Here is a 57,671-nt window from a genome sequence, read left to right as displayed (position 1 = left end):
CCGCACCTGCCCAGGCCCCGCCCAGGCCCCCGTAGGGTGCGGCCGATAGCCGCCCGCGCCGGCCCACGGATTCCAGGGCCGGACCGGGTAGGCCTCTGGCGCGCTCCAGGTACGCGAGGTCCGGGTGCGTAGTGCGCCTCGCATCGCAGCCGTAGTCAGGTCAGCTGGCGCAGCAGACCGACGAACTGGCGCAGTTCCTCGCTGCGCTGGGGTGAGAGAGGTACCGGATCGAAGTGCGCGATCTGGTTACGGATGCTGCGCACTCGGTCGAGCTGGTGCACGAACTGGACGCGGTTGACGCCGGTCCAGCCAAGTGCCTGCCAGTTCTGGTCGGCGGCAGCGCACAGCGCCTCTTTGCGGTGTCCGCGTCTGGTGCGCTGGTCGCCGTCGAGAAGCATCACGTACTGGCCGAACATGACGTCCGCGATATCCCCTGTTCTCCTGTCGTCCTGCTGTACGGCCCGAATCGCGTCCCCGTTGAGTTTCGCGCCAAGACACTTACGGAGCCGGAACTCGATTTCGCCGATCACGAAGAAGGGCCATGCCGTGACGTCGAAGCGTTCCGTGATGTCCGTGGCCGTCACGATGCCGCTGATGCGGGCGTTGTTCGCTCTCACCAACACATACCCGTGCGCACAGATGGTCGGGAGCACGGAGAAGAAGTCATCGTGGGCGTGGACGACCGGGGGATCCTCGACCAGGGCATTGGCCAGCGTGACGTCGTCACCCGTCGCGTACATCTTCGCCACCGAGCGCCACGTGACGACACCGGTCACCGTGTAACGGTCTTCCATCACCGGAACCTGCGAGAAGTTCCTGGTGTGCATGATGTACGTCGCCTCGGTCAGGTCCGCGGTGGCGTTGACCGAGTCGACACCGGCGTGAGCACACGGCAGGTCACCGATCCTGAACGACTGCTGAGGCAGGGAGCCGGGCAGCAGCCCTGCCTCGTCCTCCTGTTCCTCGTCCGTACCTGCGGTGTGGTCGACCCCGGCAGTGTCCAGGGGCACGATGTGGATCTCGGACTGCGTGCCGCAGGTAGCGAAGTACGGCAGGGTCGAGAGAGCGACGTCTTTCAAGGCCCGCTCGATGTGCAGAATCGCCTGGTCGTTCCGGAACCGGACGCCGAAGTGGCCCAGCAAGTCCATGAGAGGTATCCGCCGGCCTTTCAACGCCAGCAGTTCCTCCTCGGGAGGTGTGACGAGCACAGACGTCTCACCCGGCCTTCGCGTCGCGGAAGACGGTGCGCTTGCCCATGGCGGACACCACGAGTTCCAGGAGTTGTTTCGATCGGTTCGCGTAGAAGCGCTCAAAGTCGCCCGCGTGCAGCAGGGGCGAGTCGATGAGGTGGGTCGCGACGACGTCGTCGAACCACTCCGCACGCATGCCCGATTCCAGCGCGAGTGTCTTGAGGTAGCCGGCGGGAGATCCGGTCATGCTCTTGCTGGCCCGTAGGGACAGCGGCGTCTTGTTGACGATCGAGTTCGCTCGCGCGCTGTAGGCGGGATGGTTCCTGTCGACCCATGTCTTCGGAAAGATCTGCCGTACGTCCACGCTGTATTCGGCGAGCCGTGCGGCGTTCAGGGGCGCCTCGGCGAAGTACCAGTCGACGGCACCCTGCTTGACCAGGAGCGCGTAGACGCCCTTGTAGGCGGCGCTGTTGCGCGTGGTGAGGGTGTCGAGCCGGTCGTCCAGGAAGGCCGCCTCCGCGATGGTGTCCGGAACCACCTCCGTGCTGCCCCCGAGGCGTTCGACGAGTTGCTCCACGTCCCGTGTGAAGCGGCTCTCCGTCGAGCCGCCGTACATCTCACCGAGCACACCGCACCAGTACCACTGGGTGAGCAGTTCGTCGGCCAGCTCGGTGTCGGTCCTGTCCCCCAGGATGGTCCGGACGGCCGCGAGGGGGACAAGCTGCGTGCGGTACGGCAGGTCAGGTGCACGCACGATGCACTGCCGCTCCAGGAAGGCTCCCACCCACTCGAACGCCTCCGCCACCTGCGGGGCGAGCTGGCGGAAGTCCGCGAGGGGCAACTCCAGCAGGTCGCGTCGCTTGCAGGAGACCGCGGCGCGAGGTTCTTCCCGCTTGCGCTGCCAGGTACGAACAAGGGCGACCGCCTGGAGGAAGTCGCTGCTGCTCAGCCCGTCCTCGACACCGGCTTCCATGCGGCCGAAAACAGAGTATGACGAGCACAGTGCCTTCTTGATGTCCCACCAGACGTCGGGCAACTTGTAGTAGTCGCCCTCCTCGGCCACATGCTCCTGATTGCCGGCATAAGTGGCCGTCAGCAGTTCGAAGACGTTCAGCGGCACACCGCCCGTGTTCACGCGTTCGAACACGGCGCACACCGCGTCCATGGTCGTGGTGGCCGCCAGCTTGATCATCGGTACCTGGAATGACTGCATGCGGCTGAGCACATGCATCTGGAACCGGCCCCACCTGCCCCAGTTCTCGTTGTCGACCTTCACGAACTCCTGGTGCCATGCGTTCACAAGTTCGGTGTCGAAGACGAAGTGCAGCGGGAAGTACCCGGCCGCGCATTCTCCCTCGATCGTGGTGAGATCGACGACCTCCCTGCGGTTGAAGCCCGTCTTCAGGATCCGGTCCTCCGACACCGAGACGATCGCGTCATCGCGCTCGGCGGGCGGACCGATGGCCTTGTTGATGTCGACGTAGTACCACCGCTTCAGTTCCCTGCCCCGGGCATCCACCGTCTCCACCGGGTGATCTCTGTGCAGGGCCTGGAAGAGCGAGGTCAGACGCTGCTGTCCGTCCAGCAGCAGCAGGTCGGGCGGCCGCTCGCCCACGTCCTCGGCGCCCTTCAACGGCCGTGTCCTGAACGGGGACGAGCCGTTGATCTGCAGCGCCATCACGACGCCAAGCGGGTAGTCGAGGGTCACGGTCGCGATGAGGGCCCTGATCCGCTCGTCGTCCCACTTCCACTCGCGCTGGAAATCGGGGAGCTGTAAGGCGCCGGAGGCCACATCCGCCAGGGCATCGCTGAGTTTCAGACTGTCGAGTGCCACGTTTGTCTTTCCGTCTTGTGCTGAACGGTGCGCCACCACCCCCTTCTCGGTGGTGAACGTGCCATTGCACCAACGGCATTCGCGGCAGTCAAGGTCGTTTTACGGCCATCCATCGCAGCACCTGTAGCGAGCACAGCGGCTGCTCACACGGCAGCTCAGATAACACCTCCGCCACATCGGCACCCGTAGTGTGGCAGCCCGTTAGGATTGCCCTCCGTTCCTTTCCGGTTCGTCTTCACGGCGGCAGGCACGCGGCACGCGGGGCGGAATTCGTCGGGGCACGGGGTTTTCGGGGAGGGGTAAAGCGCATGCGGGACGGTCGGTGGACCACGGTCACCGAGTCCGAGTTCGACCACGAGCGTCGTGGCCTCGAAGCCATCCGCGCGCAGTTACCCGACACCGAGCCGTGGCGGGCCTGGTCGAACTTCACCTTCACGGCGCCCTCCGGTCACGTCCGCGAGGTCGACCTGCTCGTCGTGGGGCGCAGCGGTGTCTTCCTCGTCGAGTTGAAGGAGTGGCACGGCTCGGTCACCAGCGAGATGGGCACCTGGGTGCAGACGACCCCCGGTGGCCGCCGCGTCTCGCACGGCAATCCGCTGCACCTGGCCAACAAGAAGGCCAAGGAGCTGGCCGGGCTGCTCCGGCAGCAGATGACGGGCCCACAGCACGGGCAGGGCGTGTGGGTCGGCGAGGCCGTCTGCTTCACCAATCCCTCGATGCGGTTCCGGCTGCCGCCCCACGAGCAGGGGGGCGTGCACACCGTCGCCGGACTGGCCGAGATGCTGAATCGCCCGCCCCAGGACGAGCGGCACCGCATCGACGCGCCGCGCTCCCGCGCGATCGAGACCGCCCTGAAGGGCATCGGTATCCGCCGCAGCGACGCCGCGTACAAGGTGGGCCCGTACCTGCTGGAGCGGAAGGCCCTGGACACCGGCCCGACCTGGTCCGACTACCTGGCCCGGCACGAGGAGCTGCCGGAGCGGGCTCGGATCCGCGTCTACGTCCCCGAGCGCGGCTCGGACGCGTCCCTGCGGGAGTCCGTCGAGCGTGCCGCACGCCGCGAGGCCGCGATACTCCAGCGTTTCCGGCACCCCGGCGTCGTCCGGCTCAAGACGTACGACGGCTCCGGGCACTCCGCCGGCCCCGCCCTGGTCTTCGAGTACCGCCCGGGGACACTGCGCCTCGACGAGTACCTGCTCCAGTACGGCGACAAGCTGGACATCCTCTCCCGCATGGCACTGGTCCGGCAACTCGCCGAGACGCTGCGGTCCGCCCACTCCAGCCGGATCCACCACCGGGCGCTCGCGGCCCGCTCGGTGCACGTCATCCCGCGCCACCACGGCGCGGCGGGCGAGGAGGCGGCCTGGCTCACACCGCGCTTGGAGATCTCCGACTGGCAGGTCGGCGCGCAGCGCGGTAACGGCTCCACGCCAGGCGGCACCCGCCTGGCACCGACGACACTCTCGCTCAAGCACCTGTCCGAGACGTCCGACCCGTATCTCGCGCCCGAGTTGACGGCACTCAACCCAGACCCTGTCTTCCTGGACGTGTACGGCTTAGGCGTGCTCACCTACCTGCTGGCCACCGGACAGCCCCCGGCGGCGAGCCAGGCCGAACTCCGGGCGCGCCTGGAGGCCGGCGAGGGGCTGCGGCCCAGTGCCGTGGTGGACGGTCTTTCGGAGGACATCGACGAGTTGGTGCAGGCCGCCACGGCCTACCGGCCAGGACAGCGGCTCTCCACCGTGGACGAGTTCCTGGAGATGCTGGAGCTGGTCGAGGACGGCCTCACCGCTCCCGCCGCGCCGTCCGCCACCACCGCGCCCGAGACACCGGAGAAGGACCCGCTGGACGCGGTCCCGGGGGACTTGCTGGCCGGTCGCTGGGAGGTCCGCCGCCGCCTGGGCACGGGCTCCACCAGCCGCGCCTTCCTGGTGCGCGACCTGGAGGCCGAGGCCCGCAAGACGCGTCCGCTGGCCGTGCTGAAGGTGGCCCTGTCAGACAGCCGGGGCTCGATCCTGGTGAGCGAGGCCGAGGTGATGCGCCGGCTGCGCCCCGACTCCCGGATCATCCGCCTCGTCGAACAGGAGCCCCTGCGCATCGGCCCACGGACGGTGCTCGCCCTGGAGTACGTGGGCGACGAGCGGGACGAGCCCGCCGACGGGGCCGCTTCCTCCGGGTCCGCCGGGCGAGTCCGCCGCCGCGAGGAGACGGTGGCCCGCCAGCTCCGCGAGGTGGGCCGGCTGCCCGTCGACCAGTTGGAGGCGTACGGCGACTACCTGTTCGGCGCGGTCGACTTCCTGGAGGGCGAGAGCGTCTGGCACCGCGACATCAAGCCGGACAACATCGCCATCCGGATCCGCCCGAACCGCACCCGTGAGCTGGTCCTCATCGACTTCTCGCTGGCCGGCTACCCCGCGAGGAACCACGAGGCGGGCACGGAGGGCTATCTGGACCCGTTCATCGGCACCCTGACCCGCACCGCGTACGACTCGCACGCCGAGCGGTACGCCGTGGCGGTGACGCTGTACGAGATGGCGTCGGGCGAGCTGCCCCGGTGGGGCGACGGATCGGTGCTGCCGCGGACCACCAAGCCGAAGGACTTCCCGCATCCGACCATAGCCGCCGATGCCTTCGACGCCGCCATCCGCGACGGCCTGGTCGGCTTCTTCCAGAAGGCTCTGCACCGGGATGCCTCGGAGCGCTTCCCCGAGCTGAAGCCGATGCGGGACGCCTGGAGGAAGATCTTCCTCGACGCCTCGCAGGCGGCGCCGTCCACTCACCGCAGCCGCCACCCGGAGACGGCCGCGGAGGACGGCCGGGCAACGCTGGGCGAGGCCGAGCCGCTCACCGCCGAGCAGCAGCGCGAGGAACTGGCCAGGCAGGTCACCCGGGACACGCACCTGTCGGCCGCCGGACTCACCCCGCCCGCCGAGTCCTTCCTGTACGGCCTGAACCTGACCACCGTCGGCCAGTTGCTGGACTACAGCCGCCGCAAGCTGCTCAACGCCCCCGGTCTGGGCGCGAAAACCCGCCGTGAAGTGCAGCAGCGCCAGCGGCAGTGGGGTGAGCTGCTGCGCGAGGCACCCGTCTCACCGCTTACCCCGCAGGGCCGTGCGGAGGCCAAGGAGGAGCTGGCGCAGCTCACCGCCGCCGAGTCCGCCGTCCTCGGCATCCTCGCCACCAAGGGCACGCTCTCCGAGACGTCCCTGCGCACGCTCAGCCTGGACACCCTCGCGACGTTCTTCGTGCCGGAGCTGAACAACAACCGCTCCAACCACAACAAGGTGGAGATGGTCCGGCTCCTGCTGCGGTTACCCGACGAGCACGGCGAGCTGCCGCCCATCGGTGTCTGGCCCAAGCAGAAGGACGTCGCCGACGTGGTCGGCCTGTCCGCCGGGCGCATCCCGCAGATCCTCAAGGAGGAGCGCAAGCGCTGGCAGCGGCAACCGGCAGTGCGGGCCCTGCGCAAGGAGGTCATGGACCTGCTCGTGGACCTGGGCCGGGTCGCCCCCGTCGCCGAGGTCGCCGACGCGCTGGTGGTGCGCCGCGGCACCCAGCTCCCCGGCCGTGACCAGCGCCGCGCCCTGGCGCTGGCGGCGGTGCGCGCGGTGGTGGAGGTCGAGCAACTCGACCCGGAGGCGGCCGAGTTCCAGCACCAGGCCAACCGCAGGGCGACCGAGGAGTCCCTGGGCGCGGGCATGCTCGCCCTGGACGTCCGGCAGGACGACGCCCCCGACACCCCGACCGCGCCGGCCCTGCTCCAATATGCGACGCGGCTGGGCAGGACGGCCGATCGGCTGGCCCGCCTGGAGACCCTGCCCACCGCCGCCACCGTCCTCACCGAGCTGGGCGCGCTGAGCCCGCCGCCCGGCGCCATCGAGTGGGACGAACGCCGCCTGGTGGAGCTGGCCGCCGCGGCCTCGCAGAACGCGGCGGCCACCCCCCGCCTGGAGATCTACCCGCGCGACCTGCCGCTGGTCCGCGCGCTGCGGCTCACCCAGGCCGGTCTGGTGCCGCTGATCCCCGGCGTCCCGGAGGAGCAGCAGCCGGGCCTGCGCGCGGAGGACGTCCACGAGCGGGTGCGGGCCCGCTTCCCCGAGCTGGTCGTCGACAACGGCCGCGGCGGCGCCACCCACGAGTTGCCCACCGGGGCCAGGCTCACCAAGGCCCTGCGGGACGCCGGTTTCGACCTGCGGCTCGCCACCCGGGAGCCCGTCAAGACGCTGCGTTACCTCCCGACTCGCCTGGACAGCGATTCCAGCTACCTGACGACCGGTGCCATGCGCCGCGCCACCGCCCTGTCCGCGCACGTCACCCGGTACGCGGATGACCCGCGGATCGCGTCCGCCGCCCGCGCCGAGGACCGCCTGCTGGCCTCGGCCGGGGCGGACGGCTACCGCGTGCTGACGGTGCATCGCGACCAGACCCGGGAGGCGGTACGGGAACTCTCGTCCGCCCGGATCGGGGCCCATGAAGTGTCGGCCACCGTTCTCTTCCTCGAAGCCCTGCACGCCCTGGTGCCGCCCGGCACCAAGCCGACCTGGGAGACGCTCCTCAAGGCGGACGCGGCCGAGCCCGGTTCGCGCGGGGCGCTGAAGTTCGCAGAGTACGCGCGGACCGCTTGGGGGGCGGTGGAGCCTCGGGTGCGGGGGTTGTTGGGGGACGGCGAGGTGAGCGCCGGCGGCGCGGCTTCGGCGCGCACGGGCGCGCCGGGCTCGGGTCCGGGGGGCGCGGGGCCGTCGCGCTCGGGGCCGCTGCTGCTCACGGAGGCGGGGGTGTTCGCACGGTACGACGCGATGGGCGTCCTGGACCGGCTCGCCGAGGCGGCCCGGTACGGCGGACGCGGTCTGTGGCTGCTGGTTCCGGGGGCCGACCCAGCGCGCGAGCCGAAGCTCGGGGCGGTCGCGGTGGCGTACCAGGCCGGTCTCGGGGAGTGGATCAGCCTTCCCGACGCGTGGGTGGAGAACGCGCATCGGGCGGGGGCGGGGGCGGCGGGCGGCACGGCGGGTTCGACTGGTTCTGCGGGTTCGGCCGCTTCTGCGGGTCCGGCTTCTTCTGCGGGTTCCGCGGGTTCCTCCGCAGGTTCTACGAGTACGAACACGAGTACGACGAGTTCCGGGCAGTCCGGACGTTCCGAGGGAGACGGCGAGTGATCGACCGGGCGGCGCTGTTGGACGACCTGAAGAAGCGGCTCAGGGCGGTCGAGGCGGACCTGGGCAGGCAGGTGAAGGCCGTCTCCGAGGTGGGCGTGGAGCTGCGCACCGAGTACGACCGGGCGCGCGAGCTGGGTCGCACGGCGGCGACGTGGAACGCCTGGCTGGACGAGCGCGTCACCCAGGTGGCGGTGGCGTGGGTGCTGGGCACGGTCTTCGTCCGCTTCTGCGAGGACAACCGCCTAGTTCCGGAGCCATACATCACGGCTCCCGAGCCTGACCGCCGGGACGTGGCTCTTGTGCGTTACGAGGCGTACGTCGAGCGGGACGACGACCCGACGTACCGCGGCTGGCTGCTGCTCGCCTTCGCCGAACTGGGCTCCGGCCAGGCCGGCCGCCTCCTCTTCGACCAGCGCCACAACCCGCTGTACCAGATCCCCCTGTCACACGACGGCGCGCGCGAACTGATCGACTTCTGGCGGGAACGGGACGGGGAGGGTTTCCTGATCCACGACTTCACCGACCCGCTGGAGGAGGACGGCGACGGTACGGAGGGCTGGGACACTCGCTTCCTGGGTGACCTGTACCAGGACCTCAGCGAGGCGGCCCGTAAGACCTACGCGCTGCTCCAGACCCCGGAGTTCGTGGAGGAGTTCATCCTCGACCGCGCGATGAACCCGGCGGTGCGAGAGTTCGGCTACGAGGGTCTGCTGATGATCGACCCGACGTGCGGGTCCGGCCACTTCGTCCTGGGTGCCTTCCGGCGGCTGGTGAGGCTGTGGGGCGACGGCCAGCCCGGACGTGACCTGCACGAGCGGGTGCGGTCGGCACTGGACTCGGTGCACGGTGTGGACGTCAACCCGTTCGCGGTGGCCATCGCGCGGTTCCGGCTGCTGATGGCGGCCATGGCGGCGGCGGGGGTACGGACGTTGGCGGAGGCCAACCGGTATGAGTGGCCACTGCACTTGGCGGTGGGCGATTCGTTGATCAAGGCGCGGCAGACGGAGATAGGGATACGGGGGACGAAGGGGCAGGGAGCCCTGGAGTTCACGACGGATGAGACGGATGAGCTGGCGGAGTTCTCGTACGCGACGGAGGATTTGCGCAAGCATCCGGGCATTCTGACGCCGGGGCGGTATCACGTGGTGGTGGGGAATCCGCCGTATATTCAGGTTGCGGATTCTAGCCTAAACCGATCATACAGGGATCTCTACGACGCCTGCGCAGGCACGTACGCCCTGTCAGTTCCGTTCGCCCAGCGATTCTTCGAACTGGCCAGGAACGGAAGCCCGGACGGCCGCGGCTACGGCATGGTCGGACAGATCACGGCGAACTCCTTCATGAAGCGGGAGTTCGGCACGAAGCTGATCGAGAGCTACTTCCGCGACCGGGTGGAGCTGACGGAGGTCATCGACACGTCCGGTGCCTACATTCCCGGCCACGGTACGCCGACGGTCATCCTCGTAGGAAAGCGTCGGGAGGGCAGCGGGCGATCGGCGACTATTCGCACAGTGAGGAGTGTACAGGGGGAGCCTGCGACACCGGAGCAAGCGCAAGACGGGCTGGTCTGGCGAGCCATTTTGGAACAGATCGATGATCCGGGGTCGGCTAGCCAGTGGGTGTCGGTGGACGACTTGGAAAGGGGGCGCTATTTTGGCAAACAGCCTTGGATCCTGACTGATGGCGGACTTGAGATGGTTGAGCAGATTGGCTCTATGTCGCCTACATCACTCGGGCGGATGGTAGCTAGCATCGGACGAACAACCTCAACGGGAGCCGACGATATATTCTTTCTTCCCGACGTACAGACAGCACACCGACTAAGGGTCGCCGAACAGGTACGCTGCCTGGCCGTCGGAGACGGAGTACGCAATTACGCGTTCCAGGCCCTTACCCCTGTAATAAACCCCTATAGCGACAGAAACAACATTGACCTCAGCGATGAGCACACCTATGCCATCACTAACGTCCTATGGCGCGATCGCACCCGCCTACGCCAGCGCAAGATTTTCGGAAAGACACTGGACGAAAACCATCGATCCTGGTATGTGCATTTGGAGAATTATAGCAGCAAGCTCGGAACTAGCCTAGGGATCGCATTTAGCTTTGTTGCTACGCACAATCATTTCACACTCGACCGAAAGGGCCTCCTCTTCAATCGAAGTGCACCCGTAATAAAGCTGAAGGAGGAGACACGCGAGGAGGCGCACCTAAAACTTCTTGGCCTACTAAACAGCTCCACCGCAGGGTTTTGGCTTCGCCAGATGAGTCAGGGAAAAGGTGGAAGTGGACTAGGATGCGGCATTCAAAGTGAGGCCTGGGAAGAGCGCTACGAGTTTAGCGGATCAAAGCTTGAGGAATTTCCTCTCCCCTCCGACTATCCGCTCCCTTTCGCTGCAAAGCTCGACGCCCTCGCTCAACAATTAATCGATGTAGCTCCTGCCACAGTCGCCGCTCAATCACTCCCAACCGTCCCTGCGTTGCGTGAGGCTCAGACTAGTTGGCACGCTGGACGCTCCCGAATGATCGCCCTACAAGAGGAACTCGACTGGCAGGTCTACTCTATCTACGAACTATTCCCTGAAGATCTGCGGGTTTCTGAGGATTCAGACGATTCCAATATCCCGGAGATTAACCTCGGCGAGCGAGCCTTCGAGATTGTGCTCGCCCGGAAGATCGCCGCCGGAGAAGCCAGCGACCAGTGGTTCAAGCGGCATGGGTCGACGCCGATTACGGAGATACCTGAGCACTGGCCTGCGCCGTACCGGGAGGTCGTGCAGAAGCGGATCGATGCCATCGAATCTACTCGCGCGATCGGGATGATCGAGCGGCCGGAGTACAAGCGGCGGTGGGCCACTGAGGGATGGGACTCGCTTCAGGAGAAGGCGTTGCGGAGGTGGTTGCTCGATCGGATCGAGAATCGGGAGCACTGGTTTGATGAGAACGGGATGCCGTGCATCGTCACGTTGTCTCGGCTCACGGATGTGCTTTCGCGTGACGATGACTTTGTGTCCGTTGCCAGGATTTACGCCCCGCGTAAGGAATTGCCCGCCGTCGTCGCCGAGTTGGTGAGCGACGAGCATGTGCCGTTCCTTGCCGCGTTGCGGTACAAGCCGTCCGGGATGAAGAAGCGGGCGGACTGGGAACACGTCTGGGACGAGCAGCGGAAGGAGGACGCCGCCCCTGACGAGGCGATGAAGCGGAAGATCCGGGACTCCATCCCCGTGCCTCCGAAGTACACCTCCGCCGACTTCCTGCGTGCCTCCTACTGGAAGGCGCGCGGCAAGTTGGACGTGCCCAAAGAACGGTTCGTCTCGTACGGGCAGACCAACGCCGCCACGCCCAACCTGTACGGCTGGGCCGGGTGGGACCACCAAGAGCAGGCCTACGCCCTGTTCGCGTACATCGCCTCGCACGAGTCGATGAGCGCCGAGGAGCTGACGCCGTTCCTCACGGGTCTGCTGGAGCTTCAGCCCTGGCTGGACCAGTGGCACGACGACTTCGACCCCACGTTCAGCGGTTCCCCGGCCGCCTACTTCCGCGGTGAGCGGCAGTTGGAGCAGGGCAAGCACGGCCTGACGGACGACGGCCTGCGGGCCTGGCGTCCGGCGGCCCCATCTCGGGGTCGCCGTCCTGCCAAGAAGTGACCTGGCCCGGTTCTCACTTCGGTGCCCCCGCGATCAGTTGATCTCGGGGGCACCTTTTCGTAAGGGCAGGAGATAAATGCTGCTCAGACAGTCAGTTGCTGCCCTTGATCCCGGAAACGAAGGCCGTCCAATTCTCGACCGGAAACATAAGGACCGGGCCGTGCGGCTTCTTGCTGTCTCGGACGGGCACGGCGCCGGGGAAGTCGTCGGAAACTTCCACGCACGCGCCACCGTCCTGGTTGCTGTAGCTGCTCTTGCGCCAGGTGGCGGCACTCAGGTTGACGGATCGCACGATGTTTCCTCCAACATCCGCAGGATGAACTTCCGCGACTCAGCCGGAGAGAGTGCCAGGTCGCGCAAGGCATCGTAAGCCCGTTGGAGGCGTAGGACCGGGGCTGGTTCCTCAATCAGTTGTCCCTCATACCCGCCTTCCGTGTACACCACAGTGCTTGCGTCGGACAGTTGGACGTACCAGACGTCGATCCCCATGAGCCCGTGTAATCCGGCGCTCTGCAAGAGCACGTGAACGCTTACATTGGGCCGCTTCGCCACCTCCGCCAGATGCTCCACCTGCCCCCGCCACTCCCCCGCATCCCGCAACGGTGTCTGCAGCACCGCCTCCGACAGGATCGTGCGGAACGGTGGGGCGTCGGGGCCCTCCAGGAGTTCCCGGCGGCTCATGCGGGCGTCGACCTGCTGTTCCAGTTCGGCGTCCTTGAGGCCGCCCGCCGCCAGGACCTCCCGTGCGTACCAGGGAGTCTGGAGCAGACCGGGCAGCACGCTGACCGCGAAGTGCCACAGGCTCACCGCCTCCGCCTCCAGAGCCATGTAGCGGCGATAGCGCTCGCGGAACTGGGTGTGGTCGCCGGCCGCCAGCTCCCACAGGGCGAGCAGCGCTCCCCCCGTGCCGTAGTACTGGTCGAGTGCCTGGACGACCTCCGGGCCGCCCAGGGTCTCGCCCTTCTCCATCTTGCCGAACAGCGACCAGTCCCAGCCCAGCCGCTCACCGAGCTGGCGCAGGCTGACGCCCTTCGCCGCCCGCAGGGCGCGCACCTCCTCGGCGAAGCGCCTGCGTGGCTCCTGGCTGCGGCCCGTGACGGCCCTTCTCTGCGGCATAGTGCTGCTCCCCCTTCGTCGGCGTCCGTTTCATCGGTGTCGCCTCGTCGGTCAGCCTTCCGGGCGGACGCCTGTCTCGCAGTCGGCCCGCTCGGTGCCGCGCGTCCGTGCTGCGCGGAAATCCGGTCGGCGTGCGTGGCAGGTGTGGAACTTCGGTCGCGCGGCGGGGAACCGGCCCCCGTAGTTGCCGCGTCGGGCCTCGCCCAGGCCACATGCTCGTCCCAGCCCTCACCACGCAACGTAATCCAGCGATCTGGTCCAGTCACCGGAAGTACTACTAAAGAGTGACATGATAGGAAAGGACACCCCACCGTGAGCGTCGACCGCCACCGCCACCCGTCCGTACGACGCAAGGCGCAGGAAGCACTGCGGGCCCGGGACGCCCTCGCCGCCGCCCTCACCAAGGCAGGCATCCAGCTCCCCGCCATGGACGTCCGCACTCCCTGGAACGACGAGCTGGACGAGCCCCCGGCCGACGCGCACGAACAGAACGCCCCCTGCCATCCCGCCCCGTACGCCCTCATCCACCTCGGCGTGTGCTCCGCCCCCGTGGCGCACGATCTGGCCGAGGTGATCGAGAGGGGCGCCGCCGCACGAGGAGCCGAGCGGTGACCGGCGACCCCCTCACGACCGCCGAGACCGTCACCAGCGGCGAACCCAGGACGACCAGCGAACCGCCACCACCCGGCGAACCGCCACCGACCGACGACCCGCCACCGACCAATGCCCCCGCACCCGCACCCACACCCACCGACGCCGCGCCCATCCCCGGCGGAACCCCCGTCCGCGACACCGCACGCAACCGGATCGGCGTCGTCATGGACCACCAGGGCCCTTACTTCCAGCTCCGTCCGCTCGACGGCGGCCGGGAGTGGGACGCCGCACCGGAGGACGTGCGTCCCGTCGGCCCGGGGGAGGTGCTGCGCGCCCGGGTGGCCGACGCCAACCAGCGCAGCCGCCGCGGGCGGAACGGGGCCCCGGAGTAGCGAAGTAGCCCGGTAGAAGCATCGCCACCAGCACGCCACCCGCGCAGAGGCAAACGTCACCGTGGCAGCAGAGGCCGACATCACCGTGGCCGGAATACCGCGCTCCGTGGCCAATTCCCCGTTCTCACAACATCGTTGCAGTCGCCACGTGACATGCTGTCAGCAGGGGGATTTTCCGACCATCAGGCCGACGGCGCACCGTACGTGGCCCCGGGCCCGTCCTGCCGAACGTCCTCCTGCCACACGGACAGCGAGCGTGGCGGTGCGGGTGCCCTCCCACCGCCGGAAGGAGTGCACGTTCCGTATGCCCCAGCAGCCGCAGCCGCCCCTGCTCCGCGATGTGATCGACATCAAGGAGAAGGTGTCCACGTCGGACTTCGTCCTCCAGCTCGCCGAGGCGACGACAGCCGAGGGAGCCGAACGGGCGCTGCGGGAGTACGTGGTCACGGAGCGGCTGCAGAAGAACTTCGACGAGGCGTTAAGCCTCATCAAGGCCGCGGTGGACGGGCGCGGCTCTAAGGCAGCCTACCTGCACGGCTCGTTCGGTTCCGGTAAGTCGCACTTCATGGCCGTGCTGCACGCGCTGCTCAGCGGGGCGCCTGCCGCCCGGGAGCGCGCGGACCTCGACCCGGTTCTGACCCGGCACGAGTGGCTGGCGACGGGCGGGAAGAGGTTCCTGCTGGTGCCGTACCACATGCTCGGTGCGAAGGCGCTGGAACAGCGGGTGCTCGGCGGGTACGTCAGCCACGTCAAGAAGCTGCATCCGGACGCGCCGACGCCGCAGGTGTACCGGACGGACTCCCTGTTCGCCGACATTCGCGCCATGCGCGCTCGGATGGGCGACGAGGCCGTCATCGGGGGCCTCTCCCCCGCGGACGGGGTGGGCGCCGACGAGGACGACGAGTGGGGCGAGTCGTTCGCATGGACGCCCGCGCTGCTGGACACCGCGCTGGACGCGGAGGAGGTGCACGAAGCGGGGCAGGCGCTCAACCTGGTGTCGCCATCCGCTCCGGCGGAGCTCCGGGCCAGGCTGGTGGAGGACGCCGGGACCAATCTCCTGCCCGGTTTCGCGCGGAACGCCGCCGAGGACGAGCACGGGTTCGTCTCGCTCGACGCGGGTCTGGGTGTGATCGCCGAGCATGCCAAGGCACTGGGCTACGACGGGCTGATCCTCTTCCTGGACGAGCTGATCCTGTGGCTGGCCACGCTCATCCACGACCAGAAGTTCGTGGCACGCGAGGCGGGCAAGATCACGAACTTCGTGGAGGGCGGCGACGCGCGGCGCGCGATACCCGTGGTCTCGTTCATCGCCCGCCAGCGTGACCTTCGGGAGCTGGTCGGGCAGGAAGTGTCCGGCGCCGCCGAGTCCGCCATCCAGGACACCCTGAACCTGGCTTCCGGACGGTTCGACCGGATCAGGCTGGAGGACCGCAACCTCCCCCAGGTCGCGCACGCCCGCCTGCTGAAGCCGACGGGTCCCGAGGCCGCCGCGCTCGTCAACGAGCAGTTCGAGCGGACCCGCAAGGTCCGCCAGGAGGTGTGGGACACGCTCCTCGGATCGGATCGGGGCGTGGACGGCGTCGGTGCCGACGAGGCCAGTTTCCGCCTCACGTATCCGTTCTCGCCGGCCTTCATGGACACCCTGGTGCACGTGTCCTCGGCGCTCCAGCGCAACCGCACCGGCATGAAGCTGATGGGACAGTTACTCGCGGACCACCGCGACGACCTGCGCCTGGGCGACCTGGTGCCGGTCGGCGACCTGTACCCACTGATCGCCGCGGGCGGAGACAAGCCGTTCACGGACAGCCTGAAGGTCGTCTTCGAGGCGGCCGACAAGCTGTACAAGACGAAACTCCGGCCCTACCTCCTGGAGCAGTACCAGGTGACGGAGGAGGACGTCGAGCGGTTCGCCCACCGCCGCGCCGGCATCGACGATCCGGCCCTGCTGAGCCGGCTGCGGTCGTTCACAGGGGACGACCGGATCATCGGCACGCTGCTGCTGTCCGCGCTGGTGCCGAGCGTGCCGGCGCTGTCGAACCTGACCATCCGGCGCCTGTCGGCGCTGAACTACGGGTCGATCGTCGCGCCGATCCCGGGCCGCGAGTACGGGATCCTCCAGGCCAAGATCAGCGAGTGGGCGGCACGCTTCCCGGAGATCAAGCCGACCGGCACCGACGCCAATCCCGGTGTACGTCTTGAGCTGTCCGGCATCGACGTCGACTCGGTCATCGCCAACGCCGCCGTCAACGACAACCCGGCAGGCCGTGAGGCGCTCGCGAGGACGCTGCTCGCGGAGGAGCTGGACATCTCCCAGGGGCGGCTCACGGACGAGCTGAGCTTCGTGTGGCGCGGCACCCAGCGCACCGTCGAGGTGATCTTCGGGAACGTGGCGGACGCCGAGCAACTGCCCGACCACGATCTCCGCCCCGTGGAGGACGGCCGCTGGCGGATCGTCGTCGACCTGCCCTTCGACGAGCTCGACTTCGGGCCGCGCGACGACGCGAACCGCTTCCAGCGGCTGCGGGAGAGCCAGCAGGGCGAGCGGTGGCGCACGGTGGGATGGCTGCCCACCCACCTGTCCAAGCAGCGCTACCAGGACTTCCGGCGGCTGGTGATCATCGAGAAGGCGCTTGCCGACGAGCAGCGCTTCAATGCGCAGTACGCGGTCCACCTCAACGCCGACAACCGCGCCCGCGCCAAGGGCCTGCTGCAGACCCAGCGGGAGTCGCTGCGCCGGAACGTCAAGGGCGCGTTCCGGCAAGCGTACGGCCTGGCTCAGAAGAAACCCGACGACGTGGAACTGGGCTTCGACGACCACCTGGCGTCGCTGCGCGACGTCGACGGCCTGACGCTGTCCTTCGGCCAGTCGCTCGGCCACGCCCTGCGGCACGTCGCGGACCGGCTGCTGGCCAGCCAGTACCCCGCGCACCCCGACTTCGGCGCTCAGGTCGTAAAGCCGGCCGACGCGCGCCGCGTGTTCACCCACGTACGGGCGGCGGCTGAGATGCGTGACGGGCGTGCCGAGGTGCCGAGCGGTGACCGGGGCCTGATGCAGCGCGTGGCGGTGCCGCTGCGGCTCGGCCAGCAGAAGGAGGCGTATTTCGAGCTGTCCACGTACTGGGCCGACCACTTCCGCAAGCTCGCGAGGGACGAGGGCGTCACCGGCGATCCGTCCGTGATCAGACTGGTCGACTGGACGGACCGGCCCGAGGCGCGCGGCCTGCCGGACTTCCTCGCCAAGCTCGTGGTGGCCTCGTTCGCGGAGATGGACGACCGGGTGTGGGTGCGGGGCGGAACCGTACTGGAGCCGGCGCCGGAGCTGTCGGGCATCGAGAGCCGCGACACGCTGCGCAGCCAGCCGCTGCCCTCGGAGGACGACTGGGAGGGCGCACGGCTGCGGTTCGAGACCGTCTTCGGCGTGAAGGCGCCGACGCTGCGGCGCGGCCGCATGGTGAACCAGTTCGCCCGTCAGATCAAGGACCAGGCCCGCGGCCACGAGGAGACCGCTGCGGAGCTGGTGCGGCAGTTGGAGCGGCACGCCGGCTTCCTCGCACTCGACGAGACCGACGAGGCCGGGCGTATCGCCCTCGCCCGCCGGACCGTGGACCTGCTGAAGGCGCTGGGCGGTGCCACCGGGCCGAAGAAGACGGTGGAGGCACTGGCCTCGTTCGACCTGGGCCAGGTCACGGCCGACCGCTACGGCACGTCGATCCAGCAGGCGGGCGCAGTTGCCAGGGTCCTGGACGCGACCTCCTGGTCCACGCTGGAACTGGCACTCGGCGAGGGCCCGGAGGGCCTGGCCCTGCTGGACTCGCTGCGTGTCAAGGCCCAGCGGGACCAACGGGCCCACGACCTGCGCGAGGCGTTGGAGGTGACCCAGCGCGAGGTGCTGGCGCTGGCCAAACGCAACCGTGCCGCCACCCACCCGACACCCCCGCCGCCACCGGCGCCCGAGCCCGGACCCCAGCAGGCCGACGACGTGCCCCTCGACACCACGACCAGCCATCCGCAGGTGCCGGAGAAGCAGCCTCCCGCGCCGGTGGGCCCGGGCAGGGCCAAGCCGGCCAAGCGCTCCGGTGGCGGGCGGACCACGGCAGGCCGTGCGCTGGCCAAGTTGCAGGCCGACCTCGCCGAGCTGGTCGCCCGGGAGCCCGGCGCCGTCGTCGAGATCACGTGGAAGGTCGTCGACCGGTGAGCGCCCCGGCTCTCGCGATCGCCGGGCGGCTGAACCTGGCGACGGTCAGTCAGTACCTCTCGTCCCAGAAGTCCCTGGCGGCCTCGCTCACCGGTGCCGGCAAGTCGCAGGTCGTGCTGCTGCGCTCGGCGCCCAGGTGGGACGGCCCCGAGCAGCCCGTGTGGGGAGAGGGCAGGACGGCACGCATCGCGGCGGCCCCCTCGGCCCTCGCCGTCCACGAACTCGTCCTGGAGCATCTCACCGGCGTGAGCGACGGCCTGGTCGGTGCGGACGGCCCGGACAGCGCTGGAGCCGTGGGCGAGCCGCGGGTCCTCGTCGTGCTCACCGACCGCGAAGAGGGCGAACTCGACCCGGCGATCCTGGCACGCGCCCACAAGAAGCGGGTGTCCGCCCTGGACCACTGGGACGTGGTCCGCGAGGCCTTCGGAGCCCAGGACATCGACCGCCGGCTCAAGGACGACAACTGGGCCGCCGAGGCCCTCGCGGACGCCACCCCTCCGGGAGGCTGGCGGCCGGTGGGCGGCGGTCTGCTGTCCCGCCGGACGGCCCTGACCCGGCTGGCGCTGCGGCGACTGCACCTGGGGCGATACGAAGACGCGCCCGCCACGCCCGACGGGCCGGACGCGCCGGAGCCCGACCGGCCGGCCGAGGACATCGACGCCCACACCCTGCTGCGCTGGTCCCTCACGCCCGGCCGCCCCGAGCGGTTCCTCGCGCTCCGCGGTCCCGAACGCGCCGGACTCGCGGCTTTCCTCGGTGAGGAGGACCAGGCCCATCTCGTGGCGCGGGCGGTGTTCGCGCTGGTCGAGGCCGAGCATGGTCCGGAAGCGGTGCCCTTCGGCCTGGTGTGCGCGGCCCTGTGGCTGCACGCCGAGCCCGACGCCGCCGTCTACCGTGCCCGTGGACGCGCCGAACGCTGGTTCGGGGAGCAACCACTCGCGACCGGTGAGGAGTTCGACGCGCTCGTCTCCGCCTTCGGCAGGGCGGCGGAGGAGTTCGTCACGGCCCGGTTGACGATCGCCGCGCGCGGCACGGACGGTGGAGAGCGCGGCGATGCGGCTCGCGAGGCCCGCCGGCTCAGTGACACCGTCCTGAACCAGGCGTCCCGTCTGGTCACCCAGTTCGGCGCGGAGCAGGCCGCCGCGGCGAGCCCGGTGCTACCGGCCGGGCTGGAGGCCGGGTTCACCGCCGTGGGCCGCGCCCTCTCGGCGGGCCGAATCGCAGCCGTGGCTGACGCCGTGCACGCCCTGAGCACGCACAAGGGCGCCCACGAGCCGGAGATCCGGGGCCGCATCGAGCGCGCCCGGATGGGGCAGCGCCTTACCCGGTGGCTGGCGTCCGACCCGGTCACGGAGTGCGAGTCGGTGGGCGAAGCCGTCAGCGGCCACATCGCCGAGACCGGTTGGGTGGACCGTGCCCTGGAGCACGTGGAGGCCGGCGGTGACCGCGAGCCGGTGCTCGGCTCCGCGTACGGGACGCTGGCCGCGGACGTCCGCAAGCGCCGGCACCGACTCGACCAGGGCTTCGCCCGGGCGCTGGCCACCTGGACCGAGGCGGGGACGCCGCCGGGCTCCCTGCTGACGGTGGAGACCTTCCTTGACCGTGTCGTGAAGCCGGTCGTCCGAGGCGGAGCAGGCCGCCGCGTGCTGCTGCTCGTCCTGGACGGCATGAGCGCGGCCATCGCCACCGAACTCGCGGAGGAACTCCGCGCTTCGTGGGCCGAGTACGACCCGCTCGGGGAGGGTGCGCCACGCCGCCGGGCCATGGCCGCCGCGCTGCCCACGGTGACCGCGGTCTGCCGCACCGCCCTGCTCACCGGGCAGCTCAGGACCGGATCGCAAGCGGACGAGAAGCGGCTCTTCCCCACGCTCGGGCTGTGGGGTGGTCGCAAGGCCGCCGTCTTCCACAAGGACGACCTGGAGAGCAAGGAGGCCGGGGCTCCCTTCGGACCAGATCTCCTCGCGGCGCTGGCGGACGGCGAAAGCCACGTGGCGGTCGTCCTGAACACCATCGACGACCGGCTCGCCCACGAGCAGAAACTCGGCGACGGGACGTGGAAAGCCGAGCACATCTCGGCACTCCTCGGGCTGCTGCGCCTCGCGGCGTCCGAGGGAATGGCCGTGGTGATCACCAGCGACCACGGGCACGTGGTGGACGGGCACGGCGCGAAGGTCGACGCCGACGCCCCGGAGTCCGCCCGCCACCGGCTCGCCGGCGGGGAGCTGCACCACACAGAGGTCGCCCTGTCGGGCCGACGCGTCGTATGGCCCCAGCCCGGCGCCGCGATCGTGGCCCTCTGGGACGCGGATTCCCGGTACACGGCGCGCAGGGCGGGCTACCACGGCGGCGTTTCCCTCGCCGAGTTCGCCATTCCCGTCCTCGCGTTCCTCCCCTTCGGGGCCCAGCCTCCGAAGGGCTGGCGGGAGCTGGGCGACCAGATGCCCGCCTGGTGGTCCGACGACGCGGAGCCCATCGAGCAGGGGCCGGACGTCCCGGCGACCACTCCCAGAAAACCGCCCCGGGAGAAGCCAACCAAGGCGCAGGCCGAACTCGCCCGCGCCCACGAGTCCCTCTTCGACGTGGCGCTGGTCCCGGCGGGCACGGACGACGGGGCGCTGCTCGCCGCGGCGCCGGTCGACCCGGACGAGACGCTCGTCGACCGACTTCTCGCCTCGGAGACGTTCCGCGGCCAACTCGAACTGCTCGCGCGCAAGCCCAAGAACCTGGACACCGTCAAGCAGGCCGTCCTCGTGCTGCTGGCCACCGGTGGCACACTGCCCGTCACCGCGCTGGCCCAGCGCATCGACTACCCGCCGGCCCGCGCCGACGGGTTCGCCGCCGTACTGCGCCAGCTCCTGAACTACGACGGCGTCCAGGTCCTCCGGACGCTGCCGGACGGCCGCACGCTGCGCCTCGACCGCGGGCTTCTCCGGGACCAGTTCGGGATGGGCTGACGTGCCGCCGAATCTTCTTGATCACCAAACCGGCTACGGCAGCCTCACCAGAGGAAGGTGATGGGCAGGCACGGCACGGCGAATGGGAGACTGGGACAGTGAGCGAACCGCGCCCCTCCGTTTCCGCGGTGCGTCGCCGCACCGCCATCGACGCACTGCGGCGCGGCGCCGTGCCCGACAGCGGACTCGACCTGCTGGCCACCGGTCTTGACAGGTTCGAGGCAGCGCTGGACGCCGAACTCGACGCGGTGGCGTCGGGCGCCTCGGTGTTCAAGGCCGTGCGCGGCGAGTACGGCTCGGGCAAGACGTTCTTCACCCGATGGCTCGGCGAACGGGCACGGCAACGCAACTTCGCCGTCTCCGAGATCCAGATCTCCGAGAGCGAGACGCCGCTGCACCGCCTGGAGACGGTCTACCGGCGCCTCACCGAGCGGCTGGCCACCGCGAGCTTCCCGCCGAGCGCGCTCAGGCCCGTGGTGGACGCCTGGTTCTACGCCCTGGAAGAGGACGCCCTGGCGGCGGGGGCCGACGAGGACGGCCTGGCCGACGAGGTGGAGAAACTGCTGACCGCACGGCTGGCGGAGGTCTCCCGGCACGCCCCGTCCTTCGCGGCGGCTCTGCGCGGCTACCGGGCCGCGCTCGCCCAGGGCGACGAGGCGACTGCGGCGGCGGTACTGGCGTGGCTCGGCGGACAGCCGCACGTGGCCGCCGGCGCACGGCGGTCCGCGGGGGTGCGCGGGGACCTCGACCACTTCGGCGCCTTCGGCTTCCTGCAGGGTCTGCTGACCGTGCTGCGGGACTCCGGTCACCGTGGTCTCTTCGTGGTCCTCGACGAGGTGGAGACGCTCCAACGGGTGCGTTCCGACGCCCGTGACAAGGCCCTCAACGCGCTGCGGCAGCTCATCGACGAGATCCATTCGGGCCGCTTTCCGGGCCTGTATCTGGTGATCACCGGCACTCCCGCGTTCTACGACGGTCCCCAGGGAGCCCAGCGGCTCCCTCCGCTCGCCCAGCGTCTCGCCACCGACTTCACCACCGATCCCCGCTTCGACAACCCGCGGGCGGTCCAGGTGCGCCTGCCCGGCTTCACGCAGGACTCGCTGACCCGCCTGGGCACCACGATTCGCGACCTGTACTGCGTGGGGTCCGAGTCCCCGGACCGGGTGAAGGCCCTCGCCGACGACGCCTACGTCGCCGACCTCGCCAGGGCCGTGGGAGGCGCGTTGGGCGGGAAGGTCGGAGTCGCGCCGAGGCTGTTCCTGAAGAAGCTCGTGGGCGATGTGCTCGACCGGATCGACCAGTTCGAGGACTTCGATCCCCGCCGTCACTACCGGCTGACAGTGAGCGGCAGCGAGCTCACCGACGTCGAACGCAATCTGGCCGCCGCGGTCTCAGCCGACGACATCGACCTGGATGTGTGATGCCCGACGTGTCGGACGCCAATGACCCGGTCGACCGCCTCGACGCCGTCATCCTGCACCACGTCGTGAACACCCTCGGCTGGCCGGACCTGCGCCCTCTTCAGCGGGAGGCGATCCGGCCGGTGATGGACGGCGACGACGCCCTCCTGCTCGCGCCCACCGCGGGCGGCAAGACCGAAGCGGCCTGCCTGCCGGTGCTGTCCGCCATGACCGAGCGGCGGTGGGCGGGTCTGTCAGTGCTCTACCTCTGCCCGCTCAAGGCGCTGCTCAACAATCTGGCGCCCCGCATCGACACCTATGCCCGGTGGCTCGGGCGGCGCGCCGAGCTGTGGCACGGTGACACCAGCCAGGCGCAGCGCCGCCGTATCCGTGCCGCCCCCCCGGACATCCTGCTCACCACGCCGGAATCCCTGGAAGCCATGCTCATCGGGGTCAAGACCGACCACGCTCATCTGCTGGGCAGCGTGCGGGCCGTCGTGGTCGACGAGGTGCACGCCTTCGCCGGGGACGACCGCGGCTGGCACCTCCTCGCCGTGCTGGAACGCCTGCAACGCGTCACCGGACGCCCCATCCAACGCATCGGTCTGTCGGCCACCGTTGGGAATCCGGACCGGCTGCTCACCTGGTTGCAGGGTGCCGGGGTGGGGAAGCGGCCGGGTCAGGTCGTGGCACCGGAGGTTCGCCTCGCCGGGACCGCTGCCCTCCCGCTGGGGCCTGAAGCGGGCGCCCCGCTCGGGCGACCCGCGGGCGCCGTCGAGCTCGACCACGTGGGCTCCCTGGACAATGCGGCCAAGCTCATCGCCACCCTGCACAGGGGCGAGAAGCGCCTGGTGTTCTGCGAGTCCCGGCGACAGGTCGAGGAACTGGGTGCAGCCCTGCGAGCGCGAGATGTCAGTGTCTTCCTGTCCCACGCCTCCCTGTCGATGGAGGAGCGCGCACGGTCGGAGGAGGCGTTCGCGGCAGGCCGTGACTGTGTCATCGTCGCCACGTCCACGCTCGAGCTGGGGATCGATGTCGGGGACCTGGATCGCGTCATCCAGATCGACGCACCGGCTACCGTCGCCTCGTTCCTCCAGCGCATCGGCCGGACGGGGCGGCGTCCGGGCTCCAGCCGGAACTGCCTGTTCCTCGCCACCCGCAGAGACACCCTCCTCCAAGCGGCGGGGCTGCTGCTGCTCTGGGGACGCGGCTGGGTCGAGCCCGTCACACCACCGCCGGAACCTCGCCACCTGGCGGCGCAGCAACTCCTCGCCATGGCCCTCCAAGAGCACCGACTCGGCGACCAGGTGTGGGCTCAGCAATGGAACGGTCTCGCACCGTTCGACAGCTCCGCCGAGCCGGTCCTGCGACACCTGGTGAGGGAGGGGTTCCTCGACACGGACAGCGGGATGCTTTTCGTGGGACCGGAGGCCGAGCGCCGTTTCGGCCACCGCCACTTCATCGCGCTGACTGCCTCGTTCACCGCGCCTCCGCAGTTCACCGTCCTCTCGGGGCGCACGGAGATAGGCCGGACGGACCCGTCCGTTCTGACCGAGGAACGGCCGGGACCGCGTCGGCTGCTGCTTGCGGGGCGCAGTTGGCAGGTGACGTTCATCGACTGGGGGCGCCGGCGGGCCTTTGTCGTCCCCGTGGACAGCGGAGGCGTGGCCAAGTGGACGAACGGCGCCCTGGCGGGCCTCTCGTACGCCTTATGCCGGGCCATGCGCGAGGTGCTCCTCGGCGCCGATCCTCCTGTCTCCCTCACCCGGCGCGCCGAGGCCGTCCTGGCCGAGTGGCGCCGGCTCGACGGACCCGACCTGGTGCATCCCGGGGGCACGTTGATCACCCGGGTGGGCGGCGACATGCGCTGGTGGACCTGGGCCGGCTACCGAGCGAACGCCACCCTGACCGCGACGCTGTCCTCGATCTGCGACCCCGTACAGCGGCCCGCGGACTGCTACGTGCGCCTCAGGGAGGACCTCAGCCCAGAAATGTGGCGCAGCGCACGCCAGGCCGTCGATACATCAGCACCTCTCGTACTTCCCGACGTCGACCGCCGGGCTGTGAGCGGCCTGAAGTTCTCCGCCGCCCTCCCCGAACGCCTGGCCGTAGCCACCCTGGCAGCCCGCCTCGCGGACTTCGACGGCGCCCGGGCCGCTCTGGCGGAGCCGACACGGTTCCAGGTATCCGGCCACGGCATGCCCTGACAATCACCAAGGGACCAGTCGGTTGTCGTTACCTGGCGACAGCCTCCTGTGCCACTCCCCCCGCCAGCTCCCGCAGCTTCTCCCGCGTCTCCGCATCCGTCGAGTACACGATCGTCCCCACCATGCCCCGCGTCAGCAGGACCTTGTACGTGTTGCGGATCAGGCGGTCCACGTCGGCGTCCGGGGTCGACCCCCTGAAGACCGGGTCCTTGGACGCCGTGCGGTCCGTTACCCAGTGGTCGTCGCGCCAAACCAGATCGGGGCCGATGATGACGCCGGACCAGTCGTACTCGAAGCCCTGAGCGGTGTAGACGCAGCCGATCTGCCCGAAACCTGCCGGGTCGGTGGCCCAGAGTGCGGCGGGCGGCGCGCCGGAGACGGAGCGGTCGCCGCGCAGATTCCATGGACGGGCCCAATCGCCGATGACGACGTCCGGCGGGAGCGGGGCACCGTCCTTCGGTTCCTTTGACCATTTCCAGCAGTAGCCGGCGGACATGCGGGCACCGTAGCCCTGAGATCGACGCGCTTCGAGGAAGGCTTCCATCTCCTGCGGGCTGTCGGCGACCAGCAGGTTCATGCGGTCGTCGGGTTCCCAGACGACCGGTCCGCCAGGCTCCAGCCCCAGGAGCCGGACCACCCAGCGCAGGTAGGCGTCACTGCCGCCGCAGCGGAACTGGCTGTCCAGCGGGACGACCTGGCACGGGATGCCCCGCTTGGCCGCTGCCGACTTGATCTCGGCCACTGTACCCATCTCTCCGGGGCGGACGACCTGGTGCTCGTCGAGGAGGAAGACGGGCACGTAGGCGACGTCGATGAGTTCGTCGATCTGCGCCCTGCCGGTGCGGTGCTCGGCGCGGGTGTAGCGGTTGGCCGAGGTCTCTCGGATGCGGTGGGCCTCGTCGCAGATCAGGGCGCCCAGGCTGTTCTTCTCTGCCGTCATGAAGCTGTTGAAGTACTTGAAGAGGTCGTGGACTTCGCGTTTGCGGGCTCCGGCGACCTTCCTCATCGTCTTGGTGAACGACTGAGAGCCGGTGGCGTGCAGCGCCGGCACCCCACGGCGGTACAGCTCACCGAGCAGTTGGAGAGCGATCACGCTCTTGCCCGTCCCGGGACCGCCCGTGACGATGACGACTTCCTTGCGATCGGCGCGCTTCGCCTTCTCAACCGCGTTGAGCACCATGCGGTACGCGACCTGTTGCTCGTCGAGGAGGACGAACTGCTTGCGCTCGCGCACCTCCTCGGCAGCCACGGAGATCAGCTGCCTCGACGGTGCGGTCGCGCCGGCGCACAAGTCGTCTGCCGCCTGGGCTCCCGGGTGCTTGTCGCTCAGCCTCGTACGGAGGTGTTCGAGGAAAGCGCCGCGGCGTTCCGCTGTGAAGAGCAGCCCATGGCCGTCTCGTTCGATCTCCCGCAGACCCTTCACACCGAACTCGGTGGCGTTGTGCAGGAATGCCACTCCGTTGACCCGGTCACCGTGTTCGGCTACGGCCCCGTTGAAGTTGACGAGGTACCCGCAGTAGCGCCGTACCTGCTCGATGGGATTGAGGACCGGGTGGGTGTAGGCATCGACATGGCACAGGGTGAGATCGTCCTCATGGGGAAACGCCTGGCTCCACTGCTTCAGCTCCACCACGACATACGACGGCTCGCCCGTGACCGGGTGCACTCCGGCGAGCACGACATCCGCGCGCTTGCTGTTCAGAGGGAGCGCGTACTCCAGCATGACCTCCACGTCGCCCAGGCCCGCGTCGTTGAGCGCGGCGGCCAGGACGGGGATGCTGCGTTCCCAGGAGCGCGCCTCCGAGGCGCCAGGCCGGTAACCGTGCATGTGGACGAACTGGTCGGTGAGGTGCAAGAACAGTGAACCGTCGAGTGCCATGACGGCGACCGTCTTTGCGGACGCGCGGAACAGCAAGAACTTCCCCCAGGCAGCACGAAGAGACTCGTGCGGGTGGGGGCATGTCCTTCGAGACTCCACCGGAGTGGAGCGGAAGCCCGTCGGGCCGCAATGACGTCTACGAGACTATCTGGCGGTAGCGACACAGCCGTACAGGCGCAACAAGGGGTGCCAGACGGTGCCGTGCAGCGTGGTGCTTGGGGAGGACGGGACGGCCAAGTGGTCAGTTCGCGGGCGGGGAAGCCGTGTCGTCGGCCTTGAAGTTGAATTTGATGTGGTCTCCATCGACGGAGGACACATCGATCGACACGCCCAGGGTACTTCCATCCATCGGAGGACCCCCGGATCTTCGGTTACAGCCACCTGACCGTCCGGTACGAGCGAGAAGGCAGACGCTTCGACCTGACGGGCCATGCGGGCAGACAGGAGATCGGGACCGCCTTGGGCCGCTTCACTCGAACCGTGCGGCAAATCCCACTCCCTCCTCCACGTCGTCGAGATGGACAGGTCGACTCTCCACTTCAAGAACCCGCATCAGGCCTGAGGTCGGTACGCGGTATCGGTGCCCTGGGCGCAGGACCGGGCAAGGGAAGGCGTCTCGGGCCATGAGGGGGTAGGCCGTGGCGACGCTCATCCCCAGCGCGCGTGCGGCGGTCGCCAAGTCGACGGTCACCGGTAGGCAGAAGAGTTCAGGGAAGGTCAGCGTCGAGCCGGTCGGCGCAGTCATCAGGACGCACTCCGTCGAGAGGTGCGGCCCTTTCCGTCGACAGAAGCTTGGTGCGGAAGGCCGCCCGCCGCTCGGGATGTCGTACGCAGACGTGCGGCACGAAGAGCCGCATCGAGACCCATACGCTGCGCCACCGCGCCGAGACGCTCGCCCTCCTGCCGGGCACTGGCCGGCCCGGAAGGCCCCCGCGAGCCGACCACGCCACGGTGGACCACCTTGTCTTGCTGTGCCGAATCGTGGATTCGGGCCGGTCGCTGCCTGTGAGTTATTTCCAGGTCCGCCACAGGCTGTTCGCGCGCCGCGGCCTTGGCGAAACGCCATCCCCCACTGCTGGCGGCGCGCCTCAGCTCATCTCCGAGCCCGGGCCGTTCGGGATCCGCTGCGTAGAGGGCTTCCAACGCGGCTGTCAGGACTGCGGAGCAGATGTCCTGCCGGTCGACTCGGGAGCAGCGGGCGATCCGGAAGACCGCACGACGCAGACCAGGAAGCAGCATCCACAGCGTCACGATGCTCCACATGCCGCACCCGGCATGCGCACCCCTACCCGCAGGGGCACCCGTGCCGGCACCGGCACCGGCACGATCTCGTTGAGCGAGTTGGACCAGGCGCCGCCAGACGGCATCGCGCAGTTCGGGGTCCGTATCCGGATCCTGGGCGGCCTTGCGGGCCTCGGGCAGCAGGAGAGTGCGGGATCGCTCGTGCGGAGGGTCGATGAGCAGGCTGGGAGCGGGAAAGCGCTCCGTGTGCCTCACTGCGAGGATCTCGATGGCGTCGAAGATGTGTGGTGCACCCGAAAGAGTCATGACTCACCTCAGCGTCGGACCGGAGAAGAGTTTCGTCGTCGGATGTGCAAGAGCAGAGTGGGTGTGGAGGTGAGCACGCCAGACTGCTTACCCGAAAGGGTGATTGGTTGCCGGAGAACGAGCTAGGGGACCGAAAGATGCCGTACAAAGCTCGCAGCACGGCCAGCAGGTCGGCAAGAAGCTCCCAGCACGGCCAGCGCGGGTCCGCGCGGAACCAACTGCGCGCTGTGTGGCGACCGGCTTACCCGTGTTCACCGTCCGACCCCGGCCGGACTCCCCTCACGGCAGGGAGCCCCGCACATCCACAGCAGCCCGTACAGCAGTCCGAGACGGTCGGCTGGGCTCCTGGCCGGATTCGCCGCACTTGTCGGAGCCTCCCCATACGCTGGTGCGGAACATGAACTGCACGGGAGGTGGCGAGAGCGGCGTGGATCAGGCACTTCAGATTCCGGCCGACATGTTCCGGTTCACGACGGGCGAGCGAGCACCGCTGTACAGCGCGATCCTGCATGCCTTCGGCGAGGCCAATGAACGACTGGTGACCGCGCTGTCGCTGGACGAGGTACGCGGGCGGCTGCGTGGCGTCGGCTGGTTCGACGCGCTGACCGACGGGGACCTGGTCGAGGCTCTCGGCAAGCTGCGGGAATGGCAGCTTCTCGACGCCGTGCAGAACCACGCGGGAAATTACCGCACCGCCGAGGAGTACGAGCGGCGGAACCTTCAGTACTCCCTGACCCGCCGGGGCGAGGCCGCGTTCGCCGGCGTGCAGCACGTGCTGACCGTGCTCGCCTCGTCCGGTGCCCTGCAGACGGCTGTCCTGGATGCCATCGCGGACCGGCTGCATGCTCTGGCCGCGCTGCTGTCGGATCCCTCGTCGGAAGACCGCCGGGTCTTCACCACGCTTCAGGAGCTGGAAGGACATCTGGACGCCCTGCGTTCCAACACCAAGCAGTTCAACGGCGAGCTCCAGCGGCTGCTGCACACCGACGGCGCGGATCTCACAGTCTTCCGGGAAGTGAAAGCGGCTACGGTAGCATACCTCCGGGAGTTTCTCAGCCATCTCGACCAACGAGCACACGCCATAGCCGGCGCGGTGGCCCGTGTCGAGGAGCTGGGTGTGGGTGCGCTGCAAGCGCGTGCCCTGGCCGGGGCCGAGTTGCCGCCGATGGCGGGCGGGGATCCCGCGCCCGCCTGGACACGAGCCAGGCGGGCCCGCTGGGAGGGGCTGCGCGCCTGGTTCCTGCCCGGGGACGGTACGCCTCGGGTGGAGCAGCTGCACCACGTCGCGCGCCGGGCGATCGTGACGGTGTTGCAGGTCCTGGACCGGATCAATCAGGCCCGGCTCCGATCGTCGAGTGCGGCGGAGGACTTCCGGGAGCTGGCCCGCTGGTTCGCCCACGCCCCGTCGGACGAGGACCTGCACGTGCTGTGGGCGACGGCCTTCGGGCTGGGCCCGGCACGCCAATTCGACCGGCCCGAACTCGCCCCCCTGTGGCGGGCGGTGCACGACCGGCTGTCCTCAGGGCGCCCGGTCAGCCGCATCACCGTTGGCCCGCTGGACCTCTCCGCCCGGGAAGCACTCGCCGACCTCCTCGGCCTGGACCGCCTGCCCCCCATCCGCACGACGGTGGCTCTGGCCCGGCTGGACGAGGCACTGCTCGCCGGCGTCGGCAGCGACAGCAGGGCCGTGGCCGAGGCGGTCCTCGGTCCGGTCGGGGACCGGGCAGCAGACAGGGAGACGGACCGCGCGGCAACGTACCGCACTGTGGCAGTGGCTCGACACTCATCCCGTGGTCACCGCCCAGCCGGCGCTCGCGACATGGACAGCTCATCTGCGGCGCTCCGGCCTCGTGCAGGGCTCGATCGAGACGACCCGCCGGCACCTCACGGAGGCGCTGACCGTCCTCGATGCCCTGCCCACCCCGGGTGAACCCCTCCCCGTGTTCGCCGCGGCCCACCTCGGCGACCCCCACGCACTCGACGACGGCCGACGACTTGCAGGCGTGGTACTTCGCGCCCTGGCCGCCCTGCACGACACCGACCTGCCCGCCTCCGCCGCCGACCGCCGCGCCCTGTGGAACCGGGCCGGCATCGCGGACGACGCCCTGTCCGCCACGGTCCTCACCGCGGGCCTGCGCCCCTTGGGCACCGGGCCGGTGGCCCGAGCCGTGACCGCCTACACGACCGCGGGTCACGCCACACACCTCTCGCTGAGCCAGCTACGTGACCCCGGTGACCTGCGGCTACCGGCGATGGCCGTGCACACCACCGAGAACCCCAGCGTCCTCGCGCTCGCCCTGCGCCGCCTCGGCCCGGCCTGCCCTCCCCTGATCTGCGCAGCCGGATGGCCGAACAGCGCGGTCATCCTGCTTCTGCGCCACCTTGCCGCCGCGGGCGCCCCACTGCGCTACCACGGTGACTTCGACGGCGAAGGCATACGCATCACCGCGCATGTCCTCGCCGCCACCGGAGCGGCGCCCTGGCGGATGTCCACTGCCGACTATCTTGCCGCTCACGCCCGCTCCCCCGGGGGCCCCTCGCCTGGCCGCCTCACCGGGGCTCCATGGGATCCGGACCTTGCTCCGGCGCTGGGTCGGCAGGGCAGCGCTGTCCTGGAGGAACACATGGCTGATGTGCTGTTGGAGGATCTGAGCTCTTTTGCGGGCTCTGCTCCGGCGCCTCTGTCGCTTGGGTGAGTCAGCCCCACCTTCTTACAGACCGTGCTGGTCGAGGAGCCGCATCAGGTTGCGTTTGCGCTTCTGGTCGGTCCGCAGGGCGGTGAGGTACACGGTGAACTCGTCCTGACTGCCCAGGCGGCGATGGCACTCGCGCATGCTCAGCAGCAGACTGGTCAACTGCTCGTAGATCGCGTTACCCGTCTGCTTCGCGAGGGGTTCGGCCAGGCGCCGGTAGACGCCGAGTGCGTCGGCGGGACGGGTGGCGCGGATCTGGTCGGCAAGGGCGAGCCACTGCTGGTCGTGGGCGCCGGTCTCGGTGGCGGCGTGCCAGGCGGCATCGATGTCCTTGTCATCGAGCAGGGCATCGATCAGGACGGGGCCGCCGCCATACCCGTCCCGCTGCCCTGACCCCGCATCGGCACGCAGCACAGCCAGCGCCGCCTCACGCTCCGCCGGCCAGCAGTTGGCGGCCTGAGCGGCGACTCGGAGTTGCCGGTACGCGAGCAGAGTTCGGCGGGCAACGAAGTGATCGCGGCGCAGGGCGACGGCATCGGGGAGCCGGTCCGCCTGCCCGTAGCGGTCGCAGAGGTAGTCGACGAGGGCAGTGTCGATGTCGGCGAGGTCCCGGGTGTCCTCGATGCCGCGTTCCGCCCAGCGCAGGGCCTCGTCGGGGCGCCGGGCAGTGTCCAGCTCGTGGGCGATGACCAGGTGCGTGTGTCCGCTCGGTGCGAGGTCGGCCGCATGCACGGCGATCACCACGTCGACGTCACCTCCCGCCTTGGCCAGGCGCTCCATCAGGTACTTCTCCGCCCAGCCGCGGCGGTTGCCCCGCCACGCCTCAAGGGTCAGCTTCCGCAGGAGGGCCATCCCCTCGTCACCGAGGACCTCCTCGTAGTCGAGTGGATCGATGTCGGTGAGGCCGTCGTCCATGTCGCCGAGCGCATGGCCGACCAGCCAGCGTGCGAGCTCCTCGGGCTCGGGCCCTGCCGCACGGCACGCTTCGAGGTGTGCCACGGCGAGGTCTCCACCGATCTGCCCGAGCCAGCCGTCGGAGTCGTCGACGTTCTCCACCGCGTCAGCCAGCAGCAGCATCGCCTCTCGTGCCAGGGTGATCGCGTCGTCGGCCCGACTCGTCGAGCCGGCGAGTTCGCCGATCACGGACACCGCCTTCCGAGCCTGGTCCGCGTAAGCACGGGCATCGGCATACTCGACGTACCCGTACTGCGCGAACGGGCCGATGTCGAGAAGCTCGCGGACAAGGGCGCGGATCGCGGCGAGGTCGCCCCGAGCACTTGCTGCCCGAAGCTCCAAGCGACGCCGCAACTGGCGGTCCTCGCCGATCTGCTCTCGCACCAGAGCGAGCAACTCGTCCTTGGACAGACCGGACAGCCACCCGTAGAGAACCTGCGCACGGTCCCGGGCCGCCTTCCGCTGCCGTGGCAGGCCCTCCCTGCGAGCGAGCACTGTCAGGCCGAGGGCGACCAGGTGCTTGCAGAAGTTGCCCTCCATCCCATACGGGCAGTCACACTCTCCGGCCAACTCGCCGGGCCCGGCCAGCGTCAACTCGACCTCGTACCGCTCCGCGCCGCGGACGCTTGCGGTGACCCAACCGTCACCGACCTGCACCCCGGATACCGCGTCCAAGTACCCCTGTCCTCGTTCGAAAGAGCGCTGGCCGGCCAGCGCCCGCAGGGCGGACTCGCTGATCCCTTCCATGGCCTTCCTCTACTCTCAGGTCGGCTACTGACCTTGCATCCGCCCTCGGGCGCCTTTCCGGCGGAGTGCGGTGGATCTGCGCGTTCACCGGCCAACCGGTACTGGCCCCTCGCTCTGCGACACAGCCCGCCAGACCAGCCCTGGGACTTCGCGACGCTGCTGGGCGGCACCGAACCCGAGTTCGTATGTTCCCAATCCGCAGATCTGGGCTGACCCTCTGGGTCTTGCACCAGAAGGCTGCACGCCGGCACGGACCACGGACGGGGGTTGGGAGGTCCGAGGCAAGAACCCTATGGATATCGTTCCCCCAGACGCAGATATGCGGCAGCCTAGACCGGATCCGAACGGCGGCGAGACGAGACAGGGTTCCCGCAATGATAACGGGGACCTTGAGCCCCTCGTCGCTCTCCTTGGGCCGGATGATGTCGACCCGGATCAGGTCCTTCTTGCCGTCGCCGTCCGAGTCCACGCTCGACTCGACGTTGACGTACTCCCTGACGGCGTCCTGGTGGGAGAAGACCGGCTGGGTGCCGTCCCCGGTCACCTTGACGGAGGGTTTCTCCGCCACCGCGTGCGCGGTCGGCATTCCGGCCGCCACGAACGCGGCGCTGATCGTAATCGAGGCGAGGAATCTTCGTCGTGATGTGCGCATGTGCTACCTCCTGCCATCCTGAGCTGCTGTCCGAAGACGGCACGGGCCGGTAGAGAAGCGCCGCCTCCAACGCCCGGAATCCGTCCGGGCGAACGGCTGATACTCGCGGCAACCGGGCGGGAAGATTCACGCTGCGAGCATCGCGGGGAAGATAAACCCCCATCTTCTCGCCCAAACACGCCATTCCGTGCCGCCACCAGCTTCCGCACGCCTCCGCTGCGCACACTCCAGCACCCGCGCGTCGCCCCAGGACGTAGCAGCCCCTGCAGATGACCAATAGAGAGAGTCTACTAGGTCACTACTCAGGACGAAGAAATCATCGTTGCCTGGACGGACTTTCGCATGTACGAAGACCTGCCAGTCAGTATCGACGGTGTAGCGCAGATTCGGATGAGGAGCCCCGCGGCTCTTCACCGGCATGCTCGGATGCGTGACGCCGAAATCGGAGCGGAAGCCCGTCGGGCCGCATTGACGTATCCGAGACTATCTGGCGGTAGTGACACGGCCGTACAGGCGCAGCAAGGAGGTGCTGGACGGTGCCGTGCAGCGTGGTGCTTGGGGAGGACTGGACGTCCAGTGGTCAATTCGCGGGCGGGGAAGCCGTGTCGTCGGCCTTGAAGTCGAATTTGATCTGGTCTCCATCGACCGAGGACACATTCACCGACACGCCCAAGGTACTGCCGTCGTCCGCCGTGAGCTTGCACCGAGTGGTGGTGCCGACCTTGCCGACAAGGTCCTCGGGACAGGTGATGTGTGGCTTGGGCTGCCCCGTTGAGGCGGCGAGCTTTTCAGCGACTGTGGTAGCCAACTTGTCCGCGGACATTTTCGGTGGGTATTTTTCGACGTGGACGGAGGCTGAGCAGCCCACGGCCAACGCGCCGGCAGCCACCACCGAGAGGATCGCAATTACTACTGAAACCCTTGCTGTGGTCACGGTGGACTCCGGTCTGGGGCGTAGGACATGAAAAGAAGACGGGAAGCAAGTACCTTCAGTCATGGCACTCCGGCCATGTCGGTCAGGCACTCCCGGATGAGTCGAAGGGGCGGCGTCAGACTCATCGGCGGCACGGCTTCTGCTTCTCGAGTTCTGCCGTATATCCAGATATCAGATCCTTCATGGCCGACTCGTCCCCCCGGCCAGGTTTCAGGACCTTGACGAGGGTGCTGATGTCCTCTTCGTTCACGTCGGCACCACGACACTTGATCAGCGACACAGCACCCTCGTCTGCGTACGCGATGTTGCCGCCTTCTGCAGACTTGTGCTGCCCGATGGAGAGTTCGTGGAGCAGGATGTGCTGCGCCGAGCTGCCAACTGTGATCCGCTCACTGCTGAGCGTCAGCACTTGTTCGTCCTCATCGACATTGACCTTGCACAGCACGTCTTCGCCATCTCTCACGTTCCCGTCCTGCTCAATGGCGAGATGTTTTCCGGAGGGAGGCAGGAGGCGAGACAGGGCATCACTCGGTACCGGCACTCCACACAGAGTCTTGGGAACAGTGAAGTCTTGGCTTGGTTCACTCGACGAGCAACCCGTTACGACCAATGCGGCCACGCACAAGGTAAGACGCCGCGAGATATATGGATTGCGCTTCAATTTCTGTCACTCTCCGAACTCCACTGGGCACCGTCCGAGTGACTGAGACCCGCTGCCGTGCGAGCGGATTGTCTCAAATCTTGCGCGGTATCGGAATTGATGTGGTGGTTCCTTGCCAAGGCCCTATCAACAGCGGATTGAGCAGAATCAGTGGCCGCTCTACGACCATCCGAGTACTGGTCTCCCGCCTCCTGTTCCGCCTTGGTGGCAGTGTCCTGCTCGATGCTCTTCATAACGGTTTCCTGGATGTCCTCCGACGCCCATTCGACAGGCGCACCGACAATGGGTACCTCACCGACCTTTCCAAAGCCCATGCCGAGGATGCGGTTCACCCACTTCTGCTTTTCTCCCGCAGCCTCGTTGAATTCCTTGTCGCTAGCAGTGTGGTACTCGTAGATCGCGTCTGCTCTGGAATCGCTCATGATGCCGGCGATCGCAGACCCTGGCGCCACGGCGGCACCCACCCTCCCGTCCAACGACGCTGTCGAATCGCTGTGGCCATTGATCACATGGTCGACAACCCGGGCGGTGTATGCCTGCTGCGCATGGGTGATCGCTGAATAAGCATGGGGATCCTGCCCCACCTCGCCCAGGAATCGAGCGGCGTGACCTCCGTCCAGGTTGGCCGCGGCACCGAAGGTCGGGAACTCGGAGCTGTTGTCTTCCTCGTACATTGCCCGCTGAAAGTCCCCCATGTACTCCGCGGTGATGTCGCCAAGGCTGTCCCGCATGGCATACAGGGGGCCCGACTCGACGCTGTCCAGATCGCCGTTCTCGTTGTGCCGGATGAGTTCGGGGTGTTCGCCGAACTTCTCTACGATGTCATTGACCAGGTGTGCTCGCGCCTCGGTGTGCTTGATGGCGGCACTTCCGTGGTCGATGTCGTACGGCTGGCCGGTCGTTGCGGCTTCCAGGGCGTGGCCGAGGGCCTCGGGGCCGTAGCCGAGGGCCTTCTCCTTCTTGTCGGCGTCGCCTTCGATGTTCGTGTCGTTCGTGTCGACCGTCCACTGGAAGTCGTCCTCTGTGAACAGGTCGAGGTACGACTTGAAGCCGAGTTGGCCGCCGTGCTTCACGGTGCCGTCCTCGTTGTACGCGGTGGGCGGCTGGGTGAAGAACCTCTCCGCGGCCTCCGGACTGTGTCCCATCGCCTCCAGCACGCTGTTGAGCGGGTCATTGCCGCTTCCCAGCCGGCCGGAGGGGTTGAAGCCGTAGAGGTCGGGACTGCCCATGGCCCTGTTCGCCGTGAAGAACGTCGGGTTCTCCTTGTGGAGCTGGCTGATGTGCTCCGCGATGGGGTCCAGGAACCGTGCGTCGTAATTGCCGTACCGGAGGATGCCGCCGAGGACCTGGTAGCCGTACGGCTTGCTCATCTGGCCCTTCCCCCAGCCGATCTCCTGAGTACCGAGGCGCCTGAAGTCGGCACCCCAACTGGCGGGCAGGTGGTGTCTGTGGTCCGGGTCCGTGGCGTTGGCCAGGTTCAGGCCCATGAGCTTCTGCAGGTCCCGGACCTCGTTGAGGCGCGTCTTCGTCGCGTCCGGATCGGTGCCGTCGATGGACATCTGGGCGTAGAACTCAAGCGCCTTCTCCGGCCCGCCGAGCCCCTTGTAGAAGTCGGTGGCGAACTCGCCGTCCTTTTCCTTCGAGTTGAACTGCAGCAGCTGGTTGAGCTCGCGTAGTTCCGCGTCGGACATCTTGTCGCCCTTGCGCGCCAGTTCCGCCGCGCGTTCGGCCTCGGCGTCGTTCAGCGAGTCGTACGTGCTGCGGCCCGCGTTGTGCGGATCGTCGCCGTGGCTCTTGCGTAACGCTCGGGCCATCGTCGCGTCGATCTCGGAGGCATGGGCGATGAGCTGGTTGATCCGGCTTTCCAGATGCTGCCGGGCATGCAGTTCCTTCTGGGTGCGTTCATCCGAGTCGCCACGGATGTGCGGGAAGTAGCAGCGGACCTTTCCGTTCCCGATGTCCTCCACACGCAGGCCATCATGCGCCGCATCCACCTCCACGGCCTGTTTGATCTGCTTCTGCAGCGAGGCGAGCTCCCGGTGCCCGTCGTCCAGGATCTGGTAGATGCTGTTCGCCTCGGCATGCAGGTCGTCGATCTCCTTCGCCGTCTTGGCGATGAATTCCTTGGTCACGGTGGCGTTGACGCCCGCCCAGCGTGCGGAGTCGGACTTGGCTTTCATGCCCTTGCGTGCGTCCGACGCCGCCTTCTTGAGGCCGTCGACGGTGTTCTTCCAGTCCGATACCGCGGTAGCGAGCTTGCCGAGGTCCGCTTCAAGGAGGTCCTCGTACGTGAGTGTCACGGGCTTCTTTCCCTACTGGAAGTACTCGTTGAGCTTCGACACCGGCTCGGCGGCTCCGTCAACGCCGCGGAGAACGGTGCCGATCTGAGCGTCGTCCTCCGCGTGCCGCTTCTTGCTGTAATCCAGGTGGTTGGAGATGTGCGCGCACGCCTGCAGGACTGACTTGACCTGACTCGTCCACACCTTGACGGTCGTCTCCAGTGCGGCACCCGTCTCGAAGCCGCGCGACTTCAACGCGGCACCGGCCTGCGCCGTGGAGCCGCTGCCGCCGTCGTCTGCGCCCGCGCCCGCGATGTCGGCCTTCTTCTGCAAGTCCTCGTACAGGATGTGCGCCTCATGGCCCACGGCACCCAAGTCGTCCTGATGAACGACCAGGTCCCCGTCCCCACCACCAGCCGCCGGGGCAAGGTGGTTCAGCTGCATCCGAGTCGCGTGTTTCGCTCCTGCCTCCGCCTTCAGCTGTTCCCACTCCGCCCATGCCATCAGCGAGCTCCCTCCCGAGTACCCCCGCTTGCCATTGGCGCCCTGTCCCGGCTATCTGAGCACTGGGTGACGACAGTTGGTGTGCATATCGTCGCACGGCGTCACATCAGCCTACTGGGCATAGAGATGCGGGGCACGGGAAAGCTCGGCTTTTCTCGGCCGCGTGGCGGCGCGTTTCCCAGCGGGCGGCACCTCTCCGGCCTCCCGCACTCCCCTCACCCCACCCCAAGCCTCCGCACCGGCTCACCCGACAGGAACGCCTCGATGTCCTCGATCGCGTCGCCGTAGTACGTCGCGTAGTTGGCCGTCGAGACGTAGCCCAGGTGCGGGGTGGCCAGCAGGCGTGGTGCTGTGCGCATCGGGTGGGCGGGTGGGAGTGGCTCGGTGTCGTAGACGTCCACGGCTGCGCCCGCGATGCGGGCCTCGTGGAGGGCCTTGAGGAGGGCCGCCTGGTCGACGATCGCCGCCCGTGAGGTGTTGATCAAGTACGCCGTGGGCTTCAGGAGGGACAGTTCGGGCTCGCCCAGCAGGCCTCGGGTGCGGTTGCTCAGGGTCAGGTGGATGGAGACGAAATCGCTGCTCCTCAGCAAGTCCTCCAGGGAGGGCGCGCGTTCCGCGCCGCATTCATCGGCGCGCTCCTTCGTGAGGTTCTGGCTCCACGCGCTGACCTGCATGCCGAAGGCCAGGCCCACCTTCGCCACCCTGCTGCCGATCTTGCCCAGCCCCAGCAGGCCGAGGCGGCGGCCGTGCAGGTCCGCGCCGACCGTGGACTGCCAGGGGCCGCCCGAACGCAGCGCGTTGTTCTCCTCGACGATGCCCCGCGCGAGGCCCAGCAGCAGCGCCCACGTCAGCTCCACGGGCGGGGTGGCCGTGCTCGCTGTGCCGCAGACCGTCACTCCGTTCCGCTCGGCCGCCGCGTAGTCGATGACCGTGTTGCGCATGCCCGACGCGATCAGCAGCTTCAGCCTCGGCAGGCTGTCCAGGAGGGAGGCCGGGAACGGGACCCGTTCCCGCAGGGTGACGATGATGTCGAAGTCTGCCAACCCCGCAGCCAGTTCCGCTTCGTCCGCCATGTGCTCGCGGAAGACGACGGTCTCCACCCGGTCCTCGATCGGGCTCCAGTCCGCCGACTCCAACGCGGCACCCTGGAAGTCGTCCAGCACGGCACAGCGCAGTCGCATGTCAGGTGTCTCCCCGGTTCGTATGTACGGTCCGTATAGTTCGTACGGTTCGTGCCGCGTCTGCCGCCACACATACCCAGCAGGCGGACCTCCAGCTCTCATGAGTCCCACGGCTCACATGAAGTACGTCATCGTCGTACGGCCTGCGGGACAGAAGCCCCTAACCCCGCGTCGCCGCCCGCGCGTCCAGCTCGAACCACGTCGTCTTCCCCCGGCCCGCCGGCGAGCTGCCCCACGCCGACGCCAGGGCGTCGACGATGAGCAGGCCCCGTCCGGACTCCGCCTCCGCGTCGCCCGTCTCCCCCGTTCCCAGATCCGCGACGATGGTGGGCGGGCGCGGGTCGCTGTCGCGGACCTCCACGCGGATCTGGTGGGGGGACTCCCGCAGACGTACGTCGACCTCCGTGTCCGCGTGGATCAGGGAGTTGGTGACCACCTCGCTGACCAGGAGTTCCATGTCGTCGAGCAGGTCGGCGAGTCCCCAGGCGGGCAGCAGCTCCTGGAGGAAGCGCCTCAGGCGTCGCACGTGCTGCACGTCCCGCCGCTGGACGAGCACCCGGGCGACCCGCCTGTGGCCCCCTTCCCGCACTCCCTCGTAGCGCACCAGGAGCAGGGCCATGTCGTCGTCGCGCCGGGTCCCTGAGCGGGAGTCCCCGACGAGGTGGTCCGCCAGTACCTCCAGGTCCTCGTCACGGCAGCGGGCGAGGGTGCGCTGAAGCTGTTCCAGTCCGGCGTCGACGCCCAGGTGGCCCGGGTCGACGAGTCCGTCCGTGTAGAGGGCGACGATCGAGCCGGGCGCCAGCGTCGTCTCCGTCTGGCCGTAGACGGTCCCGGAGGCGACGCCCAGGGGCGGGCCGACCGGGAGGTCCGGGATGCTGATCGTGCACCCCGGATCGGTGATCACCGGAGCGGGGTGACCGGCGCTGGCCAGGGTGGCCGTGCCGGTCTCCAGGTCCAGCCAGAGGCAGCAGCAGGTGGCGAAGAGGTTGGTGTCCAGTTCCGAGAGCAACCGGTTGCTCCGGTCGAGCACCGTGGCGGGGTCGTGCCCCTCCGTCGCGTACGCGCGCACAGCGCTGCGCACCTGTCCCATGGTGCCGCCGGCTTCCAGGCTGTGCCCCTCGACGTCCCCGACGACCAGCCCGATCCCGCCACCGGGCAGCCTGATCACGTCGTACCAGTCGCCGCCCGCCTCGGCACCCCCGGTGGCCGTGAGGTAGCGCGCGGTGGAGGCGATCTCCTCCACGTGGGGCAGGGTCCGCGGCAGCAGGCCCTGCTGCATGCCCCGGGCCACGGCCTTCTCCTCCTCGTAGGCGCGGGCCCGCTGGAGCGACTGGCCGACCTGTCCCATCATGATCATCAGGAGGGCGAGGTCTTCGTCCTTCGGCCTTCGGGACCGGTCGCAGCCCATGACGCAGCAGCCCACCGCGCGGCCGTCCGCGATCAGGGGGAGGAAGAAATAGGCATCCCTGTCGTCGTATCGGTCCAGGCCCGGATACGCACCGCGAAGCTCCTCCCCCGTGGCGAAGAACAGGGGCTCGACACGGCTCGTCGCGTCCGCCTCCGGGGCATGGCGCGTGAGCAGGAGACCGTCGAGGGCTCGCAGATCCGACTTGTAGAAGCCCGCGGCGCCCACCACGCGCAGGCGACCCTCGTCGGACAGGCAGAGGGCCATCGTGCGTCCCTCGAAGACGCGCAGCACCTGGTCCTGGGTGGTGGCGACGACGTCGCGCGTGCGCTGTGCGGCGGCGAGCGCGGTGGCCAGCCGCTGGAAACGGTAGAGGTAACCGGTGCTCCCGCTCTCGCCCTCTCCGGGGCTCCCCGGGATGAACAGCGGCACCGGGGGCGCCTGAACCGACGAGCCCTGCTCCGCTGCCCGCGCCAGGTCGCCCGCGAGCCGGTCACCGACGCCCACCAGGAAGTCCAGGGACTCCGGCGCGAGGTCCCTGGGCGGGGCCCAGCGCAGGGTCAGCGCGCCGAAGCTCCGGTCGGCCGTACGCACGGGAACGGAGACCGCCATCATGGCGTACGGCACGTACTGGATCAGCGCCGGATCGTTCCGGATCACCCCGCGGACGTCCTCGTTCTCCCTGATCACCGGCCTACCGGTGCGATGGGCGCGCGCGGTCGAGAAACGTTCGTCGTCCACCGACATCCCGGGGGTGACCGTGAAGCCGAGGGGGGTGTCGACGGCCATCGCGACCGCCAGCGCATCCGGCTCGCGGCTCCCGTCTGCCGTACCCCTGGCACCTGTCGTGGTCAGGTACGCCACTGTCGTACTGGGGCCGAGCCGCGCGTGTATGTCGCGCAGAGCGGACGCCAGACATGCGTCCCGAGACGCGTCCTTGGGCGCGTCCTGAGACGTGACCGGGACGTCGGTGCGCATGGTGCTCTCCCGCTCTCCCATCCACGTCCCATGGTAGGTCGGTCCGGCCTGCTCGACCGGTAGGTCCATCCCTCCTTGGTGGACGATCAGGCGGCCACCACGATGAGTGCTACGCCGAGTGGCCCGTCCGAGTACCACGACGCGTGGCCCGTCCGAGTACCACGGAGAGTGCTCCTCCGCGTACTACGAGGAGTGCTCCCCGAGCACTACGCGCGAGCCAACCGGACCGGAAGCGTCTGCACGCCGTTGCCGACGAAGCTGGGATGCCGGGGCAGGGCGTCGGGCGGGACGGCGAGTTCGAGGTCGGGGAACCGGGTGAAGAGGCGCTGGAGTGCGATGACGGCCTCCATCCGCGCCAGCGGCGCGCCCAGGCAGTAGTGCGGTCCGTGCCCGAACGACAGGTGGCGCCCGGCGACGGGCGCCGCGCCCCGGGTGACGTCGAACCTGTCCGCGTCCGGCCCGTACGCCGCGGGATCGCGCCCCGCGGCCGAGTAGCCGGCCAGCACCGGGGTGCCCGCGGGGATGGTGGCACCGCCGACGGTGACGTCACGCACGGGGTAGCGGAACGGGAAGTAGCTGACCGGGCTGTCGTAGCGCAGTACCTCCTCGACCACGTCGGCCCAGCTGGCTGCGCCCTCGCGGACCAGGGCGAGTTGGTCGGGGTGGGTGCACAGGGCGCGTATCGCGTTGGTGATGAGGTTGAGCGTGGTCTCGTGGCCCGCGATGATCATCAGCAGGAGGGTGCCGATGAGTTCCTCCTCGCTGAGCCGGTCGCCGTCCTCCTCGCGCGCGGTGATCAGGGCGCTGGTGAGGTCGTCGCCGGGCCGCGTGCGACGGGCGGCGGCCACCCGGGACAGCACCTGCACGATCTCGCGGTTGGCCGCCAGGGCGTCCTCGGGGGCGATGCGGGTGGCGACGACCTGGTTGGACAGGTGGTGCAGGCGGTCGTGGTCGGCGGCGTCCACGCCGAGCAGTTCGCAGATGACGCCCATCGGCAGCGGCAGCGCGAAGCGGCGGCGCAGGTCGACCACGCCGTCCCCCTCCTCACCGCCCTCGTCCGCGGCCCGCTGCACGCCGTCGAGCAGGGTGTCCGCCAGCTGCTCGACGCCGGGCCGCAGCCGTTCCACGCGGCGCCCGGTGAAGGCCCGGGTCACCAGCGAGCGCAGCCTGCGGTGGTCGGCGCCGTCGGCGGTCGTCATGCCGCGCACCAGGGCGAAGGTGGCCAGCGGCCAGCCGCGCGGGATGCGGCCCTCGCGCAGGTCGGTGAAGTGCGCGGCGTCCTTGGCGACGTCCGGGTGCGCGAGGAAGTCCCGCAGCGCGTCATGCCCGAGCACGGCCGCGCCGGGTACCTCGCCCGGCAGCACGACCGAGGCGACCGGGCAACGGGCGAGCAACCGGGCGTTGTCCGCGTGCGGGGAGCCGCCGTCGGGGTCCATGCGGTGGGGGGTGGACGGGTCGTCGCCGGGTGCGGCGGGGGGCGCCGGGGGCTGGTCGGTGGTCATGCGACGGTCTCCTCGGGATACCGGGTCCTCAACGGGTCCTCAACGGGTTCTTGAGTGGCCCTTGACGGGTCCCTGTCGGGTCCTTGACGGGTCCAACGGTGCGCCTGAAGCGGCCATGGAGAACGGGGCGTGTCGCAGGAGCTCGGTGGCCGGCTGGTACAGGTCGGCGACAGCCGGCGACACGCGGGCGGCCGCGTCCGGCTCGGACGGACTGGCGCGCCAGCATGACATGCCGTCAGTTCACCGGTACCGCATCCGCATAAAATCCGTAGCGAACCACGGCTTGGCCGGCCGGCGCGGCGGTGGCCCGGAGAAGCGGCAAACGGGCCCCGGGGAGCAGACTTCACGCACGGAACCTGAACGACTGGGAGTTGGCCTCAATGTCTACGTTCGTGGTATTCGACCTGGAGTTCACCACATGGCCGGGGGCGCTGGAGCAGGACTGGGCCGAGCCCGGACAGCTCCGCGAGATCGTGCAGATCGGCGCACTGCGCCTGGGCGACGACTACTCGGTGCTGGAGGAGTACGAAGCGCTGGTCCGGCCCGCGGCCAATCCGCGGCTGTCCCCGTATTTCACCGATCTCACCGGGATCGACCAGGCGACCCTTGACCGGGAAGGACTTCCCCCGGCTCAGGCCATCGGCGACTTCCTGGGGTTCTGCCAGGGGCAGGCCGTCCTCTCCTACGGCAACGACATGGTCGTCCTCGGGGAGAACGTCGGGTGGATCCGAGCCCGCGGGGAGCAGGTCAAGAACAGCTACCTCGCCGCGAACTTCCTGAACGTCCGCCCCTGGTTGAACACTGTGGCCCCCGCCACAGCACCGGTGAACGTGGGACGGCTGTGGAAGGTTCTCGGACTGCCGAAGCCCGCCGCCGGAGCGGAGCACTCCGCCCTCTTCGACTGCTACTCCTTCGCCGCGGCTCTCCGGCACCTGCGAGCCACCGGCATCAGCCTGCCCGACGGCTTCCTCTACAACGGCTGACCCTCTGAGCACCGACACAACGGCTCGCCTCTCTGAGCACCGACCGAAAGCCGCCCGCCAAAGGCGCCCGTCGAAGCCGCCCATCACGCCGCCCACCCAAGGCACCCGTCAAAGCCGACCGTCAAAGCCCCCCGTCAACGAAGCGCCACCCCGGCTCACCCGCCCAGGCATACTTCCGCCCGCACCCCGGGGTCATCACGCGACCACCCTGCGCCCCGGCGAAACGCAGACCCCGTGTGTAATCCGTCACCCGACATCCACGGATCGATCACGGAACGAGCACGCCACCGCGCGGCAGCAAAGGCCCATAAACGGACATCGCACCTGGTCACGTCGCTCCCCGCGCGCTGGGCGCGGCCTCCGCACGTGCGCCGGCCGCCACCGGAACGCCACTGAGCCGCCCGCCGCTTCCTCTTCAGTTTTTGGACACCGAACCGTTACACAGGATGGGAAGCATTCCGCATCCCCACGACTCGCCGTCTCCATTCCCTCGACTCGCCGTGCCCGGCACAGACGGGCCCGGCACAGAAACGGCCCGCCTGTGTCCTCACCCCCGCTCCCGCTCGCCGTGGCGGAGCCCGCCACCGCGGCTCCCGCGCCCCCGGCGCCTCCTCCGGCGCCCGCGGCCCCCACGGCTCCCGCGTCAGCCGGGCGCCTCTCCTTTCCCGCCAACCGGATCAAGCGGGCCCTGTGCCTGCTTCCGCTCCTGCTGATCGGGGCGTGGACGGCCTTCCACTGGCAGGTCATGTACAGCGGGATCGTCCGGCTGGCCTCCGCCGACCCCCTGTGGCTGGGAGTCGGTCTCGTCTTCACCTGCCTGTGCTGGGCGGCCGCCTCCTGCATCCGGCAGGGAGCCGTCCTGGAGCGGCTGCCGTCGGGGCTGCTGTACGCGACGCAGTTCGCGGCCGGTGCCGCCAACCACCTCCTCCCCGGAGGCCTCGGTGCGCACGCCGTCACCCTGCGCTTCCTGAACCGCCGCGGGATCCCGCTGAAGCGCGGTACCGCGTCCATCGCGCTCTACTCGCTGGTCAAGGCGGTCTCCACGTCGGTGGTGACCACGACCTTCCTGGCGCTGAGCCTGCACTCGGTGCCGTACGGCGTGCTGCTGCCCGACCACCCAGGCACCATGCTGGCCTGGGGAGGTGCGGCCGTGGGCGCCGCCGCCGTCGCGGCCGGCCTGCTGCTGGCGTTCGTCGGCCGGCTGCGCCGCCTCGTCACCGACTTCCTGCGCTCCGCCTTCACCGACGTGCGGCGGCTGCACACCCGGCCCGCCCGGGTGCTCGCCCTGTGGGGCGGCGCGCTGGCCTTCCCGCTGCTCCAGGCGAGCGTGGTCGCGTCCGTCGCCGCGTCGCTGCACCTGCCGCTGCCCTGGCTGGACGTCGTCCTCGCCTACCTCGTCGCCAACGTCGTGGGCGGTGCGGTGCCCTCTCCCGGCGGCCTCGGCTCGGTGGACGCGGCCCTGGTCCTCACCCTCACCATCTTCGGCGCCCCGGCCCCCCTCGCCGCCGCCACCGTCATCGGCTTCCGCGTCCTGACCGTCTGGCTGCCCCTCCTGCCGGGCGCGCTCACGCTGACGGCACTGGTGCGCAACAAGGTGCTGTAGGCGGCCCGGAGGCCCGGATCCCTCCGTTCCGGTCCCGTGCGACGGGCGCCGAATCGTCTGGGCGCCCCTGCCCGCGTAAGCGCCGAACCGCCGTATCGCCCCCGCCCGCGAAAGCACCGGACCGCCGGCCCGCCCCCCGGAAGCACCGGGCCACCGGACCACCGGACCGCCCCAGCCCGCGGAAGCACCCGATCACCGGACCACCGGACCGCCCAAGTTGCCCGGATCCCAGGCAAGATGGACGGCCGGGCTGACCGAGATCGACATGGCCGATTTGCATCGTCAGCCCCTGAGTCTCGCCCGGCTCCCCACATGACCCACGTAACAGACCGGTACCGTGTGGGCCATGGATTTTTCCGGAACGGCGACCTCCGATCAGAGCGGTGGGCTGCCGTCGGCCGTCAAGGACACGGCGCGCCGGCTGCTGGTGAAACTGGGCGCCGCGGGACTCGGCCTCAAGGACGTCGCCGACGGCGGCGGGCTGGCCCTCGCCGATGTGGAAGCCGTCTTTCCGCACCGGGACGACCTGCTGACGGCGCTCATCGTCGACGCCTACAACGGGTCCGCCGCCGCGATGGAGCGGGCTGACCAGGCCGCCAGGGACGCCGGTGCGCCGGCGGGCGCGCGGCTCCTCGCGGTCGCTCGCGCGCTGCGGGCGTGGTCCTTCGAGAACGCCGCCGAGTTCACGCTGATCTACGGCTCGCCGGTGCCGGAATACCACGCTCCGGGGAGCACCGTGCCACCCGCCTCCCGCACTCCCGCGGTGCTTGCCGGCATCGTGCGTTCGGCGCTTCAGGCCGGTGAACTGGCGCCGCCCCGCCGGGCGGTGCCGGGGCCGCCGCTGCTTCTGCCGGCGGCCGAGCAGCTTTTCGGCGGGGTCCCCGAGGCCCCGTTCTCGGACATCATCGAGCGCGGCATCGTGCTCTGGAGCAGTCTGATCGGGCTCCTGGTCTTCCAGGTCCTCAGCCGTACCCACGACAGCGTCCGGGACGAGTCCGCCTTCTTCGACTACGCCATCGCGGTGGCGGCCGAGGGCATCGGGCTCACCGTTCCCGTGGGCGAACACACCGACTAGTCCGTCCGCCATGGGCGGGCGCACGGGGCACCAGCGGGGGTAATCAGGTCGTGAACACCGTAAGAAACATCTGCTTCGAGATCGAGGCGCTGGCGTCGTATGCCGCGCTCGTCTACCGGCTGTTCCAGGTGAGACGCGGCTGGCGGGAGAGCGCCTACCGGGCACTGGTGATCAGCCTGCTGCTCCAGTGCCTCACCTTCACGATGGGCGCCATCGCCACGGCGAGCGACACCTTCCTCGGGGTCACCAATCTCGCCATCCTGGTGATGCACGTGTCGGCGGTCGCCTTCTGCGTCAGCGCGCAGGTCATCCTGCTGGGCTGGGTGACCCCGGCCGAGGACGTGGCCCGCAGGACCCGGTTCTGGATCATCGCCGGCGTCGCCCTCGACGTCCTGCTGATCGTCCTCTTCCTCGTCGCGAACGGGACCGGGCGGCCGGCGTCGGACTTCGACACGGGCAGCGGGCAGCCGCTGGTCCTCATCTACCTCCTGGTCTTCATCGTCTCCCAGGCGGTCCCGTGCGTGACCATCTTCCGCCAGACCGGCCCCTACGCGCGGATGACCGGCAACGCCTCGCTGCGCCGGGCCCTGCGGCTGCTCTCCGTCGCCGCGGTGGTCCTCTTCCTCTACTGCACGGCCAGGACGGTCAACATCCTCACCGCCGCGAGCGGGCTCGACATCGGCTACTGGACGCTGGCCGCCTCCGTCTTCAGCTCGGCGGGCATCGTCGTCCTCTCGCTCGCCCTGACGGTCACCTCGTGGGGCGGCTCCAGCACCAGGCTGCTGGACTGGGCGCGCAGCTACCGGTCGTACCGTGCCCTCTACCCGCTCTGGCGGGACCTGTACGAGGCCTCGCCGGACATCGTCCTGGAGCCGCCGGGGGCCGCGGTCTCGGACCTCAACTACCGGCTGCACAGGCGGGTCATCGAGATCCGCGACGGATGGCGCGACCTGCGCCCCTACATCGACCGCACCCCGAACGGCGAGGTCCCGGCGGACCCCGGGGCCAGCGAGGAGTCCCGGCAGGCCTTCGCCGAGGCCGCGCAGATCCGGCGGGCCCTGCACGCGAAGCGCACGGGCACCATCCCGGACGACAACAAGGACGCCCACGACTTCGAGGACCGCGACGCGGACAACCTGACCGCGGAGGTCGCCTGGCTCACCAAGGTGGCCTCGGCCTACCGCCGGCTCGACAAGGACGCGCCGGCGGGGCCGAACCTCGACAAGGCGGGTTCGGGAGCGGTTGGTTGAGGCCCTTCCAACCGGCTCCTACCGGCTGACCAGCTCCTACCGGCTGACCGGCTCTCACCCGCTCGTGAACCGGCCGGCCCCTCACCCCGTCCCGTCTCCGCCTCGCCTGTCCCCCGTTTCCCGTTCTTCCCGCCCGGTCTGTCCCTCGTCAGACCGGGCGGGCTTTCCCCCGTTCCCCCGTTGTCCCCCGTGGTCGTCCCCCGTTGGCGTGTCCCCCGTTGTCCCCCGTTCCCCCTTTCTTCTCCCCCGTTGGCCCTCCCCAGCGGTTCGCCGCCCCGTGGTCTCCCCCGGCGGTTCCCCGCTCTCCACCGTCCGGCCGGGCGAGCGTGGCCCGCCCGGCCTGGCCCGCCCCATCCCCCGCGGGGACGGGCCAGACCGAGCGGCTGGCAGCAACTTTGCTACCCCCGTGAGCGAAGTTAGCTGACAGCTATCGGCGATGTCCACGGTGGCGGAATCTCGGCCAATTGTCAACTGGCAGCTAATCTGCGAGACTGACAGCTAGCCGAGGGCTATTTCCGGGGAGGTGACGGGAGGAGATTCGCCATGTCCGAGACCGACGACCGGCCCACGCTGGCGGTGCGTCTGGACGACCTCTTCAAGACGGTTCGCCCGAAGGGCAAGCACTGGACCAACGCCGAGGTCGCGGAGGAGCTGAAGCGGACCAATCCCGATCTCAGGGTCGGGGGTGTGTACCTGTCGCAGCTTCGGACGGGCAAGCGCTCCAATCCCTCACCTGACCTGCTGGCCGCCCTGGCCCGCTTCTTCGGTGTGTCCGTCGCCTACTTCTTCGACGACGAGGTCGCCAAGTCCGTACTCGGGGAGCTCGCCGCCGTCGAGGCACTGCGGCAGGCGGGGGTCCGCGCCGTGGCGATGCGCGCGGCCGGCATGAAGAGGGAGAACCTCCAGGCCATCACGGCCATCATGGACCAGTACCGGCAGATGCAGGGCCTCCCGCCCGTGACCGACGCTTCCGCTTCGGCCGCCGAGGAGGAGCGCGAGGAGTGAGGGGCACCAGGAAGGCACACCCGGGCGACCAGGAGCGCCGCAGCCAGCTCAAGCGGCTCCGGAAGGCGGGCGAGCGGCGCATCAGCGAGCTCGATCTGCCGCAGGTCGCCGACGTGGCGGAGCTCTGCCACCACCTCGGCCAGGTCCGCGACCGCCCGATCGCCCTGGTCCCGATGCAGATGCCCGCGTCGCACCCGTGCGGCATGTGGGTCGCCGCGCACGACGAGGACCTGATCTTCTACGACGCCAACACCACCAGCGCGCATCAGGAGCACATCATCTTGCACGAGCTGGGCCACATCATCTGCTGCCACCGCGGCGCGGGTTGGCTGGACGAGGAGAGTGCCCGCATCCTCTTTCCCAACCTCGACCCCGACGTCGTGCGTGACATGCTCCAGCGCGCGACCTACGACGACGTCCAGGAACAGGAGGCGGAGATCATCGCCTACCTGCTCTCCCAGCGGGTGGGCGGCGGCCGGGGCCAGGGCGTGCCCCCGGCCGGCGAGGCCGGGGACGACGGCGAGTCGGGCACGAGCGCGACGCTCAGCCGGATCGAGCGCACCCTGATCTGACATGGCGCACTCATCCCCGAACGGCTCCCACCTCCTCGGCGAGGATCGACACCGTCTGCCGGATGTCGTCCTCACGGTGCTCGCTGGTGACGAAGAACCGCAGCCTCGCGAGCCCTTCCTCCACGGCCGGGTGGAAGATCGGGTCGGCGATGACGCCCCTGTCGAACAGCCGGTCCGCGACGCGCAGGGTCGTCACCGAGTCGCCGAGGACGCACGGCACGATGGGCGAGCCGGCGCTCGAACCCGTCGCGAGGCCCGCCGAGGCGGCCAGGCCGAGGAACAGGTCCGCGTTCCGCCGCAGCGCCCGCACCCGCTGCGGTTCGGCGACGATCAGCTCGGTGGCGGCCAGCGCCGCGGCCGCGTTGGGCGGGGTCAGGCCGACGCTGTAGACGAAGCCCGGCAGGGTGTGCCGCAGCCACCGCACCGCCCGCGCCGAGCCGCCGAGGTAGCCGCCGCAGCTCGCGAAGGCCTTGGACAGGGTGCCCATCCACAGGTCCACGTCGGCCCGCTCGACGCCGAAGAACTCCCCGACGCCGCGGCCCCGTTCGCCCACGGTGCCGATGCTGTGCGCCTCGTCGACGAGCAGCAGCGCGCCGTAGCGCTTCTTGAGCTCGATCGCGGCGGGCAGGTCGACCAGGTCGCCGTCCATGCTGTAGGCGCCCTCGACGGCGATCAGCACGCGCCTGAACCTCGACCGGTTGAGCCGCAGCATGTGTGCGAGCTGGCCCATGTCGTTGTGGGCGAACGGGCGCCGCGCGGCGCCGGACAGGGCGCAGCCCTGGAGGATGCTGTCGTGGGCGAGCGCGTCGTGCAGCACGAGGTCCCCCGCGCCGACGAGGTGCCCGATCGCGGTGACGTTGGTGGCGTGGCCGCTCACCAGCGCGAGGCAGTCCCCGACGCCGAGGAAGTCCGTGAGCGCGCGCTCCAGCCGTACCGTCAGGTCCCGCTCCCCGGAGAGCATCCGGCTCGCGGAGACCGAGGTCCCGTACCGGTCGACGGCCCGGTGCACGGCCTCGTCGACCGCCGGATGGCCGGAGAGCCCGAGGTAGTTGTAGCTGCCGAAGGACAGGTACGGCCGTCCGGCGATCACGGTCGTGTCGCGGATGGTGCCCTCGTGGACCCGGAAGTAGGGGAAGTCCGCGCCGCTCCTGGCGATGGTGTCCAGCTGCGCCTCGAACTGCTGCACCTCCGGGAAGTCGTCGACGCGCGCGGTCGCGGCGGGCGGCTCGACCGGCGCCGGGCCGGGCAGGGGCTCCACCGGCGGGCGCCCGGGCAGCGGTTCGCCGAGGGCCGGCGGCGACGTCAGGTGCGGGCCTGCCAGCGCGATCAGCCGTTCCAGGGTGAGCTTCGGCGAGTACATCTCGTCGGTACGGAAGCCCGGGATCCGCTTGGCGATGCCGGTCTCCAGCTCCTGGAGCATCAGGGAGTCGAAGCCGAGATCGGTCACCAGCGCCATCCGCTCGCTGAGGTCGGAGAACGGGATGACGCCCGTCCGCGACACCTCCTCGAACACGACGGACGCGGCGGGGGCCCAGGACTCCGTGGACGCGCCGTTCGCGGAGGCGGTGTCCGGCGTGGTCCCGGCCGAGAGGGACGGCGGGACGTACGCGGGGGCCATGGGGGTCGCGGGCGTCTGGAGCTGCGAGGCGGCCTGGACCGGCGAGGGAGCCTGGACCGGCGGGGGAGCCTCGGCGTACCCGCCGGAGGACGGGGCGTGTGCGGTGGCCCGGGCGGGTGCGACGCCCGCCTCGGGCACGGCGGCTCTGTCGGGTGCGGCGCCCGCGGCCTGCACGAGGGCCCCGGCCGGGACGGCGCCCGCGGCAGGCACGGAGCCCGCCCCGGGTTCGTCCGCCGCCAGGCGCGACTCGTCGACCGCCCAGTGGTGGCGCGGGGCGAGCGGGCTCGGCGGCAGGGTGGACGGGGGGACTCGCTGCGCCAGGGGGCGGAGCGTGCCGCCGGTGACCGCGCGCTCCGCGAGCCGGGCCAGCGAGCCGGCGCGAAGCTCCGGGGGCAGCGAGCCCGGCGCCGGTACGGCGACCTCGGGCAGCTCGCCGGCCGGCACCGTGCCGGTCACCTGGCCGGGGCCCAGCTCTCCGGTGCGGCCCGCCGCCACGGCCTCGGCCGCGGCGGTCAGCTTGGCGGCGGCGTCGGCGGGGTCCTCGGCCACGAGGGCGAGGCGTTCCGCGAACGGCGTGCGGCGCGCCAGGGTGTCCGAGACCGCCGCGAGGGGCAGCTCGTCCAGGGCGATGGTGTGGGCCAGTTCCCGGGCGTGGCGGGCGAGGCCGGCCCGGTCGCGGGCGCTGAGCACGAGCAGGTGCGGTCCGTCGGGTGCGCTGGGTGCGGGTGCCCGGTCGGGCTCCTCCAGCACCAGGTGGACGCCGGTGCCGCCGAAGCCGAAGGCGCTGACCCCGGCCCTGCGCGGCCGCGCGGTGGCCGGCCAGGGGGTCGGGGTGGTCGCGACGGCCAGGCGCGCGGCGTCGAGCCGGGAGGGGTCGGCCAGGTCGAAGTCCGGCTGCGGCGGTATCACGCCCCGGTGCACGGCCAGCACGGTCTTGATGAGCCCGGCGACACCGGCGGCGTTGAGGGAGTGCCCGACCACCGCCTTCACCGCGCCGAGGAACGCGGGCGCGCTCTCCTCGCCGCGCAGCTCGCGCAGGACGTCGATCTCGACCGGATCGCCGACCATGGTCCCGGTGCCGTGCGCCTCCAGGTAGTCCACCGAGTCCGGGGTCAGGCCCGCGTCGCGGTAGGCCCGGCGCAGCGCCCGGAGCTGGCCGGCCGCCTGGGGGTGCATCCCGCCCTGCACGGTCCCGTCGTTGGCCGTGCCGACGCCGCGGATCACCGCGTAGACCCGGTCGCCGGCCGCCAGCGCGTCGGCCAGCGGTCTGAGGACCAGGACCCCGGCGCCCTCCCCCAGCACGAAGCCGTCGGCCTCCGCGCCGAACGGCAGGCACCTGCCGCTGCGCGAGATGGCGCCGATGCGGCAGAGCCCCACCAGCAGGTCGGGCGTGAGGATCAGCTGGGCGCCGCCCGCGAGGGCGATGCGGCAGCGTCCCGCGCGCAGCGCGAACACGGCGTTGGCCACGGCCATGAGCCCGCCGGAGCACGCCGAGTCGAGCGCGTAGCTCTCGCCGTGCAGGTCGAGGACCGAGCTGACCGTGTTCGGCCCCATGTTGAGCAGGAGCCCGGCCACGGACGAGCCGTGCAGGCCGTCGACGGCGCGGGCCATGTCCAGCGACCCGTCGGCCGACCGTCCGCCGAACTCGCCCCCGGCGAGCTGGCGCATCCGGATCTGCATGGTGCTGATCTCGCGGTAGCCGGACTCGGTGAGCGCGGTGATGACCGAGGTCTCCTCGCGGTCGAAGCCGTCGGCCTCCCACCCCGCGTCCTGGACCGCCTCGCGGGCGAGGTCGATCAGCAGCCGGTGCTGCGGGTCCATCGACTTGGCGCGCCGCGGCGGGATGCCGTAGTGCGCGGCGTCGAAGTGGCCCACGTCCGGCAGCAGCGCCATGGTGTCCGTGTAGGTCGAGGACGCGTCACGGAAGTTGTCGCTGAGGAAGGTGCCGGAGCGCCACCGGGAGTCCGGGATGGGGGAGAACTGCGCCTGCGGGGCGGTGAGGAGCCGCCAGTACTGGTTCACATCGCGGGCCCCCGGAAACCGGCAGGCCATCCCCACGATCGCGATGTCGTCGTGCTGCGCTCTCCCCGAGCCCGTTCCCGGGCCCGCCAGGGATTCCTGAGCTGTCATAGTTCTCCCCCGTCAGGGGCCGGTCGCTCGCGCCACCAGGCCACGGTCTGCTTCACCTGCTCGTCCACCGGTGTGGTCCGCACCGTGAACTCCGCCTCGTACGCGCTCGAATCGACCACGAAGGGGCGATCGAACTGGTAGCGGACTTCCTTCAGTTCGCGCAGCAGCGGGGAGAGGAGCGAGGCGATCCCCACCACGGCCGGCGGCAGCCGGCGCACCGCGACCTGCCCCGCGCCCGACTCCGCGGCGAGGCGGTCGGCCATCGCGCGTACGGACAGCGCGGGCCCCGTCGGGACGTGCCAGGCCCGGCCCCACGCCCGCTCCTCGCCCGCGACCTCGACCAGCGCCCTGGCCACGTCGGGGACGTAGCTCCAGCTGTGCGGGGTGTCGGGATCACCGAGCGTCGAGACGGGCTTGCCGGCCAGTAGCCGGGGCATCACCCGCGCCGCGAGGTGCCCGCCGTCGGTGACGCCCGGTCCGAAGAAGTCCGAGGCCCGCAGCTCGACGGCCTTGATGCGGCCCGCCTCGTGCAGGGCCAGCGCCCGCTCCCAGACGGCTGCGCGCACGCGCCCCTTGGGGCCGGTCGCGGCGAGTGGCAGCTCCTCGGTCAGGGGGCCGTCCACGGGGCCGTAGCCGTAGAGGTTGCCCAGCATGACCAGGACGGCCCCGGTGGCCTCGGCCGCCGTGCAGAGCGACGCGGCCAGCGGCGGCCACTCGCTCACCCAGCGCTGGTAGGGCAGTCCTGCGCAGTTGTGGATCGCGGCGGCGCCCCGCGCGGTCTCGATCAGCCGCTCGCTGTCCGTCGCGTCCAGTGCGACGTGCTCGATGCCCGGCTCCGGGCTGCCGCCCGACCTGGTGACGACCCGTACGGAATGGCCTTGTTCGGCCAGCAGCCGAGCGGTCGCCGCCCCGGCCGGACCGAAACCTATGACGACATGAAGAATCACGCGCGCACACTAGCGCGGGGGAAACGTTGCTGTTGTGACGGGCGTGCAATGGTTGCGGTCGAGTGCGTAAGGTTTCGGCCATCCTCCTATTGATCCCTGAAAGCCGTCGTCAGGGCGGACGGAACCTCCCCCGAAAGAGACGCTGTCCGGACCGCGTCCAGGGCTGACACACGCCGTTAACATAAGAGTTGCCGCAAAGAGACCGACGGCGACCGAGCGGGCCTCGACGTTCCGGTGGGTCAGTCCGTCCCATTGCTCCGGCGCCCCGGGCCGTCCTCGGCAGGCCCGTCATCCGCCGGTGCACACCTCGACGATCAGCGAGCTGGGGATGCCGATGTCGGAGCAGGGAGCGCTGTGGCGGCGGCGGACCGTGCTGGAACGCCAGTGGGCACGCCACGTACCGGAGTTGAAGGCCAAGGGCAGGCCGCTCGGCGGCGGCCCCGCGGTGCGCGACGAGGTGACCGAATCCTGGATCCGCTCCGTGGAGACGGTGGACCCCACGCGGGACAGCGCCCCCGTGGGGCAGGAGGGCGTGCACGCGCTGTGGTCCGGCTCGCCGCTGTGCGGGCCCGTGCAGGACCTGGCCGGCGAGCTGCGCAGCGTGGCCGACGACGCGGGGTTCGTTGCGGCGGTGACCGATGAGGACGGCACGATCCTGTGGACGTACGGCGGCCGCGTGATGCGGCGCCGCGCGGAACGCGTGAACTTCGCCCCCGGCGGCCGCTGGGACGAGCCCGCCATGGGCACCAACGCGCTGTCGCTGGCCCTGCGCACCGGCCTGCCCAGCACGGTGTTCTCCGCCGAGCACCTGGTCGCGGCGCTGCACGGCTGGGTCTGCTACTGCGCGCCGATCCACGGTCCGGACGGGCACGTGCTGGGCGTGCTCGACCTGTCGACGACCTGGGACCGCTCGCATCCGCTGGCCATGTCCACCGTGCGCATGATGGCGTCGGCCATCGAGGGCGCGCTGCGCGACCGGCACGGCGTGGCCGCGGGACCGGGCCCGGTCCCGGCGGGCGGGGGGCTGGAACTGGTCTGTCTCGGCGGCGAGAGCGCGACGCGCGACGGGGTGCCGATGCACCTGCCGCCGCGGCAGCTGGAGATCCTGGCGCTGCTGGCGCTGGAACCGGAAGGCTCCTCTCCGAGCCGGCTGCGCGAGGCGCTGTACGGGACCCGTCCGGTCAGCGCGTCCACGTTCAAGGCGGAGGTGTCCCATCTGCGGCGCGCCCTCGGCGGGCATGTCGCCACGCGGCGCTACGAGCTGACGGTGCCCGTGGTCTGCGACGCGGTGGAGGTGCTGAGGGCCCTGGAGCGCGGCGACACGACGACCGCCCTGGAGCTCTACCGCGGCCCGCTGCTCCCCCACTCGGAGGCCCCCGGGATCGTCGGCTGGCGGGAGCACATCGAGGTGGCGGTGCGGGAGGCGGTCCTGGCCAGCACCCGGCCCGAGCACGCGCTGCGCTACGGCGAGCGGGCGCCGTTCGACGCCGAGATCCACGCGTACGCGCTGCGGATCCTCGGCCCGAACGACGCGCGCCGCGGGATCGCGGCGGGCAGGCTGACGACGGCGCTGCGGGGGTGACGGGGCGGCCGCCCCGGTGCCTGCCGTGCAGTTGGGGGCGGCTCCCGTCCGGCCGCGGCCAGGCAGCTGACCAGGTGGCCAACCTCCGGCCAACCTCCCGCGCGCACAGTGTGATCCACACCACGACGGTCGATCCGTCCTGGCACCCGCACACCTCTACCGGGAGGAGAGCACGCCATGGTCTACGCACAGCCAGGGACCGAGGGCAGCGTCGTCAGCTACGCGCCGCGCTACGACAACTTCATCGGCGGTGAATGGGTGGCTCCCGCCGAAGGCCGCTACTTCGAGAACCCCTCACCGGTGACCGGCGCGACCTTCTGCGAGGTCGCCCGCTCGACGGCCCCGGACGTGGAGCGCGCCCTCGACGCCGCACACGCCGCCGCCGACGCCTGGGGCCGCACCTCCACCACCGAGCGCGCGGTGATCCTCAACAGGATCGCCGACCGCATCGAGGAGAACCTGGAGAAACTGGCCGTCGCCGAGACCTGGGAGAACGGCAAGCCGGTGCGCGAGACGCTGGCGGCCGACCTGCCGCTGGCGGTGGACCACTTCCGCTACTTCGCCGGGGCGATCCGCGCCCAGGAGGGCAGCATCGCGGAGATCGACGCGGACACGGTGGCGTACCACTTCCACGAGCCGCTCGGCGTCGTCGGGCAGATCATCCCCTGGAACTTCCCCATCCTCATGGCGACCTGGAAGCTGGCGCCCGCGCTCGCGGCCGGCAACTGCGTCGTGATCAAGCCCGCCGAGCAGACCCCGGCCAGCCTCATGCTGGTCATCGAGCTGATCGCCGACCTGCTCCCGCCGGGCGTGATCAACGTCGTCAACGGCTTCGGGTTCGAGGCCGGCAAGCCGCTGGCGTCCAGCTCGCGGGTGGCGAAGGTGGCGTTCACCGGCGAGACCACCACCGGGCGCCTGATCATGCAGTACGCCAGCGAGAACATCATCCCCGTCACGCTGGAGCTGGGCGGCAAGAGCCCGAACATCTTCCTGCCCGACGTGACCGCGGCCGACGACGACTTCCTGGACAAGGCGGTCGAGGGCTTCGTGATGTTCGCGCTGAACCAGGGCGAGGTCTGCACCTGCCCGTCCCGGGCCCTGATCCACTCGTCGATCTACGACGAGTTCATGGCCCGCTGCCTCGAACGCACCAAGGCCATCACCGGCGGCGACCCGCTCGACCCCGCCACCATGCTGGGCGCGCAGGCCAGCAACGACCAGTACGAGAAGATCCTCTCCTACATCGACATCGGCCGGCAGGAGGGCGCGGACGTGCTGACCGGCGGCGGCCGGCGCACCGTGCCCGGGTTCGAGGGCGGCTGGTACATCGAGCCCACCGTCTTCCGCGGCACCAACGACATGCGGATCTTCCAGGAGGAGATCTTCGGCCCGGTCGTGTCCGTCACGACGTTCGACTCCGTGGACGAGGCGCTGAAGATCGCCAACGAGACGCTGTACGGGCTCGGCGCGGGCCTGTGGACCCGGGACGGCAGCACGGCGTACCGGATGGGCCGCGAGATCAAGGCGGGACGGGTGTGGACCAACTGCTACCACGCCTACCCCGCGCACGCCGCCTTCGGCGGCTACAAGAACTCCGGGATCGGCCGCGAGAACCACAAGATGATGCTGGATCACTACCAGCAGACCAAGAACCTGCTGGTCAGCTACTCCCCCAAGAAGCTCGGGTTCTTCTGATGGAGACCCCCGACCAGACCCGGGCGCGCGTCGAGCCGGCCGCCCAGGGCGCTGCGCGGGCGCCCGCGGAACCGCCGACCCGCGTCGAGCTCACCGCCGACGCGGAGGAGCTGGTGCGCCGGCTCTCCGCGCAGCACGGGCCGCTGATGTTCCACCAGTCCGGTGGGTGCTGCGACGGCAGCTCGCCGATGTGCTACCCGCGCGGAGAGTTCCGGGTCGGCGCCGCGGACGTGCTGCTCGGGCGGGTCTCGCAGGAGACGCCGTTCTGGATGAGCGCGAGCCAGTACGAGTACTGGAAGCACACCCACCTGACGGTCGACGTGGTCAAGGGGCGGGGCAGCGGCTTCTCCCTGGAGGCACCTGAAGGGGTGCGGTTCCTGCTCAGGTCGCGGCTGCTCACCGAGGACGAGCTCACCGCGCTGGAGGCCCAGCCTCCGCCCCTGACGGGCGACCGCGTACACGGCGGCGCCTGACGCCGTGACGGGTTCCCGGCGTGGGCCGGCCCCCCGGGGCTCGCGGCGGGACCCGTCACCGCGGCCGCCTGCGCGTCCGGCCGCGGCGGGCGGCACCCCCGCACGCGCCGAGCGGCGGGCCGCTCCCGCCGGCGTGCCC

The 57,671-nt window shown here is 69.9% G+C and carries 35 protein-coding genes and 1 pseudogene; 19 read left to right on the top strand and 17 right to left on the bottom strand.

Annotated elements, in window-relative coordinates; translation table 11 throughout:
• Positions 1–155: 155 nt before the first annotated feature.
• Positions 156–1,208, bottom strand: coding sequence for a CBS domain-containing protein (locus tag Sm713_RS07790; RefSeq protein ID WP_212908912.1), 1,053 nt, complete (start codon positions 1,206–1,208; stop codon positions 156–158).
• Between the two features lie 7 nt (positions 1,209–1,215).
• The gene (locus Sm713_RS07785) at positions 1,216–3,024 is read right to left on the bottom strand and encodes a DUF262 domain-containing protein (RefSeq protein WP_212908911.1); all 1,809 of its coding nucleotides are present in this window, start codon (positions 3,022–3,024) and stop codon (positions 1,216–1,218) included.
• A gap of 308 nt (positions 3,025–3,332) precedes the next feature.
• Here Sm713_RS07785 and pglW point away from each other — a divergent pair, with 308 nt between their 5' ends.
• Both pglW and pglX read left to right on the top strand, forming a co-directional pair.
• Positions 3,333–8,177: a BREX system serine/threonine kinase PglW gene (pglW, locus tag Sm713_RS07780; RefSeq protein WP_212908910.1), complete on the top strand. Its 4,845-nt coding sequence runs from the start codon at positions 3,333–3,335 to the stop codon at positions 8,175–8,177.
• Positions 8,174–11,824: a BREX-2 system adenine-specific DNA-methyltransferase PglX gene (pglX, locus tag Sm713_RS07775; protein ID WP_212908909.1), complete on the top strand. Its 3,651-nt coding sequence runs from the start codon at positions 8,174–8,176 to the stop codon at positions 11,822–11,824. Before pglW ends, pglX begins: the two co-directional genes overlap by 4 nt.
• A 91-nt stretch (positions 11,825–11,915) precedes the next feature.
• On the opposite strand, the gene Sm713_RS07770 is transcribed toward pglX, so the two are convergent.
• Positions 11,916–12,116, bottom strand: a complete 201-nt coding sequence (locus tag Sm713_RS07770) for a DUF397 domain-containing protein (protein WP_212908908.1) — start codon at positions 12,114–12,116, stop codon at positions 11,916–11,918.
• Positions 12,098–12,940, bottom strand: a complete 843-nt coding sequence (locus tag Sm713_RS07765) for a helix-turn-helix transcriptional regulator (RefSeq protein ID WP_212908907.1) — start codon at positions 12,938–12,940, stop codon at positions 12,098–12,100. The genes Sm713_RS07770 and Sm713_RS07765 overlap by 19 nt, the downstream gene beginning before the upstream one ends.
• A 312-nt stretch (positions 12,941–13,252) precedes the next feature.
• Here Sm713_RS07765 and Sm713_RS07760 point away from each other — a divergent pair, with 312 nt between their 5' ends.
• The 6 genes from Sm713_RS07760 to Sm713_RS07735 all read left to right on the top strand — a co-directional run bounded on the left by Sm713_RS07760 (position 13,253) and on the right by Sm713_RS07735 (position 24,682).
• Positions 13,253–13,552, top strand: coding sequence for a hypothetical protein (locus tag Sm713_RS07760; protein WP_212908906.1), 300 nt, complete (start codon positions 13,253–13,255; stop codon positions 13,550–13,552).
• Entirely contained in the window at positions 13,549–13,926 is a 378-nt protein-coding gene (locus Sm713_RS40200) for a hypothetical protein (RefSeq protein ID WP_249416667.1), read from the top strand. Before Sm713_RS07760 ends, Sm713_RS40200 begins: the two co-directional genes overlap by 4 nt.
• 304 nt (positions 13,927–14,230) lie before the next feature.
• Positions 14,231–18,121, top strand: a complete 3,891-nt coding sequence (locus Sm713_RS07750; RefSeq protein WP_212908905.1) for a phage resistance protein — start codon at positions 14,231–14,233, stop codon at positions 18,119–18,121.
• Complete coding sequence (gene pglZ / locus Sm713_RS07745) at positions 18,118–21,075, top strand: BREX-2 system phosphatase PglZ (protein ID WP_212908904.1); 2,958 nt, start codon at positions 18,118–18,120, stop codon at positions 21,073–21,075. The genes Sm713_RS07750 and pglZ overlap by 4 nt, the downstream gene beginning before the upstream one ends.
• A 98-nt stretch (positions 21,076–21,173) precedes the next feature.
• Entirely contained in the window at positions 21,174–22,496 is a 1,323-nt protein-coding gene (gene brxD, locus Sm713_RS07740) for a BREX system ATP-binding protein BrxD (RefSeq protein WP_212908903.1), read from the top strand.
• On the top strand, positions 22,496–24,682 hold the full coding sequence (locus tag Sm713_RS07735; RefSeq protein ID WP_212908902.1) for a DEAD/DEAH box helicase: 2,187 nt from the start codon (positions 22,496–22,498) through the stop codon (positions 24,680–24,682). Before brxD ends, Sm713_RS07735 begins: the two co-directional genes overlap by 1 nt.
• Positions 24,683–24,710: 28 nt before the next feature.
• Here Sm713_RS07735 and Sm713_RS07730 read toward each other — a convergent pair whose 3' ends face one another.
• Together Sm713_RS07730 and Sm713_RS07720 are read right to left on the bottom strand one after the other, a co-directional pair.
• Entirely contained in the window at positions 24,711–26,597 is a 1,887-nt protein-coding gene (locus Sm713_RS07730; protein ID WP_212908901.1) for a DUF2075 domain-containing protein, read from the bottom strand.
• A gap of 433 nt (positions 26,598–27,030) precedes the next feature.
• Positions 27,031–27,306: a DNA-binding protein gene (locus Sm713_RS07720; RefSeq protein ID WP_212908900.1), complete on the bottom strand. Its 276-nt coding sequence runs from the start codon at positions 27,304–27,306 to the stop codon at positions 27,031–27,033.
• A 1,200-nt stretch (positions 27,307–28,506) separates the two neighbouring features.
• On the opposite strand from Sm713_RS07720, the pseudogene Sm713_RS07715 reads away from it, so the two are divergent.
• Positions 28,507–29,844 (top strand): annotated as a pseudogene (locus tag Sm713_RS07715) (TIGR02677 family protein); the annotation flags it as partial.
• A gap of 55 nt (positions 29,845–29,899) precedes the next feature.
• Positions 29,900–30,805, top strand: a complete 906-nt coding sequence (locus tag Sm713_RS07710; RefSeq protein WP_249416159.1) for a TIGR02679 family protein — start codon at positions 29,900–29,902, stop codon at positions 30,803–30,805.
• A gap of 15 nt (positions 30,806–30,820) precedes the next feature.
• Here the strand turns inward: Sm713_RS07710 and Sm713_RS07705 are convergent, their stop codons facing one another.
• From Sm713_RS07705 to Sm713_RS07665, 9 genes are all read right to left on the bottom strand, one after another.
• Complete coding sequence (locus Sm713_RS07705; protein ID WP_212908899.1) at positions 30,821–32,503, bottom strand: SWIM zinc finger domain-containing protein; 1,683 nt, start codon at positions 32,501–32,503, stop codon at positions 30,821–30,823.
• Positions 32,504–33,281: 778 nt separating this feature from the next.
• The gene (locus tag Sm713_RS07700; protein ID WP_283249799.1) at positions 33,282–33,632 is read right to left on the bottom strand and encodes a hypothetical protein; all 351 of its coding nucleotides are present in this window, start codon (positions 33,630–33,632) and stop codon (positions 33,282–33,284) included.
• Between the two features lie 103 nt (positions 33,633–33,735).
• Complete coding sequence (locus Sm713_RS07695) at positions 33,736–34,089, bottom strand: DUF4333 domain-containing protein (RefSeq protein WP_249416158.1); 354 nt, start codon at positions 34,087–34,089, stop codon at positions 33,736–33,738.
• A gap of 121 nt (positions 34,090–34,210) precedes the next feature.
• Positions 34,211–34,552 carry a hypothetical protein gene (locus Sm713_RS40195; RefSeq protein ID WP_249416157.1) on the bottom strand — a complete coding sequence of 114 codons (342 nt, stop codon included), beginning with the start codon at positions 34,550–34,552 and terminating at the stop codon, positions 34,211–34,213.
• Positions 34,553–34,746: 194 nt separating this feature from the next.
• On the bottom strand, positions 34,747–37,050 hold the full coding sequence (locus Sm713_RS07685) for a DUF6571 family protein (protein ID WP_212908895.1): 2,304 nt from the start codon (positions 37,048–37,050) through the stop codon (positions 34,747–34,749).
• 12 nt (positions 37,051–37,062) lie between these two features.
• Entirely contained in the window at positions 37,063–37,533 is a 471-nt protein-coding gene (locus Sm713_RS07680; RefSeq protein ID WP_212908894.1) for a hypothetical protein, read from the bottom strand.
• A 215-nt stretch (positions 37,534–37,748) separates the two neighbouring features.
• Positions 37,749–38,714, bottom strand: a complete 966-nt coding sequence (locus Sm713_RS07675) for a D-2-hydroxyacid dehydrogenase family protein (protein WP_212908893.1) — start codon at positions 38,712–38,714, stop codon at positions 37,749–37,751.
• A gap of 160 nt (positions 38,715–38,874) precedes the next feature.
• Positions 38,875–41,097: a SpoIIE family protein phosphatase gene (locus Sm713_RS07670; protein WP_212908892.1), complete on the bottom strand. Its 2,223-nt coding sequence runs from the start codon at positions 41,095–41,097 to the stop codon at positions 38,875–38,877.
• 206 nt (positions 41,098–41,303) lie between these two features.
• A complete protein-coding gene (locus Sm713_RS07665; RefSeq protein WP_212908891.1) occupies positions 41,304–42,599 on the bottom strand; it encodes a cytochrome P450 in 1,296 nt (431 codons plus the stop codon).
• 380 nt (positions 42,600–42,979) lie between these two features.
• Between Sm713_RS07665 and Sm713_RS07660 the strand changes: the two genes are divergently transcribed.
• The 6 genes from Sm713_RS07660 (at position 42,980) to Sm713_RS07635 (ending at position 49,087) form a co-directional block, all read left to right on the top strand.
• A complete protein-coding gene (locus Sm713_RS07660) occupies positions 42,980–43,582 on the top strand; it encodes an exonuclease domain-containing protein (RefSeq protein WP_212908890.1) in 603 nt (200 codons plus the stop codon).
• A gap of 541 nt (positions 43,583–44,123) precedes the next feature.
• Positions 44,124–45,185: a lysylphosphatidylglycerol synthase transmembrane domain-containing protein gene (locus Sm713_RS07655; RefSeq protein ID WP_249416156.1), complete on the top strand. Its 1,062-nt coding sequence runs from the start codon at positions 44,124–44,126 to the stop codon at positions 45,183–45,185.
• A gap of 346 nt (positions 45,186–45,531) precedes the next feature.
• Positions 45,532–46,260 (top strand): TetR-like C-terminal domain-containing protein, encoded by a 729-nt coding sequence (locus Sm713_RS07650; RefSeq protein WP_212908889.1) that lies wholly within the window; start codon positions 45,532–45,534, stop codon positions 46,258–46,260.
• Positions 46,261–46,310: 50 nt separating this feature from the next.
• Positions 46,311–47,510 carry an MAB_1171c family putative transporter gene (locus tag Sm713_RS07645; RefSeq protein WP_212908888.1) on the top strand — a complete coding sequence of 400 codons (1,200 nt, stop codon included), beginning with the start codon at positions 46,311–46,313 and terminating at the stop codon, positions 47,508–47,510.
• A gap of 543 nt (positions 47,511–48,053) precedes the next feature.
• Positions 48,054–48,515, top strand: coding sequence for a helix-turn-helix domain-containing protein (locus tag Sm713_RS07640; RefSeq protein WP_212908887.1), 462 nt, complete (start codon positions 48,054–48,056; stop codon positions 48,513–48,515).
• Positions 48,512–49,087 carry a toxin gene (locus Sm713_RS07635; protein WP_212908886.1) on the top strand — a complete coding sequence of 192 codons (576 nt, stop codon included), beginning with the start codon at positions 48,512–48,514 and terminating at the stop codon, positions 49,085–49,087. Before Sm713_RS07640 ends, Sm713_RS07635 begins: the two co-directional genes overlap by 4 nt.
• Before the next feature lie 10 nt (positions 49,088–49,097).
• Here Sm713_RS07635 and Sm713_RS07630 read toward each other — a convergent pair whose 3' ends face one another.
• Together Sm713_RS07630 and Sm713_RS07625 are read right to left on the bottom strand one after the other, a co-directional pair.
• Positions 49,098–52,835, bottom strand: a complete 3,738-nt coding sequence (locus tag Sm713_RS07630) for an aminotransferase class I/II-fold pyridoxal phosphate-dependent enzyme (RefSeq protein ID WP_212908885.1) — start codon at positions 52,833–52,835, stop codon at positions 49,098–49,100.
• The gene (locus Sm713_RS07625) at positions 52,832–53,782 is read right to left on the bottom strand and encodes an NAD-dependent epimerase/dehydratase family protein (RefSeq protein ID WP_212908884.1); all 951 of its coding nucleotides are present in this window, start codon (positions 53,780–53,782) and stop codon (positions 52,832–52,834) included. Before Sm713_RS07625 ends, Sm713_RS07630 begins: the two co-directional genes overlap by 4 nt.
• Positions 53,783–54,116: 334 nt before the next feature.
• On the opposite strand from Sm713_RS07625, the gene Sm713_RS07620 reads away from it, so the two are divergent.
• The 3 genes from Sm713_RS07620 (at position 54,117) to Sm713_RS07610 (ending at position 57,532) form a co-directional block, all read left to right on the top strand.
• Positions 54,117–55,364 carry a GAF domain-containing protein gene (locus Sm713_RS07620; protein ID WP_212911857.1) on the top strand — a complete coding sequence of 416 codons (1,248 nt, stop codon included), beginning with the start codon at positions 54,117–54,119 and terminating at the stop codon, positions 55,362–55,364.
• A 177-nt stretch (positions 55,365–55,541) separates the two neighbouring features.
• Positions 55,542–57,059: an aldehyde dehydrogenase gene (gene adh / locus Sm713_RS07615; protein ID WP_212908883.1), complete on the top strand. Its 1,518-nt coding sequence runs from the start codon at positions 55,542–55,544 to the stop codon at positions 57,057–57,059.
• Complete coding sequence (locus Sm713_RS07610) at positions 57,059–57,532, top strand: DUF779 domain-containing protein (protein ID WP_212908882.1); 474 nt, start codon at positions 57,059–57,061, stop codon at positions 57,530–57,532. The genes adh and Sm713_RS07610 overlap by 1 nt, the downstream gene beginning before the upstream one ends.
• Positions 57,533–57,671 lie beyond the last annotated feature (139 nt).

The organism is Streptomyces sp. TS71-3, from assembly GCF_018327685.1.
In the GTDB taxonomy this organism is placed as follows: Bacteria; Actinomycetota; Actinomycetes; order Streptomycetales; family Streptomycetaceae; genus Streptomyces.
The sequence above is the reverse complement of the archived record's forward strand: the minus strand, read 5'-3'. Positions and strand labels throughout refer to the sequence as shown.

Coding starts and splice junctions, on each gene's coding strand:
- Sm713_RS07750 (WP_212908905.1), top strand. CDS start 14,231: ATGCCCCAGCAGCCGCAGCCGCCCCTGCTCCGCGATGTGATCGACATC.
- pglW (WP_212908910.1), top strand. CDS start 3,333: ATGCGGGACGGTCGGTGGACCACGGTCACCGAGTCCGAGTTCGACCAC.
- Sm713_RS07705 (WP_212908899.1), bottom strand. CDS start 32,503: ATGGAAGGGATCAGCGAGTCCGCCCTGCGGGCGCTGGCCGGCCAGCGC.
- adh (WP_212908883.1), top strand. CDS start 55,542: ATGGTCTACGCACAGCCAGGGACCGAGGGCAGCGTCGTCAGCTACGCG.
- Sm713_RS07660 (WP_212908890.1), top strand. CDS start 42,980: ATGTCTACGTTCGTGGTATTCGACCTGGAGTTCACCACATGGCCGGGG.
- Sm713_RS07610 (WP_212908882.1), top strand. CDS start 57,059: ATGGAGACCCCCGACCAGACCCGGGCGCGCGTCGAGCCGGCCGCCCAG.
- Sm713_RS07620 (WP_212911857.1), top strand. CDS start 54,117: ATGTCGGAGCAGGGAGCGCTGTGGCGGCGGCGGACCGTGCTGGAACGC.
- Sm713_RS07650 (WP_212908889.1), top strand. CDS start 45,532: ATGGATTTTTCCGGAACGGCGACCTCCGATCAGAGCGGTGGGCTGCCG.
- Sm713_RS07630 (WP_212908885.1), bottom strand. CDS start 52,835: ATGACAGCTCAGGAATCCCTGGCGGGCCCGGGAACGGGCTCGGGGAGA.
- Sm713_RS07680 (WP_212908894.1), bottom strand. CDS start 37,533: ATGGCATGGGCGGAGTGGGAACAGCTGAAGGCGGAGGCAGGAGCGAAA.
- Sm713_RS07735 (WP_212908902.1), top strand. CDS start 22,496: ATGCCCGACGTGTCGGACGCCAATGACCCGGTCGACCGCCTCGACGCC.
- Sm713_RS07765 (WP_212908907.1), bottom strand. CDS start 12,940: ATGCCGCAGAGAAGGGCCGTCACGGGCCGCAGCCAGGAGCCACGCAGG.
- Sm713_RS07665 (WP_212908891.1), bottom strand. CDS start 42,599: ATGACCACCGACCAGCCCCCGGCGCCCCCCGCCGCACCCGGCGACGAC.
- Sm713_RS07720 (WP_212908900.1), bottom strand. CDS start 27,306: ATGACTGCGCCGACCGGCTCGACGCTGACCTTCCCTGAACTCTTCTGC.
- Sm713_RS07670 (WP_212908892.1), bottom strand. CDS start 41,097: ATGCGCACCGACGTCCCGGTCACGTCTCAGGACGCGCCCAAGGACGCG.
- Sm713_RS07675 (WP_212908893.1), bottom strand. CDS start 38,714: ATGCGACTGCGCTGTGCCGTGCTGGACGACTTCCAGGGTGCCGCGTTG.
- Sm713_RS07640 (WP_212908887.1), top strand. CDS start 48,054: ATGTCCGAGACCGACGACCGGCCCACGCTGGCGGTGCGTCTGGACGAC.